52 protein-coding genes and 1 pseudogene (1 of these 53 cut by a window edge) are annotated in these 57,671 nt (G+C 54.5%); 25 read left to right on the top strand and 28 right to left on the bottom strand.

Translation table 11 applies throughout. The features are described from left to right. The 5 genes from rne to C7M51_RS04475 all read left to right on the top strand — a co-directional run. Positions 1 to 2,670 carry the 3' portion of a ribonuclease E gene (rne, locus tag C7M51_RS04495; protein ID WP_160620688.1) on the top strand. 750 nt of this gene lie to the left of the window's left edge, so the window shows 2,670 of its 3,420 coding nt (coding positions 751-3,420); its start codon lies beyond the left edge, outside the window; the stop codon is at positions 2,668 to 2,670. A 581-nt stretch (positions 2,671 to 3,251) separates the two neighbouring features. Continuing rightward, positions 3,252 to 7,301 carry an RHS repeat-associated core domain-containing protein gene (locus C7M51_RS04490; protein ID WP_160620687.1) on the top strand — a complete coding sequence of 1,350 codons (4,050 nt, stop codon included), beginning with the start codon at positions 3,252 to 3,254 and terminating at the stop codon, positions 7,299 to 7,301. Continuing rightward, positions 7,301 to 7,627, top strand: coding sequence for an Imm58 family immunity protein (locus C7M51_RS04485; RefSeq protein WP_160620686.1), 327 nt, complete (start codon positions 7,301 to 7,303; stop codon positions 7,625 to 7,627). The genes C7M51_RS04490 and C7M51_RS04485 overlap by 1 nt, the downstream gene beginning before the upstream one ends. A 175-nt stretch (positions 7,628 to 7,802) precedes the next feature. After that, positions 7,803 to 8,126, top strand: a complete 324-nt coding sequence (locus C7M51_RS04480; protein ID WP_160620685.1) for a type IV secretion protein Rhs — start codon at positions 7,803 to 7,805, stop codon at positions 8,124 to 8,126. Positions 8,127 to 8,458: 332 nt separating this feature from the next. Then, positions 8,459 to 9,034: an Imm57 family immunity protein gene (locus C7M51_RS04475; protein ID WP_160620684.1), complete on the top strand. Its 576-nt coding sequence runs from the start codon at positions 8,459 to 8,461 to the stop codon at positions 9,032 to 9,034. A 336-nt stretch (positions 9,035 to 9,370) separates the two neighbouring features. Here the strand turns inward: C7M51_RS04475 and flgL are convergent, their stop codons facing one another. From flgL to flgB, 11 genes are all read right to left on the bottom strand, one after another. Next, positions 9,371 to 10,336 (bottom strand): flagellar hook-associated protein FlgL, encoded by a 966-nt coding sequence (gene flgL, locus C7M51_RS04470; protein WP_160620683.1) that lies wholly within the window; start codon positions 10,334 to 10,336, stop codon positions 9,371 to 9,373. A 25-nt stretch (positions 10,337 to 10,361) separates the two neighbouring features. Next, the gene (flgK, locus tag C7M51_RS04465) at positions 10,362 to 11,999 is read right to left on the bottom strand and encodes a flagellar hook-associated protein FlgK (protein ID WP_160620682.1); all 1,638 of its coding nucleotides are present in this window, start codon (positions 11,997 to 11,999) and stop codon (positions 10,362 to 10,364) included. Positions 12,000 to 12,124: 125 nt separating this feature from the next. After that, entirely contained in the window at positions 12,125 to 13,093 is a 969-nt protein-coding gene (gene flgJ / locus C7M51_RS04460; RefSeq protein WP_160620681.1) for a flagellar assembly peptidoglycan hydrolase FlgJ, read from the bottom strand. Further along, positions 13,093 to 14,202: a flagellar basal body P-ring protein FlgI gene (locus C7M51_RS04455; protein WP_160620680.1), complete on the bottom strand. Its 1,110-nt coding sequence runs from the start codon at positions 14,200 to 14,202 to the stop codon at positions 13,093 to 13,095. The genes flgJ and C7M51_RS04455 overlap by 1 nt, the downstream gene beginning before the upstream one ends. A gap of 9 nt (positions 14,203 to 14,211) precedes the next feature. Further along, positions 14,212 to 14,916, bottom strand: a complete 705-nt coding sequence (gene flgH / locus C7M51_RS04450) for a flagellar basal body L-ring protein FlgH (protein WP_160620679.1) — start codon at positions 14,914 to 14,916, stop codon at positions 14,212 to 14,214. 77 nt (positions 14,917 to 14,993) lie between these two features. Beyond that, positions 14,994 to 15,776 (bottom strand): flagellar basal-body rod protein FlgG, encoded by a 783-nt coding sequence (gene flgG, locus C7M51_RS04445; protein ID WP_160620678.1) that lies wholly within the window; start codon positions 15,774 to 15,776, stop codon positions 14,994 to 14,996. 17 nt (positions 15,777 to 15,793) lie between these two features. Continuing rightward, a complete protein-coding gene (locus C7M51_RS04440) occupies positions 15,794 to 16,552 on the bottom strand; it encodes a flagellar basal body rod protein FlgF (protein ID WP_160620677.1) in 759 nt (252 codons plus the stop codon). A gap of 21 nt (positions 16,553 to 16,573) precedes the next feature. Beyond that, the gene (gene flgE, locus C7M51_RS04435) at positions 16,574 to 17,773 is read right to left on the bottom strand and encodes a flagellar hook protein FlgE (protein ID WP_160620676.1); all 1,200 of its coding nucleotides are present in this window, start codon (positions 17,771 to 17,773) and stop codon (positions 16,574 to 16,576) included. 30 nt (positions 17,774 to 17,803) lie between these two features. After that, on the bottom strand, positions 17,804 to 18,478 hold the full coding sequence (flgD, locus tag C7M51_RS04430; RefSeq protein ID WP_160620675.1) for a flagellar hook assembly protein FlgD: 675 nt from the start codon (positions 18,476 to 18,478) through the stop codon (positions 17,804 to 17,806). Positions 18,479 to 18,490: 12 nt separating this feature from the next. Next, positions 18,491 to 18,895, bottom strand: coding sequence for a flagellar basal body rod protein FlgC (gene flgC / locus C7M51_RS04425; RefSeq protein ID WP_141174465.1), 405 nt, complete (start codon positions 18,893 to 18,895; stop codon positions 18,491 to 18,493). A gap of 3 nt (positions 18,896 to 18,898) precedes the next feature. Further along, complete coding sequence (gene flgB / locus C7M51_RS04420) at positions 18,899 to 19,312, bottom strand: flagellar basal body rod protein FlgB (protein ID WP_160620674.1); 414 nt, start codon at positions 19,310 to 19,312, stop codon at positions 18,899 to 18,901. Between the two features lie 153 nt (positions 19,313 to 19,465). On the opposite strand from flgB, the gene flgA reads away from it, so the two are divergent. The 3 genes from flgA to flgN all read left to right on the top strand — a co-directional run bounded on the left by flgA (position 19,466) and on the right by flgN (position 20,964). Further along, positions 19,466 to 20,125, top strand: a complete 660-nt coding sequence (gene flgA / locus C7M51_RS04415; RefSeq protein ID WP_160623563.1) for a flagellar basal body P-ring formation chaperone FlgA — start codon at positions 19,466 to 19,468, stop codon at positions 20,123 to 20,125. A 102-nt stretch (positions 20,126 to 20,227) separates the two neighbouring features. Next, complete coding sequence (gene flgM / locus C7M51_RS04410) at positions 20,228 to 20,527, top strand: flagellar biosynthesis anti-sigma factor FlgM (protein WP_160620673.1); 300 nt, start codon at positions 20,228 to 20,230, stop codon at positions 20,525 to 20,527. A gap of 5 nt (positions 20,528 to 20,532) precedes the next feature. Further along, positions 20,533 to 20,964 carry a flagellar export chaperone FlgN gene (gene flgN / locus C7M51_RS04405; RefSeq protein ID WP_160620672.1) on the top strand — a complete coding sequence of 144 codons (432 nt, stop codon included), beginning with the start codon at positions 20,533 to 20,535 and terminating at the stop codon, positions 20,962 to 20,964. Positions 20,965 to 21,002: 38 nt separating this feature from the next. Here the strand turns inward: flgN and murJ are convergent, their stop codons facing one another. The 3 genes from murJ to rimJ all read right to left on the bottom strand — a co-directional run bounded on the left by murJ (position 21,003) and on the right by rimJ (position 24,205). Then, entirely contained in the window at positions 21,003 to 22,541 is a 1,539-nt protein-coding gene (gene murJ, locus C7M51_RS04400) for a murein biosynthesis integral membrane protein MurJ (protein WP_160620671.1), read from the bottom strand. A 119-nt stretch (positions 22,542 to 22,660) separates the two neighbouring features. Next, entirely contained in the window at positions 22,661 to 23,581 is a 921-nt protein-coding gene (locus tag C7M51_RS04395) for a Gfo/Idh/MocA family protein (protein ID WP_160620670.1), read from the bottom strand. Positions 23,582 to 23,614: 33 nt separating this feature from the next. Continuing rightward, the gene (gene rimJ / locus C7M51_RS04390) at positions 23,615 to 24,205 is read right to left on the bottom strand and encodes a ribosomal protein S5-alanine N-acetyltransferase (RefSeq protein ID WP_160620669.1); all 591 of its coding nucleotides are present in this window, start codon (positions 24,203 to 24,205) and stop codon (positions 23,615 to 23,617) included. 292 nt (positions 24,206 to 24,497) lie between these two features. Here rimJ and mdtH point away from each other — a divergent pair, with 292 nt between their 5' ends. From mdtH to C7M51_RS04375, 3 genes are all read left to right on the top strand, one after another. Beyond that, positions 24,498 to 25,703, top strand: a complete 1,206-nt coding sequence (gene mdtH, locus C7M51_RS04385) for a multidrug efflux MFS transporter MdtH (protein ID WP_160620668.1) — start codon at positions 24,498 to 24,500, stop codon at positions 25,701 to 25,703. A gap of 110 nt (positions 25,704 to 25,813) precedes the next feature. Continuing rightward, positions 25,814 to 26,461, top strand: a complete 648-nt coding sequence (grxB, locus tag C7M51_RS04380; RefSeq protein ID WP_160623562.1) for a glutaredoxin 2 — start codon at positions 25,814 to 25,816, stop codon at positions 26,459 to 26,461. A gap of 141 nt (positions 26,462 to 26,602) precedes the next feature. Continuing rightward, positions 26,603 to 27,169 carry a lipoprotein gene (locus C7M51_RS04375; protein WP_160620667.1) on the top strand — a complete coding sequence of 189 codons (567 nt, stop codon included), beginning with the start codon at positions 26,603 to 26,605 and terminating at the stop codon, positions 27,167 to 27,169. 243 nt (positions 27,170 to 27,412) lie between these two features. Here C7M51_RS04375 and C7M51_RS04370 read toward each other — a convergent pair whose 3' ends face one another. Continuing rightward, a complete protein-coding gene (locus C7M51_RS04370; protein WP_160620666.1) occupies positions 27,413 to 28,126 on the bottom strand; it encodes a hypothetical protein in 714 nt (237 codons plus the stop codon). A 264-nt stretch (positions 28,127 to 28,390) separates the two neighbouring features. Here C7M51_RS04370 and pyrC point away from each other — a divergent pair, with 264 nt between their 5' ends. The 5 genes from pyrC to solA all read left to right on the top strand — a co-directional run bounded on the left by pyrC (position 28,391) and on the right by solA (position 31,926). Beyond that, positions 28,391 to 29,434 (top strand): dihydroorotase, encoded by a 1,044-nt coding sequence (gene pyrC / locus C7M51_RS04365; protein WP_160620665.1) that lies wholly within the window; start codon positions 28,391 to 28,393, stop codon positions 29,432 to 29,434. A gap of 138 nt (positions 29,435 to 29,572) precedes the next feature. Beyond that, the gene (gene dinI, locus C7M51_RS04360) at positions 29,573 to 29,818 is read left to right on the top strand and encodes a DNA damage-inducible protein I (RefSeq protein WP_160620664.1); all 246 of its coding nucleotides are present in this window, start codon (positions 29,573 to 29,575) and stop codon (positions 29,816 to 29,818) included. A 146-nt stretch (positions 29,819 to 29,964) separates the two neighbouring features. Then, positions 29,965 to 30,240 carry a hypothetical protein gene (locus C7M51_RS04355; protein WP_160620663.1) on the top strand — a complete coding sequence of 92 codons (276 nt, stop codon included), beginning with the start codon at positions 29,965 to 29,967 and terminating at the stop codon, positions 30,238 to 30,240. Between the two features lie 215 nt (positions 30,241 to 30,455). Beyond that, entirely contained in the window at positions 30,456 to 30,710 is a 255-nt protein-coding gene (gene bssS / locus C7M51_RS04350) for a biofilm formation regulator BssS (RefSeq protein ID WP_160620662.1), read from the top strand. Positions 30,711 to 30,810: 100 nt separating this feature from the next. Continuing rightward, complete coding sequence (gene solA / locus C7M51_RS04345; RefSeq protein ID WP_160620661.1) at positions 30,811 to 31,926, top strand: N-methyl-L-tryptophan oxidase; 1,116 nt, start codon at positions 30,811 to 30,813, stop codon at positions 31,924 to 31,926. Positions 31,927 to 32,022: 96 nt separating this feature from the next. Here the strand turns inward: solA and proP are convergent, their stop codons facing one another. Then, positions 32,023 to 33,483, bottom strand: coding sequence for a glycine betaine/L-proline transporter ProP (proP, locus tag C7M51_RS04340; RefSeq protein ID WP_160620660.1), 1,461 nt, complete (start codon positions 33,481 to 33,483; stop codon positions 32,023 to 32,025). Positions 33,484 to 34,164: 681 nt separating this feature from the next. Between proP and C7M51_RS04335 the strand changes: the two genes are divergently transcribed. Together C7M51_RS04335 and C7M51_RS04330 are read left to right on the top strand one after the other, a co-directional pair. Then, positions 34,165 to 34,740, top strand: a complete 576-nt coding sequence (locus tag C7M51_RS04335) for a cytochrome b (RefSeq protein WP_160620659.1) — start codon at positions 34,165 to 34,167, stop codon at positions 34,738 to 34,740. A gap of 4 nt (positions 34,741 to 34,744) precedes the next feature. Then, positions 34,745 to 35,320, top strand: a complete 576-nt coding sequence (locus C7M51_RS04330) for a YceI family protein (protein WP_160623561.1) — start codon at positions 34,745 to 34,747, stop codon at positions 35,318 to 35,320. Positions 35,321 to 35,383: 63 nt separating this feature from the next. Here C7M51_RS04330 and trhO read toward each other — a convergent pair whose 3' ends face one another. Then, positions 35,384 to 36,445: an oxygen-dependent tRNA uridine(34) hydroxylase TrhO gene (gene trhO, locus C7M51_RS04325; protein ID WP_160620658.1), complete on the bottom strand. Its 1,062-nt coding sequence runs from the start codon at positions 36,443 to 36,445 to the stop codon at positions 35,384 to 35,386. 207 nt (positions 36,446 to 36,652) lie between these two features. Here trhO and C7M51_RS04320 point away from each other — a divergent pair, with 207 nt between their 5' ends. From C7M51_RS04320 to C7M51_RS04310, 3 genes are all read left to right on the top strand, one after another. After that, a complete protein-coding gene (locus C7M51_RS04320; protein WP_160620657.1) occupies positions 36,653 to 37,750 on the top strand; it encodes an NADH:flavin oxidoreductase/NADH oxidase in 1,098 nt (365 codons plus the stop codon). Between the two features lie 157 nt (positions 37,751 to 37,907). Then, positions 37,908 to 38,828, top strand: coding sequence for a Kdo(2)-lipid IV(A) acyltransferase (locus C7M51_RS04315; RefSeq protein ID WP_160620656.1), 921 nt, complete (start codon positions 37,908 to 37,910; stop codon positions 38,826 to 38,828). A 144-nt stretch (positions 38,829 to 38,972) separates the two neighbouring features. Then, complete coding sequence (locus C7M51_RS04310) at positions 38,973 to 39,374, top strand: MysB family protein (RefSeq protein ID WP_160620655.1); 402 nt, start codon at positions 38,973 to 38,975, stop codon at positions 39,372 to 39,374. 5 nt (positions 39,375 to 39,379) lie between these two features. Here C7M51_RS04310 and C7M51_RS04305 read toward each other — a convergent pair whose 3' ends face one another. The 3 genes from C7M51_RS04305 to mdoG form a co-directional block, all read right to left on the bottom strand. After that, positions 39,380 to 39,616 (bottom strand): YceK/YidQ family lipoprotein, encoded by a 237-nt coding sequence (locus C7M51_RS04305; protein WP_160620654.1) that lies wholly within the window; start codon positions 39,614 to 39,616, stop codon positions 39,380 to 39,382. 79 nt (positions 39,617 to 39,695) lie between these two features. After that, the gene (gene mdoH, locus C7M51_RS04300; RefSeq protein WP_160620653.1) at positions 39,696 to 42,263 is read right to left on the bottom strand and encodes a glucans biosynthesis glucosyltransferase MdoH; all 2,568 of its coding nucleotides are present in this window, start codon (positions 42,261 to 42,263) and stop codon (positions 39,696 to 39,698) included. Beyond that, a complete protein-coding gene (mdoG, locus tag C7M51_RS04295) occupies positions 42,256 to 43,815 on the bottom strand; it encodes a glucans biosynthesis protein MdoG (protein WP_425281003.1) in 1,560 nt (519 codons plus the stop codon). The genes mdoH and mdoG overlap by 8 nt, the downstream gene beginning before the upstream one ends. Before the next feature lie 245 nt (positions 43,816 to 44,060). Here mdoG and mdoC point away from each other — a divergent pair, with 245 nt between their 5' ends. Next, positions 44,061 to 45,176: a glucans biosynthesis protein MdoC gene (mdoC, locus tag C7M51_RS04290; protein WP_160620652.1), complete on the top strand. Its 1,116-nt coding sequence runs from the start codon at positions 44,061 to 44,063 to the stop codon at positions 45,174 to 45,176. Positions 45,177 to 45,200: 24 nt separating this feature from the next. Here the strand turns inward: mdoC and C7M51_RS04285 are convergent, their stop codons facing one another. Together C7M51_RS04285 and C7M51_RS04280 are read right to left on the bottom strand one after the other, a co-directional pair. Then, positions 45,201 to 46,673: a phospholipase D family protein gene (locus C7M51_RS04285; RefSeq protein ID WP_160620651.1), complete on the bottom strand. Its 1,473-nt coding sequence runs from the start codon at positions 46,671 to 46,673 to the stop codon at positions 45,201 to 45,203. A gap of 32 nt (positions 46,674 to 46,705) precedes the next feature. After that, entirely contained in the window at positions 46,706 to 47,257 is a 552-nt protein-coding gene (locus C7M51_RS04280; protein ID WP_160620650.1) for an O-acetyl-ADP-ribose deacetylase, read from the bottom strand. A gap of 107 nt (positions 47,258 to 47,364) precedes the next feature. Between C7M51_RS04280 and C7M51_RS04275 the strand changes: the two genes are divergently transcribed. Beyond that, positions 47,365 to 48,561, top strand: coding sequence for a beta-glucosidase (locus C7M51_RS04275; RefSeq protein WP_160620649.1), 1,197 nt, complete (start codon positions 47,365 to 47,367; stop codon positions 48,559 to 48,561). Here the strand turns inward: C7M51_RS04275 and C7M51_RS04270 are convergent. The 5 genes and pseudogenes from C7M51_RS04270 to C7M51_RS04250 form a co-directional block, all read right to left on the bottom strand. Next, positions 48,516 to 48,701: a hypothetical protein gene (locus tag C7M51_RS04270; RefSeq protein WP_160620648.1), complete on the bottom strand. Its 186-nt coding sequence runs from the start codon at positions 48,699 to 48,701 to the stop codon at positions 48,516 to 48,518. The genes C7M51_RS04275 and C7M51_RS04270 overlap by 46 nt on opposite strands. 277 nt (positions 48,702 to 48,978) lie before the next feature. Further along, positions 48,979 to 50,355: an efflux transporter outer membrane subunit gene (locus tag C7M51_RS04265; RefSeq protein WP_160620647.1), complete on the bottom strand. Its 1,377-nt coding sequence runs from the start codon at positions 50,353 to 50,355 to the stop codon at positions 48,979 to 48,981. After that, on the bottom strand, positions 50,352 to 51,443 hold the full coding sequence (locus C7M51_RS04260) for an HlyD family secretion protein (RefSeq protein WP_160620646.1): 1,092 nt from the start codon (positions 51,441 to 51,443) through the stop codon (positions 50,352 to 50,354). The genes C7M51_RS04265 and C7M51_RS04260 overlap by 4 nt, the downstream gene beginning before the upstream one ends. After that, a complete protein-coding gene (locus C7M51_RS04255) occupies positions 51,440 to 53,125 on the bottom strand; it encodes an MFS transporter (protein ID WP_160620645.1) in 1,686 nt (561 codons plus the stop codon). The genes C7M51_RS04260 and C7M51_RS04255 overlap by 4 nt, the downstream gene beginning before the upstream one ends. Before the next feature lies 1 nt (position 53,126). Beyond that, a pseudogene (locus C7M51_RS04250) lies at positions 53,127 to 53,556 on the bottom strand (MarR family winged helix-turn-helix transcriptional regulator). Positions 53,557 to 54,191: 635 nt separating this feature from the next. On the opposite strand from C7M51_RS04250, the gene C7M51_RS04245 reads away from it, so the two are divergent. Next, positions 54,192 to 54,452 carry a biofilm/acid-resistance regulator YmgB/AriR gene (locus tag C7M51_RS04245; protein ID WP_160620644.1) on the top strand — a complete coding sequence of 87 codons (261 nt, stop codon included), beginning with the start codon at positions 54,192 to 54,194 and terminating at the stop codon, positions 54,450 to 54,452. Between the two features lie 274 nt (positions 54,453 to 54,726). After that, the gene (locus C7M51_RS04240; protein WP_160620643.1) at positions 54,727 to 56,232 is read left to right on the top strand and encodes a SulP family inorganic anion transporter; all 1,506 of its coding nucleotides are present in this window, start codon (positions 54,727 to 54,729) and stop codon (positions 56,230 to 56,232) included. A 12-nt stretch (positions 56,233 to 56,244) separates the two neighbouring features. On the opposite strand, the gene C7M51_RS04235 is transcribed toward C7M51_RS04240, so the two are convergent. Next, entirely contained in the window at positions 56,245 to 56,985 is a 741-nt protein-coding gene (locus tag C7M51_RS04235) for a YoaK family protein (RefSeq protein ID WP_160620642.1), read from the bottom strand. Positions 56,986 to 57,671 lie beyond the last annotated feature (686 nt).

Raw genomic sequence — 57,671 nt, 5'->3', positions numbered from 1 at the left:
GACTTTAGCAGCAAAATTAAGCTCTACACCGGCGAAATTCCGCTGTTCAGCCACTATCAAATTGAATCGCAAATCGAATCCGCCTTCCAGCGCGAAGTGCGTCTGCCGTCCGGCGGTTCTATCGTTATTGACTCCACCGAGGCCCTGACCGCTATCGATATCAACTCGGCACGCGCTACGCGCGGCGGCGATATCGAAGAGACAGCGTTCAATACCAATCTCGAAGCAGCCGATGAGATTGCACGCCAGCTACGCCTGCGCGATCTTGGCGGCCTGATTGTTATCGACTTTATCGATATGACGCCGGTACGCCACCAGCGCGCGGTAGAAAACCGCCTGCGCGAGGCGGTGCGTCAGGATCGTGCCCGTATTCAGATTAGCCATATTTCGCGCTTCGGCCTGCTGGAGATGTCGCGTCAGCGCCTCAGCCCGTCGCTGGGCGAATCCAGCCATCACGTCTGCCCGCGCTGTAGCGGCACCGGTACCGTCCGTGATAACGAATCGCTGTCGCTCTCTATTCTGCGCCTGATTGAAGAAGAAGCGCTGAAAGAGAACACTAAAGAAGTTCACGCTATCGTGCCGGTACCGATTGCTTCCTACCTGCTTAACGAAAAACGTGACGCCGTCAGCGCCATCGAAAAACGTCAGGGCGGCGTAAAAGCGATTATCGTACCGAACGATCAGATGGAAACGCCGCATTACTCCGTACTGCGCGTGCGTAGCGGCGAAGAAACCCAGACGCTGAGCTATCATCTGCCGAAACTGCACGAAGCGGAAATGGCGCTGCCATCAGAAGATGAGCATGCCGAACGCCGTCGTCCTGAACAGCCAGCCCTGGCCGCTTTTGTGATGCCGGATACGCCGCCTGCGCCACAGGAAAGCCCTGCCGCCATTGAACCAAAAGCACCAGCGCAACCTGCCGCAGCGAAAGCGGCATCACCTGCTGCTACCGGCGGTTTTATGGGACGTCTGCTTGGCGGCCTGAAAAAACTGTTTGCCGGAGATTCTGCCGCGCCTGCTACTGCGGAAAAACCGCAGGAGGCGAAGCAGAACGCCGACGACGCCTCTACGCAGCAGCGTGAGCGTCGCAACGCTAACGGTAACCGTCGCGGCAATAATAATCGTCGTGACCGTAACCGCGATCGCAACGCCGAAGCTGCGCCGCAGCAACAGGCTCGCGAAACGCGTGAAGAGCCGCGTCGTAATAAGCGCCAGCAGCCGAACGCCGAAGTCCGTGACGATCGTCAGAACGGTCTGACCGACGAAGCGCGCGCCCAGCGTGAAGAACAGCAGCAGCAACGCCGCGAACAGCGCGCCGAGCGCCAGCGTCGTCGTCAGGAAGAGCGTCGCCAGCAGCAGGAAGCCGCAAAAGCTGCAGCTCAGCAGGAACAGGCGCAGCTGGCTACCGCATCAGCAGAAAGCGAAGAGAACGTAGCGGAAGATCGCGTACAGGTGATGCCGCGCCGTAAACCACGTCATCTGGCGCAGAAAGTACGTATCGAAAGCGCAGAAACCGCGTCAACGGAAGAAAACGCGCTTGCCGTGGCAGAACCTGCCGCTGAGAAAACGCAAGCCGCAGCCGCACCGGTTGAAGCACAGCAGCCACAGCCGACTGAGGTACAGGCGCAGGCCGAAGAGCAGGATGATCAGGAAAACCGCGATAACGGCACTATGCCGCGCCGTTCACGCCGTTCTCCGCGTCATCTGCGTGTTAGCGGTCAGCGCCGTCGTCGCTATCGTGACGAGCGTTACCCGTCTCAGTCACCGATGCCGCTCGCTTCAGGTGCCGCGTCGCCGGAAATGGCTTCCGGTAAAGTCTGGGTGCGCTATCCGGTTGCTCAGGCAAACAACGTAAACAATGACGTGCTGAAAGAGACGCAGGAACAGAGCCGCGAAGAAAACACGGCTATCACTCTGCCCATCGCCGCCAGCGAAACCGTTGCCGATCGTCACTCCGCCGAGCCGGTAGTTCAGCAGGCTGAGCCGCAGCAGATCAATGCACCGGTTACGCCAGTGGATACGCATGACACTTCCGCCATTGAGGTGCCGGTCGATGAACAGCCTTCAGTCATTCCTGCCGCTGCGGAAGCACGTGCAGAGCATGTTGCTGCTCAGGCTGTCCCGGCTAACGCAATCGACGATGGCGTTGTAACCCAGCCAGAACCTGCTGCCGCACCGCAGATCGTTGAACCACAGCCTGTAGCTGAAGCTGAGACGCACATTGCTGCATCGGAGGCGCAACAGGCCACGGATGTTGCCGCCCAAAGCGCCGCTGATGTTAGCGCAGAAACCGCTGCCCAGGTTGAGCAGGTACTGAACGCACCAGCGATCGAACCGGAAGCAACGCTGCCGGTCAGCGAACCGCATGCGCCGGTTGCCGCGCGTGACGAAGCGCCTGCCGCAGCTGAGGTTGAAAAACCGCAGCCTGCGCCTGTAGCAGAAGCACCAGGCGAGCAACCCGTTACTTCACAGGACGAGGCGAGCGCTTCGGTGATGTCTGGTAAGCACCACGCCAGCGCACCGATGACCAAAGCTCCTGCTCCGGCATGGCAGCCTGAAACGCCGCGTCACAGTGACTGGGTGCGCCCGCCTTTCCACTTTGAAGGTAAAGGCGCAGCTGGTGGACACAGCGCCACCCATCAGGCGACGGCTCCGGCTACCCGTCCCTGAGCGGTTTGCTAAGCCATATTAACCCCGGCTTCGGCTGGGGTTTTTTTATATCCTCTTGTAACATCAGCGACAGTTTATTTCGGGTCTTTTAATGTTTTATTTCTGTAGCTGGAAAAAATAGCGTTATAACGCAGATAACAGACATATCTGTAAAAGCAATTTCCACACAGTCAATAAACCCCTCCTAAACCCAACGGGAAAACAATGCGTTATCTGTATGATTTATTTATCGAATTTCAGAGAATATATTTAAAATCAATAATTAGTTATTTATTAAAAATAAAATACCAGTGAAAATTTATTATTAATAAACGCAAATAATCTTTTCCAGTTCTTATTAAACACTACCTTGATAATTGACTTACCCACCTGTTAATCGTATGAAAATTCCGCATAATCGTCACTCTACCTAATCAATCATGGGTGAAAGAGGAAAATTATATGCGGACGGATCGCCATCGGTTATCCCATACCAGATCTGTTGTCCTGGGAGCTATCCAGGTACGAAGCGCTTTTACCCCCTTCAGTTTTGAAGGCGAGTGAAAAGCGATAAAACGGAACAATAAACCAGGGAGGGTAGCATGAGCGGAAAACCGGCGGCCAGACAGGGGGATGCCACCACATCCGGCGGGCCGATAGTTCAGGGCGCGGCCACGGTGCTGATTGGGTCACTGGGCGGCGTCGCCTGCTCGGTCTGCCCCGGCGGCATGGCGGTTGGCAGCCCGGTCAACCCGTCGCTGGGGGCCAAGGTGCTTACCGCCGAGACCGATATCGCCCTGCCCGCGCCGCTGCCTTTCGTGCTGACGCGCAGCTACAGCAGCTATCAGACCGGCACGCCCGCCCCGGTCGGGCTGTTCGGGCCGGGCTGGCAGATGCCTGCGGAAGTGCACCTGCAGTGCCGCGAGGATGCGCTCATCCTTAACGACAACGGCGGGCGCAGCATTCACTTTGAGCCGCTGCGGCCGGGAGAAATCACCTTCAGCCGCAGCGAGCACCTCTGGCTGGCGCGCGGCGGCGCGGCGAACCTGCTGAAGGGGCATGCGCTGGAGGAGACCTGGCAGGCGCTGCCCGCTGAGCTGCGGCTCAACCGCCACCTTTATTTTGTCACTAATGAGGCGACCGGCCCGTGGTGGGTGCTGGGCTACACGGAGCCTTACGTTCCGGACGAGACGGATATCCTGCCGCAGCCGCTGCCACCGTACCGCACCCTCCAGGGAATTGCTGACCGCTTCGGCAACATCCTGCGCTACCACCGCGCGCCCGACGGCCCGTATAAAAACGCCGTTACGGCGGTCACCGACGGCAGCGGACGCACGTTCCGCCTGGAGCTGGTCACGCTGCCGGACGTGGCGACAGAAAACGGCGGCTGGGGGGCGGACGGCGGCGTGCGCCTGCGGGCGGTGTACCTGACGCATGACCCGGTCCACGGCCCGCGCGAGGCGGCGCTGGCGCGCTATGACTACAACGAGTGCGGGGAGCTGGCCGTGGTATATGACCGCAGCGGGTATCCGGTGCGCCACTTTCGCTATCATCCGCGCCTGGCCGGACGGATGGTGGCCCACCGCTTTGCGGGCAGGCCGGAGAGCCGCTATCAGTATGACGCGCGGGGGCGGGTGACCGTCCAGACCAACCCGGAGGGGCTGAGTTACCGCTTTGAGTATCACCCGGACCGCACCGTGGTCACCGACAGCCTGTCGCGCCGGGAGGTGTATCACTTTACGGGTGAAGGCGGGCTGCGGCGGCTGGTGCAGCACGAGCGCGCCGACGGCACGCGGGTGCGGCATGAATATGACGACAGCGGGCGGCTGACGGCAGACATCGACCCGCTGGGGCGCAAAACCGAATACCAGCTGCACCCCGGCGACGGGCGGCTGCTCGGTATCACCACGCACGACGGGCGTAAAACCCGTCTGGATTATAACCGCCGGGGCCTGGTGACGCAGACCACCGCGCCGGACGGCACCAGGACGGCGCGGACCTACGATGCGCCGGGGCGGCTTACCGCCGTGCGCGACCCGGAGGGGCGCACCGTCCGTTATCATTATCCCGACAACAGCGACCTGCCGGACGTCATTACCGACCCGGCGGGCGGCGAGGTGCACATCACCCGGACGCGCTTCGGCCAGCCGGAGACCGTGACCGACTGCTCCGGCAAACGGACCCGCCGCTATTATGACCGCTACGGACGGCTTATACAGGTGGACCAGGAGGGCGGGCTGCGCACCCGGCTGCGCTATGACGGTCGCGGACGGCTGAGCGAACAGGAAAACGCCGAAGGTGAAATAACCCGCTGGCGCCATAACGAGGCCGGCGACCTGCTGAGCACGGTTTATCCCGACGGCAGCGAAGCGCAGTTTCGCTGCGGCCCGCGCGGCGAGCTCCTTTCCCGTCAGTATGGCGGGCTGACGCGGCGGCTTGAATATGACGCGGCGGGCAGGCTGACGCGGCTGGTCAATGAGAACGGTGCCGCAGCCCTGTTCGGCTATGACCTGATGGACCGCCTGACGGAAGAGACCGGCTTTGACGGGCGCACCCGCTGTTATGACTACGATGCTGCCGGGGTACTGACACGCAGCCACGATGCGGGCCGGGTGACGGCATGGCATTATGATGAGGCCGGCCACCTCAGCCGTCTGGTGCGCGAGGCGGCCGACGGCGTGCAGGAGGAGGAGCGCTGGCGTCACGATATCATGGGACGGCTGACCGAAGTCTCCCACGTCAGCCAGGGGCACCGGGTCAGCGTGCATTACGCCTATAACAAAGCCGGACAGGTGACGGAAGAGCAGCAGCGGGTGATTAACCCGCAGGACGAACGGGTCTGGCAGCACCGGGTCAGCCATGAGTATGACGCGCAGGGGCTGCCCTGCGTCACGCACGCGGAGGGGCTGCCGCCGCTGCGCCGGCAGACCTACGGCAGCGGCCACCTGCTGGGCGTGGCGCTGGGCGAACAGAGCCTGGTGGAGTTCACGCGTGACGACCTGCACCGGGAAACGGAGCGGCGCTTCGGCGCGTACGTGCTGCACAGCCATTACACGCCGGCGGGCCGCCTGCAGGGCGCGTACCTGCACGACGGGCCGGGGCACGCGCTCAGCCGCCGCTACGGCTATGACGCGCGCGGGCAGCTCACCGCGCTGCTGGCCGGCGGCGAACGGTATGACTACGCTTATGACGCTGCCGGGCGGCTGGTGCAGGCCACGGCGCCGCGCTGGCAGCAGCGGTACCGCTTTGACCCGGCGGGCAACCGGCTGTTCCGTGACGGCGCACTGCCCTCTAACCAGCTGAGCGACGACGGAGAATACCGTTACCGCCATGACCGCTTCGGCAGCCTGACGGAGAAGCGCCGCGCGGGTAACGATAATGAGATTCACCAGTACGCCTGGGATGCGGCGCATCGCCTGAGCTGCTACCGGCGCACGCAGGGAGAGCGGACGCTGACGGCGGTCTATCTCTATGACCCGCTGGGGCGGCGGGTGGGTAAGCAGGTGCTGAGCCGGGCGGCGAACGGGAGGCAGGTGCAGACCTTCTGGTACGGCTGGGAGGGCGACCGGCTGACGGTGACGGAGCATAACGGCAGGCGGACGCATACGGTATACCATCCGGGCAGCTTCGTGCCGCTGCTACGCGTGGAGGGGGAAAGGCCGCCGGTCACGCCGTCGCTGGCGCAGAAGCTGGCGCAGGAGGCGGAGGTGACCTTCCCGCCGGCGGTAGTGAGCGCGCTGAATGAGGTTGAGCAGGCGCTGCGGACGAACGCCGCGCTGTCGGCGGAAAGCGAACGCTGGCTGGCGATGACCGGCTTCACGCGCGAGGGGCTGAGCACGTTTCTGGAGCCGGAGCAGTCGTCAGAGCAGCGGATACACCTGTACCACTGCAACCACGCGGGCACGCCGCTGGCGCTGGTGACGCCGGAAGGAAAGGTGGAGTGGCAGGCGGAGTCTGACCCGTGGGGCAACCTGCTGCGGGAAGAGAACCCGCAGGGGCTGTACCAGCCGCTGCGGATGCAGGGCCAGCATGAGGACGAGGAGTCGGGGCTCTGTTACAACCGGCACCGTTATTATGACCCGCAACAGGGCCGCTATATCAGCCAGGACCCGATAGGGCTGGCTGGAGGATTAAACTCGTATACATATCCATTGGATCCGATTTCTGAAGCAGATCCGTTAGGACTGGCTGTGTGTAAAGTATTATTTCCTGATTACCCAATTGAATATTCAGAAGGAAAGACCAGCACGTGGTTGGGGGGGCATGCAGGAATTTTAGGTTACGATGATAAAGGGGTAACTAATTATTATGAATATGGTAGATATGCACCAACAGCTAAAGGGGTTATAGGAGCTAAATTATCAGCGAAAGATGGAAACGTTCGAAAAATAAGCATGCCTAATCTGACTATAGGGAGGGACGGCAAACCTACGCAAGCATCCTGGATAAATCTAACGGAACATCTTTCCCAAGCAGCAGGACATAATACACGCGTAGAACTAACCTGTAGTGATACTGCCGATGAAAAAGCCGCTTATGATTATGTTAAAAGTATAGCTAATGATAAAAAAAGGAAAAAATATAGTTGGGTTCCCTTTGCTTCCAATCACTGCAGAACGTTTTCCGCAAAAACTTTTGAGGCAGCTAAATAATGAAGATAATAACTGTACTTTCAATAACCCTTGTATTGACGTTAATATTGTGTGTATATTTTGCATATTTGGCGATAGATAGCTCAATTACACTTACATATATTAATGCCAGTATGGATTCTGAGGTAAGGGCAAGAGTTATTCTTACTGATCTTATAAAAAATGAGTGGATTGGGAAAAGTCAAAGTGAGATATATGATAAATTGGAAGCTGAAGCTATAAAAAATCCAGAGAAAAATATAGTTTTGAAAAAAACCGAAAAAGTAATTGAATACGATAATTTTAATTTTCATTTTGAAAAAGGAGTGTTAAAAGATATTCAGTAAAACACTATAATTTTATACACAACATCCACGTGGATGGATGAAACAATTTAACAGAACATAACGGCAAGCGGACTCATAAGGGAGTTACTATTCTGCGATTGGCTGCGATGATCGGCTTTATGCGTGGCGGGATGCAGGTGTTTGTGGAGCTGGTGATATCGGACGGAAAGTTGGCGTGGCAAGCGAGAGATACCTCGTGGGACAACCTGCTGCATTTTGTCGTGTATCAAAATCTGGATGGGCCAGTAATAGTGCAACTCGTAACTTAGGTGAGTTAAAAGAGTTCAGAGATTATATCTTAGGTAGAGTTGGGCTGTATGGAGATAAGAGAAAGCGTTCACATGAGGAGATGATTGAGGATAATATTAAAGATCTCAAGGCGAATGAGCATGGATTAACATGCCCTTCAGATACAAACTGTGCCGAACGTTGCGAGAAATACCTTAACCCTACGCATATTAAAACTAAAGAAAGCTTAAAAAATAAAGGCTATATCTAATGAAAATAATTTTTATATTTATATTTATATTTACCAATTTATTAGTTAGTGGATGTGATATCACTGAAAAAAAGCTTTATAAATTTCTCTGATACCCCCGAAAATGACGGGATAAAATCCTGACTGCCAGATTTTTTTCAGAGAAATCCAGTGATATAAAAGTCATAAAAATTTTGGATTTAAATACTTTTAGTGTTTATTTTTTCTCTGCATGAAAAATATGAAAAATAAAATGACTTAATCAAAAAAAACAATATCAATCAAGGGCATTATTTTTATAAAAATAACAAGATAAAATCTTATGGCAGTTATATGTAATAGGGTAGGATAAAATGAAAAATTATTTTATTTTCGCTGTAATTTATACAATAAGCTGCACTCAAATAACAAGGGCGGATGATAAAGCCGATTATTATAAAAAGGCAGTTAATGAATATCATGAAGAACAGATAAAAATGTCAAATAATATTATAATAATGGAATTAGTTTATTCTAAAAGCAAGTCGCTGGAAGAATATCGTCGTAACTGTATGCCGGGTGCCTTTTGTGGTTTAACTGTCATGAGCTTAGCGATAGAGGGATTAGGTGTAAATACAAGCCCGGCAGCTAGTGATGTATTAGTTGATTTAATTGTTACAACGCTAGACGCAGGAGCATCCGAAGATTTGGATTGTGCAATAGTTATTAAAGGCAACAAAATATTACCGCAGCTAGAGGATTTTAATATTGAAAATAGCCTCAGTAACTGTAATGCTAATTTTTCAAAGCTAAAAAAATCAGTGTTAAGAACAATAGACGATGTATCAGTTAATGATATTTGTCAATTAAATAAATCTCGGCATGAAACAATAAAAAACAGAGTTCATGATTTAATTCAATCCATAAAATCAAAAACTGTTTGTGAATAACCTCTTGTTAAATGGTCAAAAGTTGGCAGATGAAAATATTATTAAACTCTTTCATAAATAAATATATAATGCAAAAAAATTATATTTATTATTCTATTAGGTTATTCTGAATGTTTTAACTCTGGATGATATAAAAGAGAAATTTATTAAAACAAGAAGAGTATCGTGCCAGACAGGACCAGCCTCCCCTGGGACAACTTGCTCTGTGATAAGAACCCGATAAATGATTATCCCCTCCCCTGTTTTCACGCAAAAAAAAGCCCGCCAGCGACGATAAGCCATCGGTGGCGGGTAAAACTGAACGAGCCCGGTTAAGCGCGTTCAAAAACAAAAGAATTAACGGTTCATCTGAAACAATGACATCTGTGACATATCGCTGAAGGTCTTATAAGAAGCCTGTAACGCGGATTGCTGCATCACGTAACTGGAGATAGCGCTGGCATAGTCGACATCCACCAGCGAACTCATTTTAGAGGCCTGTAGCGTGCTACGATCTTCGCCCAGGCTATCCAGCTTATCCAGTTCATCCAGCTGAGTACCCAGCTCAGAGCGTACCGCAAGAATGTTGTTTAACGAATTGCTCAGGCCGCGCGTGGTTTTATCCAGCGCATCCTTTGAGGCCGCTTTTGCCGCGTCGTCGCCGTTCTGAATCGGCTGCTTTAATGCATCAATCGCCGTATCCAGCGTAGCGAAAATGTTTTTCTCGCTGACGCCGTTATTCGGCTCTTTTACCGCATTGCTGGTCAGCGACAGAAAAACCTGCTCGCCGGTATGGCTGGTGGTCATCGTGCGGCTGGCATCCACTTTCTGCGTGATAGCATTGGTGCCACCGTTGTAGATCACGCTGCCGTTGGCATCTTCAGTAAAAGGCGCGCTGTCGCTCTTGTAACCAGCGAAAATATAGCGCCCGTTGCCGTCAGTACTGTTCGCCAGGTTCAGCAGCTGAGCGCGTACACCTTCCAGTTGCGTCGCATAGGAGGCGCGGTCATCATCGGAAAGCGAGCCGTTGCCTGCTGCCACAATCAACGACTGCGCGCTCTGTACGGTGGTGGTCACGTTCTGTAAAACGCTCTCCTCCAGCGATACGCTTTGATTGGCGAAAGTACGCGCCAGCTTGTACTGGCTGTTTTCCGCCTGCGCCTGAGAGAGCACCACCGCCTGCGCCGCCGCCAGCGGATCGTCAGATGGGTTAACCACCCGTTTGCCGGTGGAGAGCTGCTCGCCCGCCTTTAACCAGCCCGACTGCGCATTAGTCACGCCGCGCAGCTGCTGGTCATACATCATGCTGGTGCTGAGTCGCATGGTGATTATTCCTTCATCAATTCAGTTAGCCACGAATGCCGATCAGGGCATCAAAAATAGCGGACGCCGTCTGCAAAACCTGGGCGTTTGCCATGTAATACTGCTGGTAACGTTGCAGGTTGATATACTCTTCATCGAGGTTGACGCCGGAAACGGACTGCTGACGCGTAGTCAGCTGTTTCACCACGTTGGTTTGCGTGTCGCTAGTGGTTTTCAGCGTATTGGTTTTATTACCAATATCGCTAACCAAGCTGGCATAAGCCTGTGCCAGCGTCGCGTTGCCGTTAACCAGGTTTTTACTCTGCAAATCGAGCAGGCTCTGGGCGTTGCGGTTATCACTGTCGCCGCCGGGTGCCGAAGCTGCGGCAATCTGCGTTTCATTGGTAATCGCCACGCCCATATTAACGATGGCGTTGCTGACCGGCTTCACCACGAAACTGTCTTTAGCCGCAGGCGTGCCGGAAGGCGTTACCTGTAGGCCATCGAAATTAAGCTTGCCGTTAGCGTCCAGCGTTGCGCTGACGCTGGTATTGTCCGACAGGCGTTTCACATTCCAGTTATTGCCGTCCCAGGTCACTTTATAATCGGTAGCCTGCGCCTTGCTGGCGTCGTCCCAGCTGGCGGTGAGAGTAACGGCGGAGCCGTTTTTGCTGTTGCTGACTACCGAGGGCGTGCCGATGGAGAAGAAATCCACGCCCGCATTGCCTTCACTGTCATAGCCCGCTTTATGCTGGGTATTGAAGCTGTCGGCGAAGTTGAGCGCCAGCTGGTTCAGCTTGTTGCGCGCCGAGTCGAGATCTTCATTGCGGAATTTCAGCAGGCCACCCAGCGATCCGCTGTTAATCAGGCTTTCCGGGATCTCAACGTTGCCGGCGGTTTTATCCACGTAGCCGACGGTAGTACGCGCCGGATCGCTGCTGGAGGCCATCGCTACCAGCTGATTACTGTCAGAACCGTTGACCAGCGCCAGGCCATTGGACATCGATACAATGTAGCTGCCGTCCTGTTTTGAGACGTTAACGCCCACCAGATCGTTTAGCTTGTTAACCAGCGCATCACGCTGATCCATCAGGCTGTTAGGATCGGCACCCGCGCCCGCCGCCTGTAGTTTGCCGATCTGCGTGTTCAGATTAGCGATCTGGCTACTGTAGCTGTTGATCTGCTGTACGGAAGACGCCAGGCTGCTGTTAACGCTGGCATCCATATTACGCAGATATTGATCGGTGACGTTGAACTGGTTAACCAGCCCTGCCGCTTTACCCAGCAGCGTCTGACGCGCGGAAGGATCGTCCGCGTTGCTTACCACGTTCTGCACGGTGGTAAAGAAATCTGACAGCGTGCTGGACAGGCTGTTAGAGGAGCTGGACATCAGATCGTCGATATTAGAGATCTGGTTATACTGCGAGGTAATACCGCTATTCAGCGCGGAGGCGCTGCGCAGCTGGCCGGTAATAAACTCATCATATTCGCGATGGACGCCGCTGATGGTGACGCCATTGCCATAGTAGCTGCCGCCGCGCAGGGTGCTGGGCAGCGATGAGATTTCTGCCGTCTGACGCGAATAGCCCGCCACGTTGTAATTGCTGATGTTATTACTGGTGGTATTCAGCGCGGCCTGCGCGGCGCTCAGTCCGCTCGTTGCGGAGTTAATTAAGCTGGACATGTCGGTTCCTTTTGTCCCGGTCACGCGCCGGGCGGCAGTCAACGAATCAGGTGCCAGAGACGCGGTTTCACGCTCTCTGGCCTGCTGTGGTTATCGGCGTGCTTAAGTGAAACTTGAGTAAAAAATCAGAACAGATCGCCCATATCCTTACCGTAGGCTTTAACAACTTTTTCACCGAGGTTCTTAAACTGCTGAATCATCCCCACCAGCTTTTTGGCATATTTCGGATCGGTCGCGTAGCCCGCCGCCTGTAAGGCATGCGCGCCCTCTTCCGCGCTTTTCGCGCCCTTCACCGCCGCATAGCGTGGATTCTTACTCAGCAGGTTAACGTAGTCGGTGAGCGCATCGAGGTAAGAGTCATAGACGCGGAACGCCGCCTTCACCTTTTTCGCCACGCCGTTTTCATATTCCGTGGTAGTGATTTCGGTAGTTTTACCCTGCCAGCTACCGCTAGCCTTGATGCCAAACAGGTTGTAGCTCGGCTTGCCCTCCTGCGTCAGGATCTGACGCTGCCCCCAGCCCGATTCCAGCGCCGCCTGGGCGAGGATCAGCTGATGCGGTATCCCGCTCTGCGCGCTCGCCTGCTGCGCGGGCTGCATCAGCTGGGCAATAAAATCGCCGCTGTCGCCGCTGAGCGGCGCGCTTTCGGTAGGCTGCGGTAGTTTCGGCACCGCACGCTGCACCAGTTGCAGCATTTGCGTCTGCATCTGTTCCAGCTGCTTCGGCGCCAGCGTATTGATAATCACCGAGCGATCGAGCGGCATCGGCACGCTGCCGGCGCGCTCGTCGGGTGCCTGGGCGGGCATCATCTGTTTTACAATGGTATCCGCCAGCCCCAGCCCTTTATTGCCTATCTCCTGCGCAATTTGCTGGTCATACATCGAAGTAAACATGCGCGACTGTTCGGTGCTTAACAGGCCATCCTGCGGCAGTGCCTGACGCATGCTTTTCAGCATCATCTGCACAAACATGCCCTCAACCTGCTTCGCCACCTGGAGCGCCTTTCCCTGTGGATCGCTGCCCGCCTGACGTTTCAGTTCGTTGAGCGCCTGGCTGTCCCAGGCGGCGCTCGCTACCGATCGCGTATCGTTCATCAGATGATTTCCAGTTTGGCGCGCAGGCAACCGGCGCTCTGCATTGACTGAAGAATGGACATCAGATCCATCGGCGTCGCGCCAAGCGCGTTTAGCGCCCGCACCACGCTGTTCAGGTTAGCGCTGGCATTGACGCGTTGCAGCGCGCCGCCTTCCTGACGCAAATCGATCTGGGTCTGCGGCGTTACCACCGTCTGTCCACCCGCCAGCGGCGTATTCGGCTGGCTAACGTTCTGCTGCTGATTAACCGTGACCGACAGGTTGCCCTGCGCCACCGCACAGGAGCTGAGCGATACCTCACGGTTCATTACCACCGAGCCGGTACGCGAGTTGATAATCACTTTGGCATCCTGCACCGGTACCGAGACATCGATATTCTGAATATCGGCCAGCAAACGTACCTGCGAGCTGTTATTCATCGGCACGCGCACCTGAACGGTACGGGCATCAAGCGGCATCGCCGAGCCGTAGCCGCGCCCGTTAATCGCGTCGCTGATACGCTGCGCCATGCTGAAATCTTCTTCGTTCAGCTGGAGGTTAAGCGTGCCCTGGGTACCGAAATTGCTCTGAATTTCGCGCTCGATGGTCGCGCCGCCGGTAATGCGTCCGCCGTTCAGCTGGTTAACCTGCACGCTGGAGCCGCCTGCTGACGCGCCCGCGCCACCGACTAAAATATTGCCCTGCGCCAGCGCATAGACCTGGTTATCGACGCCCTTCAGCGGCGTCATCAGCAGCGTACCGCCGCGCAGGCTTTTGGCGTTGCCCAGTGAGGAAACCACCACGTCGATCTGCTGTCCCTGGCGACCAAAGGCGGGCAGGTTGGCGGTCACCATCACCGCCGCGACATTTTTCAGCTGCATATTGGTGCCGGTCGGCACGGTAATACCGAGCTGCGACAGCATGTTGTTCAGCGACTGGGTGGTAAAAGGCGTTTGTGCCGTCTGGTCGCCGGTGCCGTCAAGGCCCACCACCAGACCGTAGCCGATCAGCTGGTTATCGCGAACGCCCTGGATCGTGGTGAGATCGCGGATGCGGTCGGCGCTGGCAAAGGCGCTGACGCCTGACAGCAGCAGCGCGAGCGCGATGTGAATAATGCGTGACTGTGACATAAAAGCCTCTTACATCGGTGAGATGTTCAGGAAGAAACGCTGGAGCCAACCCATGTTCTGCGCTTCATTGATATAACCGTTGCCGACATACTCAATGCGGGCATCGGCCACCTGCGTTGACACCACGGTGTTGCTGCCGCTGATGGTGCGCGGGTTGACCACGCCAGAGAAACGAATAAATTCGGTGCCCTGGTTAATCTCGATCTGTTTCTCACCAACCACTTTCAGGTTGCCGTTCGGCAGCACCTGATTGACGGTAACCGTAATGGTGCCGGTAAAGGTGTTATTGGCGGAGGCACCACCTTTGCCAGCGAAATCATTTTTGCCTGAGGCATCCAGCGCGGTTTTATCACCGCCGAGCAGCCCTTCCAGCGCGCGCGGTACGGCATTGAGGCCGATGCTGGCGCTGCCGTCGCGGCTGGCGTTAGCGGAGGAACTCTTGCTGGCGCTGACGTTTTCCTGCAATACGATAGTCAGGGTGTCGCCGATATTACGCGGGCGACGATCCTCAAACAGCGGCTGATAGCCATAGTTCATCGGCATCACCCCCTGAAAAATCGAGCCGTTCACCACTGGCGGCATGGCTGGCATCGGCTGGGCCGTTGTCGGGCCATCGACCAGCGGTTTACGGGGAACTAAGGCGCAACCGTTAAGGGCAATCACCAGCGCGGCGAGTGCCCAATGTCGAGGCTTAAATGCGTATTGCTTCGCCATGACCTGTATACCTTTCATTATTTCACTCTGCGTTGGCGGAGCCTGCGCCCCGCCGGTGCGTCTGCGCGCGTTTACCCTTATACCTGCGTCAGTTTTTGCAGCATCTGATCGGAGGTGGTAATGGCTTTACTGTTGATCTCATAGGCGCGCTGCGTCTGGATCATGCTGACCAGCTCTTCCGCCACGTTAACGTTAGAGGTTTCCACATAGCCCTGATACAGCAGGCCCGCGCCGTTCAGGCCTGGCGTGCTGTCGGTGGGCGCGCCGGAAGCCTGAGTTTCGCGGTAAAGGTTCTCGCCGACGCTCTCCAGACCGGTATCGTTAATAAAAGTGCTCAGCGTTAGCTGACCAACCTGTACCGGCTGCGCCTGACCCTGCTGGGTCACGCTAACCACGCCGTCACGCCCGATAGAGATGCTCAGGGAATTAGCGGGAATGGTGATACCCGGCTGCACCGGAAAACCGGCGTTGGTAACCAGCTGACCGTTCTGGTCTACCTGGAAAGCGCCATCGCGGGTATAGGCCAGGGTGCCATCCGGCATCTGTACCTGAAAGAAGCCCTGACCGTTAATCGCCACATCTTTTGAGTTGTCGGTTTTCGACAGGTTGCCCTGGGTATGCAGGCGCTCGGTCGCCACCGGACGCACGCCGGTACCGATCTGCAAACCGGACGGCAGCGTGGTTTGCTCAGAAGACTGCGCGCCCGGCTGGCGCATGGTTTGATACATCAGATCTTCAAACACCGCGCGCGAACGCTTAAAGCCGTTGGTGCTGACGTTAGCCAGGTTGTTGGCGATAACGTCCATATTGGTTTGCTGGGCGTCAAGACCGGTTTTGGCGATCCATAAGGAGCTGATCATGCTGTTTTCCTCTCGCCTTAGCTGCTCATATTGAGCAGTTGATTGGCGCGTTGTTCGTTTTCATCGACGCTGGAGATCACTTTCATCTGCATCTCGAAGCGGCGGGCGTTGGCGATCATGTCGACCATGGTTTCTACCGGCTTAACGTTGCTGCCTTCCAGCACGCCGGGCATCACCTGCACCGTCGGGTCGTTTTGCAGTACCGTGCCTAAGCGCGCCTGTGCCGCTGGCGTCAGACGGAACATGCCGTCATCGCCGCGCACGACTTCCTGACCGGTCGCCTTCACCAGTTTCAGACGCCCCAGCTGTACCGTGGCGTTGGGCGCATCGCCCGGATTAAGCGCGGTCAGCGTGCCGTCAGAAGCGATGGTGATCTCCGCGCCCTGCGGCACGGCAATCGGTCCACCATCGCCCATTACCGGATTGCCCTGAATGGTCAGTTGTCCGGTGGGGCTGATCTGCATGTTACCGTTGCGGGTATAGGCCTCGCTGCCGTCAGCGGTCTGCACCGCCAGCCAGCCATCCTGCTGCACCGCCACGTCAAGCGGGCGCTGGGTATAATCGAGCGCCCCTGGCGACATATTGGCACCGGGCGTCGAGGCAGCCACCAGCGTGCGCGTCGGCAGCGAAAGCCCTTCTACCGGCACCGCACGCAGCGCGTTAAGCTGCGCCCGAAAACCGGGGGTTGAAGCGTTAGCCAGGTTGTTGGCCGTTACCGCCTGCATATTGAGCGTCTGGCTTGCCGCGCCCATGGCGGTATAAATCGCGTGATCCATAGCGCTATCCCGTCAGCCGAATTAACGCAGGTTAACCAGCGTATTGAGGATCTGATCCTGGGTTTTGATGGTCTGCGCGTTGGACTGATAGTTACGTTGCGCGACGATCATATTGACCAGTTCTTTACTCAGATCGACGTTAGAAGACTCCAGCGCACCGGCGGTCAGGGTGCCAAGGTTGCCGGTTCCGGCAAGGCCCACCAGCGGCTGACCGGACGACGCGGTGGATGACCAGACGTTGTCACCTTCCGATTTCAGCCCTTCCGCATTCGCGAAATTCGCCAGCACGATCTGGCCCAGCACCTGCGATTTCTCGTTGGAGTAGTTACCGACCACCGTGCCATCGTTATTAATCTGATAGCTCACCAGGTCGCCCGGCTTGTAGCCATCCTGCGTCGGGTTACCGAAGGTATTCGCGCCGGTGTTCTGCTGCATGCTGTTGGTGAAATCGAGCGTAAAGGTCTGTGCGTTAGAACCGTTCAGCGCGCCCATAGAGATGGTCTGGCTGGCGGCGCTGGTCATAATGCCGTTTGGGTTAAAGCTCATGGTGAACGGCGTGGTCGCGGTGCCGGTGCTGGAATCAACCGGATGCACGCTCCAGTTATTGTCCGACGTTTTTACGAAGTAGAGATCGATAGTGTGGGCGTTACCCAGCGTATCGAAGGTGGTCATGGAGGACTTGGCGTTATAGCTGGTCGGATCGGTAGCGGCGAAGCTGGCGTCAGATTTGGCGCTGTCCGAAGAGTTCAGGTTCGCAACCAGACTGCCTTTACTGGTCGCGCTGGCGGTCATCTGGGTGGTCGGCACGCTCAGCGCTACCGGGTTAGCACCGGTCTGCACGGTCGGCGGCGAGCCTGCGACCGGGTAGCCGGTCAGCTTCATGCCCTGCATGTTAACGATGTTGCGGTTCTCATCCAGCATAAACTGGCCGTTGCGGCTGTAATAAACCGAACCGTTATCATCCGCCATGCGGAAAAAGCCCTGCTGGCTGATCGCCACATCCAGGCCACGGCTGGTGGTGGTGGTGGTGCCGTCGTTAAAGTCCTGGATCACGCCAGCCACTTTTACGCCCATGCCCACTTTCGAACCGGCGAACATATCGGCAAAGGAGACGGTACTCGATTTAAAACCTGCCGTCGCCGAGTTGGAGATGTTGTTGCCGATAACGTCGAGGTTACTGGAGGCCGCGTTTAAGCCGCTGACCGCTTGTGAAAAGCCCATGTGTCACTCCTGAATAAATTGGTGTCGTTTTTAGAGAATCTGACGAATTTTATCGAGCGTGGTGTTGCCCATCGTCCCAAGGTCAAGAATTGCCCCGCTGGAATCGGTGGTAACACCGTTCACTAAGGCGTAGTTCAGTGGCTGCGCCACCAGCTGTTCTGTTCCGTCGCTGGCGGCGATCGAGACGTTATATTTGCCATCCGGCGCGGTGGTGCCGTCGCTCAGGGTGCCATCCCATGAGAAGCTGTGGACACCTGCGGTCAGGCCGCCCAGATCGAGCGTGCGCACAACCTTGCCGCTGCCGTCGGTAATGGTGGCGGTGGTGCTGGTGGAGGCGCGCGTCAGATCGACGCCGAACGGCGTGGCCTGCCCCTTACCTGCCAGAATCTGCGTGCCCGGCACCATCACGCCGTGACCGATCAGGGTAGACGCCTGCATCGACTGATTGCTGTTGATCTGACCGGAGATCGAGCCCAGCGTGGTGTTCAGCTTCTCAATACCGCTCACGGTATTGATCTGCGCCAGCTGCGTGGTCAGCTCGTTGTTTTCCATCGGATTAGTGGGATCCTGGTTTTTCAACTGCGTGACCAGCAGGGTCAAAAAGTTACTTTGCAGATCGGATGCGCTACTGCTGGCTGACGCGCCCGTACTGTTGGTTAATACGCTGGGATTGATCTTTTCATTAACGCCAACGGCTATGCCCATGGTTGTTCTCCGTTATTGACCCATGGTCAGGGTTTTCATCATCATTGACTTGACGGTGTTCAGCACCTCGACGTTCGCCTGATAGCTGCGCGATGCCGCCATGCTGTTGACCGTCTCGCTGACCACGTCGACGTTGGGCATCCTGACGTAGCCTTTGGCGTCCGCCAGCGGGTTGCCGGGATCGAATACCAGCTTCGCCGGGCTTTGATCCTCCACCACCTGCGCCACGCGCACGCCGCCGGTCGCCTGGCCGGGTGCGGCATCCACCTGGAACACCACCTGTTTCGCCACATAGGGCTGACCGTCTGGCCCGGTTACGCTGTCGGCGTTCGCCAGGTTACTGGCGGCTACGTTTAATCGCTGAGACTGTGCAGTCATCGCCGAACCGGCGATATCAAAAATGTTAAGCAGTGCCATCGGTTATTGCCCCTGAAGCACGGTCATCATGCCTTTTATCTGGCTGCTGATGAGTGTGAGGTCGGTTTGATATTTCAGGCTGTTATCCGCGAACTGCGTACGCTCGCGATCCATATCCACCGTGTTGCCATCCATCGACGGCTGATCGGGAATGCGGTAAAGCAGATCCAGCGATGGTGGCGTGGCGGTCTGCGCCGGAATATGGCGTGCCGACGTCACCGCAAGCCCCAGGCCGGAACCCTGCGCGCGTCCCTTCTCCAGCGCGCGGTTAAGCTCGCTGGCGAAATCGATATCCCGCGCCTGATAGCCCGGCGTATCGGCGTTAGCGATGTTGGATGCCAGGATCTCCTGACGTTGGGCCCGCAGATTCAGCGCCTCGGTGCCGAACTGCAACGCCGCATCCAGTTTGTCGAGCATGCTTCCTCCGGAAGTGAAAATTTTGAGCTGTCAGCTTAATCGGGCGCGTGCAAAGCTATCGCCGGAATAGCGCTAAAAAGCAGCGCTATTTTTTGCCTTGAATATGAGAATGCGCGGGTAGAATCTGTGGCAGATAAAAGGCGGGGGAAAATGATGCGGACAATAAAAGGATGGCTGGCGGCGACGCTGCTTCTGCTGGCGCTGCCGGTGTGGGCAGAGGATCTCAGCGCGCAGCTCAACCGGTTTTTTAAAGCCCGCGATCCGCTGCATGCCGCCGGCATTACTGTGGTGGTACGCACACCGCAGGCGCAGTGGCCCGCCTGTGCCACGCCGCAGTTCAGTCTGCCGGGCAACAGCCGCCTCTGGGGATTGATGAGCATCGCGGCAAACTGCGATCGTGAGCGGCGCTATTTACAGGTGGAAGTACAGGTCAGCGGCGATTACGTGGTGGTGAACCGTCCAATCGCACGCGGCAGCGCGTTGAGCGCCGCCGATGTCAGTCTCAGGCAGGGACGACTGGATACCCTGCCCGCCCGCACCGTGCTCGATGCGCAACAGATTGTCGATGCGGTTAGCGTGCGCGATTTGGTGCCGGACCAGCCGCTGACGCTGTCGATGGTGCGTCAGCCGTGGCGGGTAAAGGCGGGCCAGCAGGTCATGGTTATCGCACAGGGCGACGGTTTTAACGCCAGCGGTGAGGGGCGGGCATTAAATAACGCCACGGCAACGCAGCGGGTCAGAGTGAGAATGGGTAATGGTCAAATTGTCAGCGGCAACGTAGATGCGGATGGGAATATTCTGATATCACTATAAAGCGCTAAAGATAGATGTTGTTCTGCCGATAGTGGGATCAACAGACATTGTACTCTTTGCCCATCAGGCAGCCTCAGCGCCTGAACTCACAGGAGCCAGACCATGAGCATCGATAAAACTAAAGCTATGCAGCCCGTCAGCACCGTTCAGCCGCGCGAAAGTAATGAAAGCGGCAACGCGAAAGTGCGCCAGGCCAGCAGTGCCACCACGCCGGCCAGCGCAGCCCAGGTCAGCCTGAGCGGCGCCCAGTCCCAGCTGATGAAGCCGGGCAGTCAGGATATCAATACCGCCCGCGTTGAGCAGCTGAAAGCCGCCATTCGTAACGGCGAGCTGAAGATGGATACCGGTAAAATCGCTGACGCCCTGATTCAGGAAGCGAAATCGTACTTACAGGATAAATAACCGCGATGAATAGCCTGATTACCGCGCTGGACAAAATGCAGGATGTACTGGGTTCGCTGAGCCACATCATCAGGGAAGAACATGAGCAGCTTTCTGCCGGGCAGATTAACAGCAGTCTGCTTCAGCGCATTACCGAAGACAAGAGTTCGCTGTTAACCACGCTGAACTATCTTGACGGTATGCGGCGGGAATCGGAAAAACAGCATCGCATTCAGGCCCCCTATCGCAGCCAGCCGGAGCTGGCGCGCCGCTGGCAGATAATTGAGCAACGTTCGCGTGAACTGCGTGACAGCAATACCCATAACGGTATGCTGCTGAATCAGCAGATGGCGCTGAACAGCGAAGCGCTGGCGCTGTTGAAACCGCATCAGACGCAGGCTTTTTACGGCCCCGATGGTCAGGCGACCTCTGGCGGCTTTGGTTCGCGCCGCGTCTGACAGGTTACCCGCCGGAATCCCTTCCGGCGGAGAGATTATCAGGCGACAGAGCGGCGGGCGAAATCACGTGGACGAAAGCCCAGCAGCGCCAGCACCAGAAAATAAGCGCCGCCGCCAACTGCACACACCAACGCCAGCTTAACCAGACGGTACGGCATCGCGCCGATATCCCAGGCTGGCATCACCATCAACATTCCCACCAGCACGCCTGCCATTATCAGCACCGCCACCACCAGGCGCAGCAGAAAACCAAACCAGCCCGGCTGCGGCTGGAAGATTCGCTTTTTACGCAACTGCCAGTAAAGCAGCGCGCCGTTGAGACAGGCGGCCAGGCCGATGGAAAGCGACAGCCCGGCGTGCTTCAGCGGCCCAATAAAGGCCAGGTTCATCAGCTGGGTCATAATCAGCGTCACGATAGCGATTTTCACCGGCGTTTTGATATCCTGGCGCGAATAGAAGCCCGGTGCCAGTACTTTCACCACGATCAATCCCATCAGCCCGACCGAATAGGCGATCAGCGCACGCTGCGTCATCGCCGCATCAAAGGCGGTAAATTTGCCGTACTGAAACAGCGCTACGGTCAGCGGGCCGGAGAGAATTCCCAGCGCCACCGCGCTTGGCAGCGCCAGCAGGAAGCAGAGACGTAGCCCCCAGTCCATCAGGCGCGAATACTCATCATGGTTACCGCTGGCAAAGCTGCGCGACAGCGAAGGCAGCAAAATAGTGCCCAGCGCTACACCCAGCACGCCGGAAGGAAACTCCATCAGGCGGTCGGCATAGTACATCCAGGAGACCGAACCGGAGACGAGGAATGAAGCGAAAATCGTGTTGATGATCAGCGAAATCTGGCTAACGGAGACGCCAAGGATCGCCGGTCCCATCTGCCGCAGTACGCGCCAGACGCCCGCATCGCGCAGGTTCAGACGCGGCAGCACCAGCATGCCGATCTTTTTCAGGTGCGGCAGCTGGTAGCCCAGCTGTAACACGCCACCTACCACAACTGCCCAGGCCAGCGCCATCACCGGCGGATGGAAGTGTGGCGCACCAAACAGCGCGAAACCGATCATACTGATATTCAGCAACGTCGGCGCAAAGGCGGGCACCGAAAAGCGGTTCCAGGTGTTGAGGATGGCACCCACCAGCGATGCCAGCGAGATCAATAAGATATAGGGAAAGGTAATGCGCAACAGATTACTGGTCAGGGCGAACTTATCCGCCGTATCGGCAAAGCCCGGCGCAGTAATCATAATTACCCAGGGCGCGGCAATCATGCCGATGAAGGTTACCAGCGCCAGCGCCAGCGTTAGCAGGCCCGATATATAGGCGACAAAGACGCGAGTCGCTTCTTCGCCCTGTTTGCTTTTATATTCCGCCAGGATAGGCACGAACGCCTGGGAAAAAGCGCCTTCGGCAAAAATACGGCGCAGCAGGTTAGGAAGTTTAAAGGCGACGAAAAAGGCGTCGGTCGCCATCCCCGCGCCAAATACCCTTGCCACAATCGCGTCGCGGGCAAAGCCAAGCACGCGGGAGAACAGCGTCATAGAGCTGACCGCCGCCAGGGATTTCAACAAATTCATAGTTAACTGCGCATCCTGAAAATTCCGGTTAACAGACAATTGCGGACCGGCAGCGGGCCGATCCGGCGGTTAGTCTACCGATACGCAGCGAAATAACCACAATGGATTGTTACAGCAGGTTATTCCCGATCGAGATCGCGCCAGATTTTCTCCACGATGCGCTGCGCCCTGAGCGCCTGCTCGCCGCTGGTTTCCGGCATTGTCTGATTTTGCACGCAGTTAATAAAGTGACGCGCCGCACCGTCGAAACCGCGCTGTATTAGCGTAGTTTGCCAGGCGAGTGGCGGCTCAATAGTGCATCGCCCTTCTGCTTCATGACGCCAGTCGCGCATCTCATCCAGCTGCCAGACGCCGCCATCGGCAATCGCCGTAACGGATTCGCGCTGTGTACCGGCGCGCCGGTGCATTGAGGTGGTAACCTGAGCCGCGCCGACGCTGAAATGGTGCTCGCCGTAGAGCATTTCTCCGGCCTCGGTGGTTTGAATATAACCGTGCTGCAATTTAACCGGCCCTTCTGCCAGCCACAGCGCGGTATCCACGACGTGCAGATAATCGTCCAGCAGGGTAAAGCGCAGGTCGTGCGGGCCGACGCTGTCGCTGCGGTGCTTCTCCATACGAATTGAAGCAGGCTGATGCAGCGCCGCTTTTAACTGCTGATAACGTGGCGCGAAGCGGCGGTTAAACGCCACCATTAGCTTGCGCCCGCGTTTATGCGCCAGATCAACCAGCATCTCCGCCTCGCTGAGCGTTTCCGCCAGCGGCTTATCGACGCAAACATCTACTCCCAGTTCCAGCAACGTGCGCACCACCCGATAGTGGCTGGCAGTACTGCTGTGGACAAAAATCGCGTCACAGTCGGCGGCCAGCGCATCGAGCTGGCTATAACAGCGCATACGATAGCTGTCGCATACCCGTCGCGCCTTTTGCTGATCAGGTGAAAAGCCGCCCGTCAGCGTCCAGTCGTCGGCACGTGCCAGCACCGGTAGCCACGCCTTTTGTGCAATGCTGCCTAATCCCACCACTCCAATTTTTACGGTCATAGCGCCCTCTGTCGCGGAAACGTACCCCAGCGATTATCCCCGCCGATCCGGTGCCCATTCACGCCAGGTCAACGCGGTCAGCACATGGTCCTGCCACTGGCCATCAATTAACAGATAGTCTTTGGCGTAGCCCTCTTTTTCAAAGCCCAGCCGCGCCAGCAAATTGCCGCTGCGCTGATTATGCGGCATATAGTTCGCCATAATGCGGTGCATGCGTTGCTGACGTTGTATATAGCGAATCGCCGACTGCAATGCTTCAAACATCATTCCCTGCCCCTGCCATTTCTCACCGAGTGAGTAGCCGAGATAGCAGGCATGAAAAGATCCACGCAGCACATTGCTAAAATTAGCGACACCGCGCACCTCATTTTCCTCAGGATCCATCACGATAAAATAGTAGGCGCTGCCCTGCCTGTGCATATCGGTAATCATGCCGAGGCGTGCCTGCCAGCCGGAAGGATAGCAGTGGCTTTCATCGCGCACCGGTTCCCAGGGCTTGAGGAAAGCGCGATTTTCAGCATAATAATCAGCCAGCCGCCATGCATCGCGTTCATGAACAAGACGTACCACCAGACGATCGGTGGTCAGCCGCACCTTTGGCGCGGCAGAACGATAGCCAAACATCTTTTCTCCTGAAAGCCATGGCTGATAAACGAAATTGATTGATACCCGCCGCTCAGCACCTCTGTGCGGCGCGGTTGTCTGACGCTGCGTGACCTGGCTTTATCATCGGTTCGGCATCGTCATTGACAGGAATAATGTCCATGAAGGCCGCATTACTCTACTGAAATTACAGCACATTTTGTCAAAGATCGATAAAAAAATATCATTCTGCGTTTGCTGTTAAAACGAACAGGCAGCACGCAGAATATTACCTTCAAAAAACAAATTTGTTTACGGTTACTAAGGAATCAGCATGGCTGATGTTGCGCGGGCCCGACGTCGCGGGCGGGTTTTTCTACTGGTAGATAATATGCTGGTAGTGTTGGGATTCTTCGTCGTATTTCCGCTGATTTCTATCCGTTTTGTTGAGGAACTGGGCTGGGCGGCAATGGTGGTAGGCATTGCGCTGGGCCTGCGTCAGCTGGTACAGCAGGGGCTGGGCGTATTTGGCGGCGCGATAGCTGACCGTTTTGGTGCCAAGCCGATGATCGTCAGCGGCATGCTGCTGCGCGCCGCTGGTTTCGCTACCATGGCGGTAGCGAATGAACCCTGGATTCTCTGGTTTTCCTGCCTGCTTTCCGGTATCGGCGGTACGCTGTTCGATCCGCCGCGTACCGCGCTGGTGGTTAAGCTTATTCGCCCGGAGGCACGTGGACGCTTTTTTTCACTGCTGATGATGCAGGACAGCGCCGGAGCGGTGTTGGGCGCGCTGATCGGTAGCTGGCTGCTGGCGTGGGATTTCCGCCTCGTCTGCTGGGCTGGTGCCCTGGTTTTTGTGCTGGCCGCGCTGTTCAACGCCGTGCTGCTCCCTGCCTGGCGTATCTCCAGCGTGCCGACTCCGCTGCGTGAAGGGCTGGGCCGCGTGATGAAGGATCGCCGCTTCTGCGCCTACGTGCTGACGCTGACCGGCTACTACGTATTGGCGGTACAGGTAATGCTGATGCTGCCGATTATGGTAAACCAGATTGCCGGTAGCCCCAGCGCGGTAAAATGGATGTACGCCATAGAGGCAACGCTGTCGCTAACGCTGCTCTATCCCATTGCCCGCTGGAGCGAGAAACGCTTTCGTTTACAACATCGCCTGATGGCGGGCCTGCTGCTGATGACGCTCAGCCTGCTGCCTGTTGGCCTGACCGGTTCGCTACAGCAGCTGTTTGTGCTGATCTGCCTGTTTTATATTGGCTCGATTATCGCCGAACCAGCGCGTGAAACGCTCAGCGCTGAACTGGCCAGTCCACGGGCGCGTGGCAGCTACCTCGGCTTTAGCCGCCTCGGGCTGGCGTTAGGCGGCGCGCTCGGCTATACCGGCGGCGGCTGGATGTTTGATACCGGACGGACGCTTGGCATGCCGACGCTGCCCTGGCTGATGCTCGGCAGCGTCGGCTTCGTCACGCTGCTGGCGTTATGGTGGCAGTTTCAACCGCGCAGCACGGCTCCGGCGATGCTCAGCGGCGGCTAAGGATGCCGCCACGGTTTGCCCTTCCCCTGAATCTCCACCATACTTTTTAAGACTATTCAAAAGATTGCCGATGGTTAGCGCCATCGGCAACGGCCCTAAGGAGATGTGTGGTGAAACTCTATATCTACGATCATTGTCCCTACTGCGTTAAGGCCCGTATGATTTTCGGCCTGAAAAACCTGCCAATTGAACTGGTGGTGATGCTTAATGACGATGAAGACACACCGAAGCGCCTGATTGGGCAGAAAATAGCGCCGATTCTGCAAAAGGAGGACGGTAGCTGCATGCCGGAAAGCATGGATATCGTTCGCTATGTAGATAAGCTGGATGGTGAACCGCTGTTGACCGGAAAAACCAACCCTGCCATCAGCGACTGGCTGCGTAACGTCAACAGCTATATAAACAAACTACTGCTGCCACGCGTCGCTGAAGCAGCTTTTGCTGAATTCGCCACGCTGGAGGCGCGCGCCTGGTTTAAAAAGAAAAAGGAAGCGAGCCTCGGTGATTTCAACGAGCTGACGCAGCATGCAGACGGGCTGATTAAAAAAATCAGCAACGATCTGCAAGATCTCGACAAGCTGATCGTCAAACCGAACGCGGTGAACGGCGAACTCTCTGACGATGATATTCATCTTTTCCCTCTGCTGCGTTCTTTAACGCTGGTCGCGGGCGTGAGCTATCCCAGCCGGGTCGCGGAATATCGTGACAATATGGCGAAACAGACGCAGGTTAATCTGCTTAGCTCTATCGCTATTTAATCCTTCCAGGCGGCCTCGTGCCGCTTTTCTCCTCATTTTTTTCTGCGCTTTACGTATTCTCCTGGTGACTCACGGCGGCGATTACGGCAAGCTTTGTCTGGTTAAAAGGAGATTATTTCCGCATTACTTTCGAGGATTGTCATGAACAAGGCGTTTCTGGCGCTCTGCGCCCTTCTGATGGCTGGTCTGTTGACCGCCTGTAATCAAATCACGCAGTATACTATTACCGAGCAGGAGATTAATCAGGCCCTGCAAAAACATAACAACTACGAAAAAAATATTGGCGTTTCCGGGCTGGTTAACGCGCATATTGTGTTGAACGATCTCAGCAGCCAGATTGGGCGTGAGGAGCCAAACAAGGTGACGCTCTCCGGCAAGGCGAAGGTCAATATCACCTCGCTGCTTGGCCCTCAGCAGGCCGATATGCTGCTGAAGATGAAAGCACAGCCGTTTTTTGATAAAGAAAAGGGTGCCATCTATCTGAAGGATCTGGAAATCGTACAGGCCGATGTGCAGCCGGAGAAGATGCAGTCGGTGCTGCAAACCCTGACGCCCTACCTCAATCAGTCGCTGAAAAGCTACTTCGATCGCGAACCGGCTTGGGTACTGAGCGAGGATCGCAGCAAGGCAGAAGCGCTGGCGAAAAAACTGGCTAAAGGGATTGAGGTTAAACCCGGCGAACTGGTTATCCCCTTTACCGACAGATAATGATGTAACGCCCCGCCTGTGAATACGCTTTTTGCAGTAGCAGCGTGGGGCAAATTTATTTTATAAGGTACTTAAAAAAGATAAAAACCACTAAAATAATTGTAACTACAATACAAGTTCCAGCATATTCCGGTATGTAAGTTATAATAAAAGCAGCTACAGTAGCCACTATGCCAGCCATTATCCAGGCTGCCAAATCAGGCCATATTTCCAGAAAAAATTTCTTCAAAAATCGACATAGCGTCATAATAAAAAATCCTTTAACATCATAAATACCTCCTGCTCATTACGAGGTCTGCCATACCCTAAATACCTTTTCAAGGCTGGTTCCAGAAAAAGATAAAATCCTTCAGCTCTGGCCGAATATAACAGCCTGTAAAACTCTGCGTCCAGCAACTTTAATCTGTTTGCTGCCTGAATACGCTGCTGTAAAATGCCATACAGCTCTACAAAGCTTAGCAAGTTAACGCTCCGCTTCAGAAATGGTGCCGACGTTAACGTAAAATAAGGGCTTGAATAAAATAAGTTTGCTAACGCATAGACTAATGCTCTGTTAGTCGTACCTGTAGTAGCTATCGCTCCCATAAAGCCCTGGGCGCTTTTAAATGAAGCGTGTCGAATTTTACTTTTAAGTATATCAAGCTGAGAAGAGGAAAGGTTTTTAACTATCAGATCAAAAAATAGTTCCAGTACGGTGCGGTACCCTTTCAGATAATCAATATGATGCTTTATATTTTGAAAAGCACGATAATCTTCATGGCGTATCTCTGCACATACTTCAGAGAATTCTTCAAATGTAACCAAAGCACAGGTAGCATGCCAGGAAGCTCGTTGAAAACCAGCGTATAGATTTTGCAATACCTCATGGCTATTTTTACCAAATGCTTCATATCCTTTTTCTAAAAATTCAGCCATTCTCTTGTTAGCTTCATCCATTTTTCTTAGATTAAAATCCATTCTGTTACCTGTAATATCAATATCAAAATTTAATTAGTTGATAATGTTAAACAGCCGTCCAAATAACGCGACGTTAGCGATGTTGTCATACCATTAATCGCAAGAGAAAGGCCCATATCATACATTTTTTTTTAAGAGCAGTGGCAACGTGAAACGCTTTTTTCTCTTCCCCTGCATAAAGCAAGTGCAATCGGTTGCTTTTATGCTTATGCTTAGTACCCGGCTAAAAACTGCCTTTTCCTTTCTTACGCCGGAGCCTAATTGATGACTGCACAACCCCAGCAACTGATCATTCGCCGCCCTGACGACTGGCATATCCATCTGCGTGACGATGAGATGCTGCGCGCCGTACTTCCCTACACCAGTGTCGTGTGCGGCCGTGCTATCGTTATGCCAAATCTGGTACCACCGGTAACCAGCGTTGAAGCCGCCAGCACCTATCGCGCGCGTATTCTGGCTGCGCTGCCGGAAGGCCACCATTTCCAGCCGCTGATGACCTGCTACCTGACCGATTCGCTGAGCGCCGATGAGGTGGAAAAAGGGTTCCAGTCAGGCGTTTTTACCGCTGCTAAGCTTTATCCCGCCCACGCGACTACCAACTCCAGCCATGGCGTGACCAGTATTGAGGCGATTGCCGCCGTGCTGGAGCGTATGCAGCGCATCGGTATGCCGCTATTGATCCACGGTGAAGTGACCGATGCCCATATTGATATTTTTGATCGCGAAGCGCGCTTTATCGAAACGGTGATGGAGCCGCTGCGCCAGCGCTACCCGGAACTGAAGGTGGTATTTGAACATATCACCACCAAAGAGGCGGCGCAGTATGTAGAAGCTGGCGGAGAAAACCTCGGCGCAACCATCACGCCACAACATTTGATGTTTAACCGCAATCATATGCTGGTAGGCGGCGTGCGCCCTCACCTCTACTGTCTGCCGATTCTGAAGCGTAATGTGCATCAGGAGGCACTGCGTAAAGTGGTTGCCAGCGGTAATCCGCGCTTTTTCCTCGGCACCGATACCGCACCGCATCTGCGTCATCGTAAAGAGGCCAGCTGCGGCTGCGCCGGGGTATTTAATGCACCCACGGCGCTGCCCGCCTACGCTACGGTTTTCGAAGAACTGGATGCGCTACAGCACTTTGAAGCGTTCTGCTCGGAAAACGGCCCGCGCTTTTATGGCCTGCCGCTGAACGAAGGGACAATTCGTCTGGTACGCGAACCCTGGACCGTCATGGAAAACATCGCGGTTGGTAATGATACGCTGGTTCCCTTCCTCGCTGGTGAAACCTTAAACTGGCGCGTAGCCTGACCGTCAGCGGCGGCTGCTCCGTGCATCCGCCGCCGGTTACTTTTCCTCAACGTTTTTCTCTTTTTTACCACGCAGCTTTTCGTTGCTTTGCGTTCGCGATAACTGTATAAATGCACAGTATTCACAGCGGAGGCAGATATGCGTGTTGAAGTCACTATAGCCAGAACTACTCAACTCCCTGCCGGCGCGATCGATGCGCTGACGCAGGAGCTGTCCAAACGAATCGATCAGGCTTTTCCGGAAATGGCCAACCATATTTCGGTACGCTACGCCAGCGCCAATAACCTGACCGTTATGGGCAGCGGCAAAGAAACAAAAGATCGCGTCAGCGAAATCCTGCAGGAAACGTGGGAAAGCGCGGACGACTGGTTTATCACCGACTAAATTCCTCATTGTGCCGTTGTTTGCCGGATATCGCCATCCGGCTTTTTTTTATCTGCCACACCTCACCACCCCCATAACACGGTATAGACTGTTTTGAGCCGATGACATATTCTGGCGCCAGTCATGCTTTACAGGAGGTGTTACCCATGACCACTGAAAACCCCGAAACGGCGATGACGTTTGGAGAGCTGCTGGCGCTGATTGGCGAACAGCAGCGTCGTCTGATCGTACTGGAAAACGCCTTTTCTTATCTTGCATTTTGCCTGGATGATAAATCCAATCAGCTGCTGATCCATAGCCTACGGCTGGAAGCACAAAATAAAAATTACGACGAGGCGATGCAACAGCATTTTGCTCACCTTGCCGACGAGTTGGAAAAACGTCATTCACCAGTAAGAATTCAGTCAGATAGTGACGTTTAATTTTTATAAACTCCTGTGACAGGCAGGAGTTTATCTCACTAAGAATTTTCAGAATTTGGTTAAATAATCTTCATTTGCCGATTAATAATGCAATTAGCGCATTTTTCGTGCCACTTAATTCTGTAACGCTGTTATAATCACTCCTGCTCTGTGAAAAAAAGCCGCATTGGAACCTCAATTAATCACTTCGTTCTACGAGTAATAAGGGGGTTATAATGGACAGTAATAAAGAGATTATTCAGACACATCCCCTCGTTGGATGGGATATCAGTACCGTGGACTCGTATGATGCGATGATGATTCGTCTGCATTCGCTTTCATCTAATCAACAACCACCTGATGAAGCTGACGTAGGGCCGACCTATTGGCTGACTACGGATGTTGCCAGACAATTTATCTCAATTCTTGAAGCGGGCATTGCTAAAATAGAAGCCAGTGAGATTCGCGCTCGCGACTACAAGAAGCATTAATTCGATTTAGCGTTAACAGGCACCTTACGGGGTGCCTTTTTATTGTCTGTCTGCTTTTGCTATGCTGCTAATCCTTTGCAGCGTCAGGAGAAGTTGGCTAATGGTTTATGATCTTATCGTTATCGGTAGTGGCTCCGTCGGTGCCGCAGCGGGCTGGTATGCCACCCGTGCAGGGCTGAACGTCCTGATGATCGACAGCGCTCATCCGCCCCACCAGCAGGCCAGTCATCATGGTGCCACGCGGCTGATTCGCCATGCCTATGGTGAAGGCGCACGCTACGTGCCGCTGGTGCTGCGGGCACAGGCCTTGTGGGATGAGCTGGAGCAGCAGAGCGGCGAGCGCATTATGCATCGTAGCGGCATTATCAATCTGGCACCCGCCGCTTCGCCTTTTATCGCCAACGTCATTGAAAGCGCACGCCAGTTTCAGCTGGAAACAGAGGTGCTGACGGCAGCAGAGGTACGCCAGCGCTGGCCGGAAATCACCGTGCCGGAAGGCTATACCGGCGTGTATGAACCGCGTTCCGGCTATCTGAAATCAGAGGAAGCCATTCGTAGCTGGATTCGTCTGGCACGCGAGGCAGGCTGCGCTCAGCTGTTCAACTGCCCGGTTTCGGCGCTTGCCAGAGAGGGCGAACTGCAGCGTGTGACCACCCTGGACGGCGACTACTACGCCCATAAGCTGTTAATCAGTACCGGCACCGCTATCAGGCAGTTCTGCCCTGAGCTGCCCGTTACGCCGGTGCGTAAGGTATTTGCCTGGTATCAGGCCGATGGACGCTATAGCGAGAATAATAAATTCCCCGGCTTTACCGTCGAAATGGAAGATGGCAGCCACTACTACGGTTTCCCGGCCGAGAATAACGAACTGAAAGTAGGTCGTCACGATGGCGGGCAGCCTATGGTTGCGGGCGAAACGCGTAAGCCTTTTGGCGCCTGTGCCAGTGACGGCAGCGAAGTTTTTAATTTCCTGCGACGCTTTTTACCCGGTGTGGGAGGCTGTTTACACGGTGCCGCCTGCGCTTATGATAATTCTCCAGACGAAGATTTTATTATCGATACGTTGCCGGATGATAATAACCGACTGGTGATTAGCGGATTAAGCGGTCACGGTTTTAAATTTGCCAGCGTATTAGGTGAAATAGCCTGCGCTTTTGCTGCTAATAAGCCACATCAATTTGACTTAACGCCCTTTTCACTTTCCCGTTTTAAATAAAAAATAAAGGCACAATTAGTTTGTGCCTTATCATTATTATGATAATCATTGCTGCTGTGATTGTTTAAATTTACTATTCGCAGGCAGCACCTTTTATTATTGCGTCTGCATTCTTTCTTTCTGACGACGTAGCTTCAGCTTTTTAACCAGTTTTTCTGCTTCCGCTTCGGAACCCACCGCCGGAGCCGAACCATGCAGCGGTTTACGTGCCGTTTCACGCATAAAGAAGACGGTAATTAAACCGATAACCGCTGCGCCCATCAAATAGTAGGCAGGCATAAGCAGATCCTGCGTGGTGTCAACCAACCAGGCGGTTATCAGCGGTGTGGTGCCGCCAAACAGCGAAACGGAGATGTTAAAACCGATCGCCAGTGCGCTGTAGCGGATATCGGTGGCAAACAGCGCCGGTAGTGCGGAAGGCATAGTGCCGCTAAAACAGCTGTGCAGTACGCCAAGGATCATCAGTCCGATAAACACAAATATCAGGTTACCGGTAGCCACCAGCATCAGACACGGGATCGCCAGCACAATCAGCCCCACCGCTCCTAATGCGATTACCGGGCGGCGCCCCAGGCGATCGTTCCAGTGCCCCCAGAACAGCGTCAGCGGCATCATAACAAACATCACCACCAGCACCAGCATCAGGCCGCTCAGCTCGCTGAGGCCCAGCACGCCGGTCAGATAGCTGGGCATGTAAGAGGTCAGCATATAGTTAGAGACGTTAAACAGCAGCACCAGCCCGATACATTTCAGCATCTGTGTGCGATATTTACTCAGCATCTGCCACAGCGTCAGACGCGGTTTGCTGTGTTCCAGCTCTTCCTGTTTTTCCACATGCTTCTGGAATGCAGGTGTCTCTTCCAGCTTCAGACGAATATACAGACCAAACAGTCCCAGCGGCGCAGCGATAAAGAAAGGAATACGCCAGCCCCAGTCAAGCAGCTGCTGTTCAGAAAGCAGCGCGGTTAGCCCGGTTACCAGCCCGGCACCAAGCAGATAACCACCGAGCGTACCGAACTCCAGCCAGCTTCCCATGAAACCGCGGCGCTTATCGGTGGAATATTCGGCAATAAAGGTAGCTGCGCCGCCATACTCGCCGCCGGTAGAGAAGCCCTGTACCAGGCGCGCCAGCAGCAACAACAGCGGTGCGGCGATACCGATAGTGTTATAGCCGGGGATCAGGCCGATACAGAAAGTGCCGATTGCCATCGTGATCATGGTGATCGCCAGCACCTTCTGCCGTCCGATACGATCGCCCAGCGGCCCAAATACCAGCCCGCCTACCGGACGTACCAGAAAAGCGGCGGCAAAGGCACCGAAGGTGGCAATTAACTGAGCGGCGGGACTGCCGCCGGGAAAGAAAACCTTACCGATAGTGACCGCCAGGTAGCTGTATACGCCGAAGTCAAACCACTCCATCGCGTTACCCAGCGCAGCCGCGCCAACGGCACGCTTGAGCATCGCATTATCGACTATCGTAATGTCGTCTACGGTAAGTTCTTTAGGGGCTTTTTTTTGCCAGAAATGTTTTTTGGATGAGCCTGTAGCTACGTTCATATTGTTTCCTCACGGATGACGCAATGACGGATAGGCAGCACCATAGCTTTCATAGCCAGCCGAAGGCCTTTTGGTAAGGAAAGCTATAACGCAGCATGAGCACATGAAGCAGAAATGAGATCTGCATCACGCTTATTGACACTTTTTTACTTTATACATCGCATCAGCAAATTGCAACTTTGTTGAAATTTAGCGCTGCCCTGTTGCGCATGTGTAGTGCGTAATGCCATCTTTTCTGGGAAAAACGCCATTAAATAGCCATGAAAAATTTGCGTGTTTAGCTTTCTGTTTATTTTGCTCGCCTGCGTTCTGCTGATTTTTCCTTTCTGATTATGTAAATCAATTGTTGTACATGGTTTTAGTTTTACCTGCGAAGCGACACAATCTGGCTGGATTTGCATTGACGAAAGCTGACAGTAAAAATAAAAAATCTACTTTTCAGTCAATATTACTGAATATTAAGCCAGCGCTTCTCAACGATTCCTGTCGCCAACTAACCTTAAATTTCAATTAAAATCTCGCTTTTCATCGCAACTGATTCGACAAAATTTCTTACATTCTGCTTTTTTCAATCAATATTTTTGAACAAAGATAAAAACTTCCTCCTCAGGTCCTTTTTCTGTTGCTTTTTTGTTTCAACTTGTTCAGTCTCATGTCAAAACGTGAACAAGGGAGAGCACAATGCGTTGGAAAAACAGTAACGACGAATATGGACATATCGCCGTATCAATTCACTGGCTGGTGGCGCTAAGCGTCTATGGCATGTTTGCCCTGGGGCTGTGGATGGTTTCACTCGGTTATTATGATATCTGGTATCACAAAGCGCCGGAGCTGCATAAAAGCATTGGAATGGTGCTGTTCGCGCTGATGATTTTTCGCGTTCTGTGGCGTTTGATCTCTCCCCCACCGCCGCCGCTCACCAGCTATTCGCCGCTGGTTCGCTATGGCGCTACCGCGGCCCACCTGCTGCTCTATCTGCTGCTGTTCGCCATTTTTATCAGCGGCTATCTGATTTCTACTGCCGAAGGCCAGCCCGTCGATATCTTTGGTCTGTTGCCTGTCCCCGCCACCGTCAGCATCGACGCAACACAAACGGATCTGGCTGGCGATATTCATTTATGGCTCGCATGGAGCGTAGTGGTTCTGTCACTGCTGCATGCTCTGGCGGCGCTAAAACACCACTTTATCGATCGTGATATCACACTAAAACGGATGCTGGGTTGCCGCATCGCGTCATCTATTAAAACGGAGAAATAATATGTTGAAAAAAACGCTTTGCGCCTTGACGGCGGCCACTCTGCTACTGGGCGCTCAGGCAGCCACCGCCGCAGAATATAAGATTGATAAACAGGGACAGCATGCGTTTATCCAGTTCCGCATCAAGCATCTTGGCTACAGCTGGCTTTACGGCACCTTTAACGATTTTGATGGCGGCTTTACTTTTGATGAGAAAGATCCGGCAGCGGATAAGGTTAACGTCACCATTAATACCAACAGCGTGGATACCAACCATGCTGAGCGCGACAAGCACCTGCGCAGCGCAGAATTCCTTAACGTCGGCAAGTTTCCTCAGGCAACTTTCGTTTCTACCGGCGTGAAAAAGGATGGCGACGAGCTGGATATTACCGGCAACCTGACGCTGAATGGCGTTACCAGGCCGATCACGCTGGAAGCAAAACTGCTTGGTCAGGGTGACGATCCCTGGGGCGGTTACCGTGCAGGATTTGAGGCGGAAGGCAAGCTGGCGCTGAAAGATTTTAATATTAAAACCAATCTCGGCCCGGCTTCACAGGAGGTAGAGCTGATTATCTCCGTCGAAGGCGTACGCCAGAAATAAAAAACCCTCCGCAGGGAGGGCTGAATCTCAATTTTTAGGGCGGCGCAGGCCGCCCTTTTTATCTTATTCCTGCGGCTCCTGCGGTGCCGGGATAGTCAGCGTGGCGTTCAACAGCCCGCGTGACTTATTAAAGATTTTATTGCTGGTTTCCCGTCCGGCGCGACGTGCACGCTGCTCTTCCGGCGGCAATGACGCCTCTTCCATACAAAGCGGGCTACAGCAGTGCTGATATTTTTCCGCACAGGCGGGACACTGAATAAACAGCAGATGACAGCCGTCGTTAACGCAGTTCACATGCGTATCGCAAGGCGCGCCACACTGATGGCAGTGGGCAATCACATCGTCTGAAATACGCTCACCCATGCGTTCGTCAAACACAAAGTTTTTGCCTTTGAAACGCACCGGCAGGCCCTGCTCGCGTGCGCGGCGCGCATACTCAATAATGCCGCCTTCAACGTGATAAACCTGCTCAAAACCGTTATGTCGCATCCAGGCGCTCGCTTTTTCACAACGAATACCGCCGGTACAGTACATCACGATTTTTTTCTCTTTGCGATCCTGCAACATATCCACTGCCATCGGCAGCTGATCGCGGAAGGTGTCAGCAGGGATTTCCATCGCCCGTTCAAAGTGCCCGACTTCATATTCATAGTGGTTGCGCATATCGACAAACACCGCATCGGGATCGTCCAGCATAGCATTAACCTCAGCCGCTTTCAGATAAGCCCCGACCTGGCTGGCGTCAAAGCTTTCATCGGTGATGCCGTCAGCCACGATACGATCGCGGACTTTCAACCGCAGCACCCAAAAGGATTTGCCGTCATCATCCAGCGCAACATTCATGCGCAGATTATTCAGCGCCGGATGGAAGCCGTAGAGCGTTTCCTGCATGCGCGGATAGAGGCTGGCCGGTACGCTAAGCTGCGCATTAATGCCTTCATGAGCGACGTAAATGCGCCCGAAAACCTGAAGTTCAGTTAACGCCTGATAAAGCGCATCACGGAACGCCTGCGGATCGTCGATAGTGAAATATTTATAAAAAGAGACGGTAGTGCGCGGCTCAGTTTCAGCTAACATGCGCGCCTTCAGCTCTTTATTGGATACCTGGTTATGTAACACTGGCATGGTGTTCTTTCCCATTAGTGAGCGGTTTTTCAGGCGCGCATCATACCTGATTTAACAGTAAAGCAAAGCTTTGCATCATTTTTTCTACATTTGACGATCGGGCGCTACCGCACATACTGACAATTGACCACGCTTATAAACACGTTGAGCATAACCGCTTTATTAGCGCCCTTACTATCACTTACGTGATAACAGATGGAGAAGACAATGAGTCAGCTATTTACGCCGATACAGTTGGGTAAACTATCCCTCAGTAACCGCATCATCATCGCACCAATGTGCCAATATTCTGCGGAACAGGGTAAAGCGACACCCTGGCACCGTATTCATCTGGGCCATCTCTCCCTGTCCGGCGCCGGACTGTTAATTATCGAAGCAACTGCGGTAGAGCCTGCCGGACGCATTACGCCGCAGGACCTTGGCCTGTGGGATGACGAAACCGAGCAGGCACTGGCAGAAACCATTGCGGATGTGAAACGTTACGCCACCATGCCGCTTGGCATCCAACTTGGACACGCCGGACGTAAAGCCTCCACCGATGTCCCCTGGCGCGGCGGCAATTTTTTAACCCCGCAGCAGGGCGGCTGGCAGACTTCTGCCCCTTCCGCCCTCTCCTACAGCGATAAAGATGATAAGCCGCTGGCGCTGAGTAAAGCACGCATTGAAGAAATCAAACAGGCCTTTATCGACAGCGCCATTCGCGCCGATCGTCTCGGCTTTGAGCTGGTGGAAATTCATGCCGCACACGGCTATCTGCTGCATCAGTTCCTGTCGCCGCTTTCTAACCAGCGTGACGATGAATATGGCGGCTCGCTGGAGAACCGCATGCGTCTGGTGATGGAGATTTATCATGACGTACGCCGCGTATTCCCGCATGACAAAGCGGTGGGCGTGCGTATTTCCGCCTCCGACTGGGTGGAAGGCGGCTGGGATGAAGCGCAGTCTGTCGCGTTGAGCAAAGCGCTGGAGAAAGCAGGCTGCGACTATATTCATGTCTCCAGCGGCGGCCTCTCGCCGCAACAGCAGATCAGCGTCGGCCCAAATTACCAGGTGCCTTTCGCCGCCGGTATAAAGGAGGCGGTGACCACCATGCCGGTTATCGCCGTCGGCCTGATTACTGAACCGCAGCAGGCAGAATCTATCCTGACCAGCGGCCAGGCTGATGCTATTGCCCTGGCACGTGCGATGCTCTACGATCCGCGCTGGCCATGGCACGCTGCCGCAGCACTGGGCGAAAAAGTACAGGCGCCGCCGCAATACTGGCGCTGTGAACCCCATGAAGTTAAAGGTTTATTTAACGTATAGGCGATAAATTGTTCGCTGGCAGCGCATCTTCTGTACTACTGATTTACCGGGCTGATGGCATTATTTCAGCCCTTATTAAAAAAGTGGCACAATACGCCACCTGAATCTGGACATTGCGGCAAACGCGTTTGTTGCCGCACCGAATAACTGGAAGAACATGACTCATCTGCCTCAATTTTCCCGCAGCCTGCTGCATCCTCGTTACTGGCTGCTTTGGCTGGGTATCGGTCTGCTTTATCTGATCGTTTTGCTGCCTTATCCGCTGCTTTACCGCCTTGGCTGCGGAATGGGGCGTCTCGCCATGCGCTTTATGCGCCGCCGCGTTGTTATCGCCCAGCGTAACCTGGAGCTTTGCTTCCCTGAAATGCCCGCCGCCGAACGCGATGCGCTGGTAAAGCGTAATTTTGAGTCAGTCGGTATGGGTTTGCTGGAAACCGGCATCGCCTGGTTCTGGCCCAACTGGCGCATAGAAAAATGGTTTACCAGCATTGGTGATGAACACGTCACACAGGGCCTGAGAGAGAAAAAAGGCATCCTGCTGATCGGGTTGCATTTTTTGACGCTGGAACTGGGGGCGCGCTATTTCGGCATGCTTAATCCCGGCATCGGCGTTTATCGCCCTAACGATAATCCACTGATCGACTGGCTGCAAACCTGGGGCCGAATGCGTTCGAATAAAAGCATGCTCGATCGTAAGGATCTGAAAGGTATGATCCGCGCACTGAAGGCGGGCGAGATCATCTGGTACGCGCCGGATCACGATTATGGTCCGAAAAGCAGCGTATTTGTGCCGCTCTTTGCCGTGCCGGATGCCGCCACCACCAAAGGTAGCTACCTGTTAATCCGCAGCGCCAGCCCGGCTGTCATTCCTTTTGTGCCGCGTCGCCTGCCGCACGGTAAGGGCTATGAGCTGGTGGTATTGCCCGCCATGCAGGATATTCCTCTCGACAGTGAAGAAGCGACCGCCAGATATATCAATCAGGTTATCGAGGAAGCGATTTTGATGGCACCAGAACAATATATGTGGCTGCATCGCCGTTTTAAAACACGCCCGGAAGGTGCTGCTAAGCTTTATTAATCCTCCCCTTCCCCTTCCGTTTCCTGCCGAAACGGAAGGACTAGATTTCTTTCCGCCCCAGTTTTTTTAACGCTAAAGCTATACACGGCAAATCTTCGTCTATTCTTTCCTGAAACCATCCCCGAGGAGAGTAAGGAGAAACCAATGAGCATGTTCAGCACACTGGAAGAAGCTATCGATAACGCCCGTGAAGAGTTTCTGGCGAACAACCCGGATCTGGATGATGACGAGGTGTCGGTAGGACAGTTTAACCTGCAAAAATATGTAATGCAGGATGGGGAGATCATGTGGCAGGCGGAGTTCCTCGCTGATGAAAGCGATGACGGCGAGCTGTCGCCGATCCGCACAGGTGAAGCCGCGCAGGCTATCTTTGATGGCGATTTTGACGAGGTTGAGATACGTCAGGAGTGGATGCCGGAAAATACGCTGCATGAGTGGGACGAAGGCGAATTCCAGCTGGAAGCACCGCTGGATACCGAAGAAGGCCAGGCGGTCGCGCAGGAGTGGGAAGACAGCGGCAGCAATAACGAATCAGATCGCTGGTAAGCAGGCTACTCATAAGGCCCATGATGGGCATCAATCGGTAGCAATAGCGTATCCAGCAACGCCGACAGCGGCACGTCGATAATGGTGATAACACGCCACGGCGTGTCGCGCACATCCCACTGTACGCCAGGATAGTATTGATTACCGTGCCCCTGTCCCGGCACCGTGCGGCTGATAATGCTGCCGCAGCCGGACAGCAGGAAGGTTGCCAACAGCAGCAAAGCGCCCGTTCCCTTTTTCACTTTTTCCTCCCGATCGCTGCTGCCAGCGGCTGATAACGGATCAACGCCATAAATTAAAGCGGCCCGCAGGCCGCTTCACTTACTGTTTTGCCGGTGCTAACGCCAGCGGATTTAGCGGTAGCTTGCGATAGAGATCCTGCCACTCATGGTACTTCTCCGCATCCTTCCACAAACGGTAGTGCAGGCGCGCCAGCATTACCGGATCGCTGAGCAGCGTCAGACGTTCCTCACGGCTCAGCTTCGACGGCGCATCGCTAAGCGCATGCTCAACCCGCCGATCGCGTGCGTGGTCCAGCAAGTCGCTCTGTAGATGGCGCGACGTTGCCAGCGCGGTAGCCAACGCGTTAAACGACGGATGGAACAACGCATGCATAAAGCCATGCTCCAGCGCACGTTCGCGATTCAGCTGTAGGTAAGTATCAGTATCCTGTAGCTCTTTCGGCGGCGCGTACTCTTCCGGGATCAGGAACAGTTTCGCCCGACGAGTCGCCAGCCCGTTGCTTGCCCGACTGGAGATCACCGACACAAACGGCGACAGGATCAGCGAGAAGACAATTGGCGACAGCCACCAGAGGAAGTTGAGATCGAGCCAGCCCATGCCTGCGGCCCAGACGATGCCCAGCAGCATCTGCGAACCGTGGCGGCGGAATGCTTCGCTCCACGGCGTAGCGTCATCATCACGCTGCGGCGAGTTCCAGACCACTTCCCAGCCGAGGAAAGCGCTGACGACAAACACCGTATGGAACAGCATACGCACCGGTGCCAGCAGCACCGAGAAAAGCATTTCCAGCAGCATCGACACTAACAAACGCAGCGCACCACCGTAGCCTTTCGCCCCTTTAAACCAGATCAATACCACGCTCAGCAGCTTCGGCAGGAACAGCAACACCAGAGTGGTAGAGAACAGCGCGATCGCCAGTTCAGGACGCCACTGCGGCCACACCGGGAAAAGCTGGCGCGGTTGCAGGAAATACTGCGGCTCCATCAGGGTATGCACAATCTGCAACGCCGTGGAGAGCGCCAGGAACATAAACCACAACGGCGCGGAAAGATAGGACATCACGCCGGTCAGGAATACCGCACGGTGTACCGGATGCATCCCTTTCACCAGGAACAGACGGAAATTCATCAGGTTGCCGTGACACCAGCGACGGTCGCGCTTCAGCTCATCCAGCAGGTTCGGCGGCAGCTCTTCATAAGAACCGGGCAGATCGTAAGCAATCCAGACACCCCACCCCGCACGACGCATCAGCGCCGCCTCAACAAAGTCATGGGAGAGGATCGATCCGGCAAACGAGCCTTCGCCCGGCAGCGGTGCCAGTGCACAGTGTTCAATAAAGGGCTTCACGCGAATAATGGCGTTATGGCCCCAGTAGTGCGACTCGCCCAGCTGCCAGAAGTGCAAACCAGCGGTAAACAACGGCCCATAGACGCGGGTAGCGAACTGCTGGCAGCGCGCGTAAAGCGTATCCATGCCTGATGCCTTCGGCGACGACTGGATAATACCGGCGTTCGGATTTGCCTCCATCATACGCACCAGACCGGTCAGACATTCACCGCTCATCACGCTGTCCGCATCCAGCACCACCATGTAGCTGTACTGGCTGCCCCAGCGACGACAGAAGTCATCGATGTTGCCGCTTTTACGTTTCACGCGACGACGACGACGACGGTAGAAAATCTTTCCGGCTCCGCCTACGTCACGCACCAGTTCCATCCATGCTTTCTGCTCCGCCATCGCGATATCGGCGTCGTAGCTGTCGCTAAGGATATAGACATCAAAGTGCTGACTTTCCCCGCTGCGTACCACCGATTCCCAGGTGGCGCGCAGACCGGCAAATACACGCTCTACGTCCTCGTTACAGATCGGCATGATCAGCGCGGTGCGGTGCGAGGAATCGATCGGCTCGTCGCCGCGCAGCGTATAAGAGATGCTGTATTTGTCACGCCCGATCAGCAATTGCAGGAAGCCCATCAGCGCGGTCCAGAAACCGGCGGAAACCCAGCAGAACAGAATGGCGAACAAGAACAGAATGCCGGTTTGCAGCACATAAGGGAGCAGCTGCAACAGCGACTGCTGCCAGTTCTGATTCAGCATATCCATCGGATCGATCAGCGCCCAGCCCTGGTAAGGCAGAATGGTTTTCATATACCAGGTAGCGATAACCGTCTGGAACAGCGTCAGAATCAACAAAATGTAGCGACGAACAGAGCCAACATGACGCCATTTGTCTTCCTGACGCTGCTCTTCCGCCGTGGCATAACGCGGCGTCGACTTCTTGCCGCGCAGCGCATCCCAGGCGCGTGCCACTGGGTTAGTACGCCACGCCTCCGGGAACATCCGCGAACGCTTTACCGGCGGCATCGCCTTCAGCGTGGTGCGTCCGAGATAGTCCTGACCGAACTGTTTTCCGCCATCCAGCGAATTTGGCCAGCTCATTTCGAGGCGTGATTTGACCGAAGTAAGCGGCGCATCATCGGGACGCGCCTCAGCCGGGCCGCCCTGGCCCAGCTGCTGATGCAATTGACTGTAGACGTCGCCGCCCGCCTGCGCAGCGGGCTGGCTGGCCGACAGCGCCGCTTTACGCTCAGGCGTCAGCGGCAGCATGTCGATATAGTCGGCTGGAGTAAGCATTGATTTATTCATTGGCAGGCAACTGGTAGCTCCATGTTTCCGTCAGCGCTTTATCACCGTTAACCAGTGCGGCGCGCATTTCGGTCGGCTGCTTATTGTCTTTTACGCGGATGCGCAACATTAAGCGCCAGCCTTTAGTAACCGGGTTATAGCGCACGCTCTGCTCCACGATTTCACCGTTATTGCCGATGCTGACCTGTGGTGCAACCGGCGTATTATCCGCCAGCTTACTCATATTCTGGCCAACAAAATCAACCACAAAGGCGATAGTCCCGTCCGGCTGACGCACCAGATTCGACTGTTTTACGTCACCGGTAGAACGCAGCGTGCTTTTCACCCATGCCGTTTCCGGCGAGTGCAGCTGGTCTTCATTACGGGTAAAGTGCAGACGATATTTAAAGTTCATCTCCTTGCCCGGCTCCGGCAGATTTTCCGGCGTCCAGAAGGCGACGATATTATCGTTGGTTTCATCCGCCGTCGGGATCTCTACCAGTTCCACGCGGCCTTTACCCCAGTCGCCCTGCGGCTCAATCCAGCCGCTCGGACGCAGGTCGTAACGATCGTCGAGATCCTGGTACTGACTGAATTCACGTCCACGCTGTAGCAACCCAAAGCCTTTCGGATTCTCGACGGTAAAGGTGCTGACCGCCAGATGTTTCGGGTTGTTCAGCGGACGCCAGATCCACTCGCCGTTACCAGCGTGAATCGACAGACCGTTGGAATCATGCAGAGCGGGACGATAATTCACTATCGGAGAAGGCTGATTCGTGCCGTACAGATACATACTGGTCAGCGGTGCCACACCCAGCTTGCCCACGTTATCGCGCAGATAAACTTTAGCCTGCACATCAACATTAGTATCTTTACCCGGACGCAGTACAAAGCGATAAGCGCCAGTGGCGCGTGGGGAATCCAGTAGCGCATAAATGACCAGCTGCTTATCCTGCGGCTTCGGACGCTCTACCCAAAACTCGCGAAAGCGTGGGAACTCTTCACCAGAAGGCAGCGCGGTATCGATCGCCAGGCCACGGGAGGATAAGCCATAAACCTGGCCGCCGCCGATAACGCGAAAATAGCTGGCACCGAGGAAGCTGGTAATTTCATCATTTTTATCTTTGGCATTAAGCGGATAAAGGATCTTAAACCCGGCAAATCCCAGATTTTTAATGGCATCCGGGTCGTGCTGTACCTTGCCAAAATTAAAGTAGTCCGGGCTGTATTTGATTTCACGTACGGAATTCGCCGTTACCTCATTAAGTTTTACCGGCGTATCGAAATACATCCCCTGATGATAAAACTCCAGCTTGAAAGGCGTCTTCAGTTTGTTCCACCAGGCTTTATCATGATTAAACTGAATTTGCTGATAGTCAGCATATTTCATATCACGAAACTGAGAGGGCAAATTGCTCTTCGGCGCTTCAAAACTTTTTCCCGCTAATGACTTTGCCTCTTTTGCCACGTCGTCGATGCTAAAAGCCCAACTGTTATTGGCATACAAGGCCAGCAGAACCGCTGCACCAACCCAGTGCAGTTTTTTCAGTTCCGTTTTATTTTTGTTAGTAATCAGCACGTCCCCCCCTTTCGTGTGCTTAAATCAATCCCATTCATATTAATGGATTATTCCGCTTTCCGACAGTATGCCCGCGCTTTTGTTCCTTTTTTCGCTGCGCTTAGGGTGTTAACCTGCGTTGATCGTCTGTTACAGAATCGGCTGATATTATATGGATTCCTGCTCCGGTAAAGTAAAGCATTTGCTTTTGTCAGGTTCGGCGTGAACCGGAGTATAAAACGTACTAAAACTGGACAACCATGCGTACAAAATCCCAGCAGCGTGAATATTTTTTTGATTCTATCCGCGCCTATCTGATGCTACTCGGCGTTCCTTTTCATGTCTCTCTTATTTATTCCAGCCATCAGTGGTCCGTTAACAGCGTCGAGTCATCGTTCTGGCTGACGGTGTTTAACGATTTTATCCATGCCTTTCGCATGCAGGTGTTTTTCGTTATCTCCGGCTACTTCTCTTACATGCTTTATCTGCGCTATGCACCAGACGAATGGTGGAAGGTGCGTGTCGAACGCGTTGGCATCCCGATGCTGAGCGCCATTCCGCTGATCACGTTACCGCAGTTTTTTATGCTGAAGGCGTGGACGGGAAAGGTCACCGGCTGGGAACATTTTTCCCTGTATGAAAAGTTCAATACGCTGGTGTGGGAGCTGATCTCCCACCTGTGGTTTTTGCTGGTACTGGTAATATTCACCACGCTTGGTCTCTGGCTGTTCCAGCGCCTGCGCCTTGCTGTCGGCAATGCCAGCGCACCCGGCTGGCGCGTCTTAACCCTGGCGATACTGTTTTACAGCCTGTTCTGGTGCGTAGTGCGCCGCCTGATTTTTGTTTTTCAGCCCACCCTGCTGAGTGACGGACTGTTCAACTTTACCGTGATGCAAACGCTGTTTTACCTCCCTTTCTTCTTTCTCGGCGCGCTTGCCTGGCGCAACCCGGCGCTAAAAGGGCTTTTTGTACGCTTCAATCCCTGGACACTGTTGGGCGCGGCGCTGGCTTTTCTGGCCTATATGGCTAACCAGCGCTATAGCAGCGGTGAAGGCTGGCTGTATGAGTATGATGCGGTGATTTCCATGCTGATGGGCCTGTGGATGGTAAACGTGGTGTTCGCCTTCGGTCACCGCTTCCTCAATGCCCATTCGTCGCGCATAACATGGCTGGTAAACGCCTCGCTGTTTATCTACCTGGTGCATCATCCATTGACGTTACTGTACGGCATCTTTATTACGCCACACATTCACAATAACGCGCTGGGCTTCGTGGCCGGGCTGATGTTTGTATTCGGCATCGCATTCATACTTTATGAAATTCACCTGCGCGTTCCGCTGCTGCGCTTTCTGTTTTCCGGTAAAAAGCGTACCTGAAACATGAACGGGCAAGGAAGCCCGTTACAGTAACCACTCTACCGGTAAGCGCCAGACCAGACGCACCAGCAACCGCTGCCAGATATGAGTTTTCGGTTCGTGTTTATGGACGATTTCTCTCGCCTCGCCCTCATACTCCACCCAGTTAACACGGCCCCATTTATCGAGGCGCAGCGCCCAAGCCCGTTCGCGCATCTCCTCAACAAAACGCTGGTGGATATTGCTCGCCAACACCTCGCTGTCAATGACCAGCCCCATTTCGGTATTCAGTACCGCCGAGCGCGGATCAAAGTTAAACGAGCCGATAAAGACTTTCTGATTGTCAACGCTGAAGGTTTTCGCATGCAGGCTGGAGCCAGAGTTACCGGTCAGGCCGCGATCGTGCGGTTTTTCCTCGCGGTTGCTCTGCGGTTTCAATTCATAAAGACGAATACCATGACGCAGCAGCTTTTTGCGCCATTTGGCATAGCCAGCATGTACCACCGACACATCATTCGCCGCCAGCGAGTTAGTCAGGATGGCGATATCAACGCCGTTGCGCACCAGACCCAGCAGCTGAGCTACGCCAGCGCGCGTCGGCACAAAATAGGCAGAAATAATATCGAACTGGCGCTGTGGGCGTCCGATAACCTCCAGCATACGCTGCGGCAACAGCGTGGCGCGACGTGCCTTGCCTAACCCTTTACGCGGATCGTCGCTGAGCAGGCGTGCCGGGGCCCAGATCATCTCCATTTCGCCGCTGTCGAGCTGGGACATATAGCCACAGGACTGGACGCGCTGCATATAACGCTGCACCTGTTCACTGTCGCGCCACGCTTCCGGCAGGCTTACCGCTTTGCGTGACGCATCCGATGCGCTATCCACCACTGACTCAAAAGTTTTTACCGCCGCGCTGTGCCAGTAACGTTCAAAATCATCCGCTACCTCCGCCACTACCGGTCCGATCGCCATTACATCGAGATCGGAAAACAGCGGCTGCTTGCCCGCACCGAAATACTCATCGCCGATATTACGTCCACCGACGATGGTTACCATGTTATCAACGGTGATGCTTTTATTGTGCATACGGCGATTGAGGCGGGCGAAGTCGCTGAGATAACCCAGCGCGCGCAGGGTACGAAACGAGAAAGGATTAAACAGCCGGATAGCAATATGGGGATGGCGATTCAGCTCGCTCAGGGTTTCATCCAGCCCCATCGTATTATTGTCATCCAGCAACAGCCGCACCTGAACGCCGCGATCGGCGGCCTCCAGCAGCGCGCTGAACAACAGCCTCCCTGACATATCGTTTTGCCAGATGTAATACTGTATGTCGATGCGCTCTTCCGCCATTGACAGCAACAAATAGCGCGCGGCGAAAGCATCCAGCCCGTCACTTAACGGATGAAGCCCGCTGTGATGGGGATGTTGAGCAATACGGGGAGCGACAGCCCTGGCAAGGCGAGTGCGGCTGGCGGCAGGCGTAAGGTTATCCTGCGGGTAAAGCGCTTCAGCCATGGGTTTTCCTTTTCTTATTAGCCTGATGGTTATTATTCACCCTGATTCCCGTGGGTGTTATACGACAGTTCTGATTGCTGCTGATAAAGGCGATACATCTCTTCATCAAAGCAAACCAGCCAGACCTGCTGCGGATAGTCATGCTGCTGAAAGAATGTATCGATGGTACGCAGCGCGATCGCCGCCGCTTCGACTTTAGGATAGCCGTAAATACCGGTAGAGATCGCCGGAAAGGCGACGGTGGCAAAACGATGTTCTGCCGCCAGCCGCAGACTGTTGCGCCAGGCGCTGGCCAGCAACTCCGCCTCCCCCTGCTTTCCACCGTGCCAGACCGGACCAACGGTATGAATGATCGCCCGTGCCGACAGGTTGCCTGCGCCGGTCACGACCGCATCGCCGGTGGCACAGCCGCCCTGGTTTGCCGCCAGACGTCGACACTCAGCTAACAGCGCCGGGCCTGCGGCGCGATGAATGGCACCATCAACGCCGCCGCCGCCCAGCAGACTACTGTTTGCCGCATTGACGATAGCATCCACTTCCAGGCGAGTAATATCCCCGCGCATAATGCGTAATCGCTGTTGCATCTCCTCCTCCTTACGAAACTGTGCTGTGAAAACCGGGTCAGGGTTGTCATTTAGTCTAGACTTAGCGAAACGTTCCGCGCCTGCCTTTTTTACAGGAGAAGAACCTGATGCCAAACTCACCGCTCTCTGCCACGGCGAAACGCCACCATCCCTCACTGTTCAGGAGTTTTTTTCAGGGCAGCTTCGCCTGTTCAACCGCCTGTCGCAGTGAAGGCAAACGCCTGGATATGATTATCAGCAGCGGACATGACATGCTGGCGCATAAGGATTACGCCGCGCTGGCGGAGCATCAGCTGCTGACTGCCCGCGACGGCGCACGCTGGTATCTGATTGAGAAAAAACCGGGTGAGTATGACTGGTCCTCTTTTCTGCCAATGGTACACGCGGCGCATCAGCACGGCATTCAGATTATCTGGGAGGTAGCGCATTTCGGCTATCCTTCCCATCTCGATATCTGGTCGCCCGAATTTGTCAGCGCTTTTGCCCGCTTTGCTAAAGCGATGGCGGAAGTGATGCGCAACGAAGGGATTGAACAGCCCTTTTTTACACCGGTTAACCAAATATCCTTCTGGTCGTGGGCGGGTGCCGAGGTTGCCTGGCTAAATCCCCATGCCAGCGGGCGCGGCGCGACATTAAAGAAACAGCTGGTGCGCGCCAGTCTGGCGGCGATCGCCGCAATTCGCGAGGTCTATCCGCAAGCGCGCTTTGTGCTGACCGATCCGCTGGTGCATGTTGCTCCCGTTAATGACAGCGCGGCGGCACGAGCAGAAGCAGAGCGTCAGCATCAGGCACAGTTTGATGCCTGGGATATGCTGTGTGGCAGAGTCAGCCCGGAGCTGGGCGGAAGCGCAGATATGCTTGATATCATCGGGCTTAACTACTATCCCGATAATCAGTGGCTGAGCGACGGTTCGCCGTTAACCGCAACGCAGCCCGCCTGGCGACCGCTGCATTTACTGCTGGAAGAGGTCTGGCAACGCTACCAGCGTCCTATGCTGCTGGCTGAAACCGGTGCGGAAGGCGATGCGCGTGCTAACTGGCTGAATGTGGTGGTTGACGAGGTTCAGCTGGCGCTGGATCGCGGCGTAGCAATGGAAGGCATTTCCCTCTATCCGATTGTGGAATACCCGGCCTGGGCAGACGATCGCCGCTCCCCCGGCCCGCTCTTCAGCCTGCCCGATCCCAACGGCAGCCGCACGATATATGAACCGCTGGCGCTGGTGTTACGCAGTCAACAAATTAAGTTAAGGAATCAGATTCAGGGGCGTGCTGGCGGCGTGGAAGATGGCGCAGGCTTGAGGTAGCAGGATTGAACATCCGGCGTGATCTGTGCTGAACGCCGGATATCGTTCAGCCAGGCTACGGTAACCAGAAAAACGACGGTAATCAGGCAGGCAGTAAGTAAACCCACCAATGCAATAAGCTTATCATCCCTGTTCTCCATCCCTGTTCTCCTTATTAGCTCGGATTCCATACCGGGTAACAGATATTATGAAACGCAAAGTGTTACCATCAGGACAAATATTATAATCGTAAAAGAAGTTACTGAAAACACCGCGACCACAAACTCTGCGTCATTCAGCGGTGACGACGGGTCACTTTCAGAACGTTCTGGTAACAGAGGTTGATTCACCTTTTTTTCATCCTCTCAAACGTAGTAAGCTGACATCCTGCGCCAGCAAGCTCTGGCAGACGCTCCGGGACTGATATGCTGCGCATCGTTATGATTGCCAGCCGCCGCCCAACGCACGATAAAGATCGATTTGCGCGCGTAGCAGATTATTTTTCAGCTGGACCACATTCAGCTGTGCGTTGAACAGCGTGCGTTGCGCATCCAGTTCATCCAGGTAAGAGGCATAACCATTCTGATAACGGTTACGTGCAATCCGTAACGTATCAGCAGCGATCTCCTGCTGTTTTTCCACTTCCACCAGCTGCGCCTGAGTTTGTTGAATGGCGTCAAGCGCATCGTTAACTTCACTAAAAGCATTGCGCACCACTTTTTCATAGTTATAAAGCGCCTGATTGCGTGTCGCCATGGAAACATCAACCTGTGCCGTCAGCGCCTCGCGGTTGAAAAGCGGTGCCAGCACGCTACCGCCAACGCTCCAGAGACGGAATGGATTATCCAGCAGCTGATGCAATACCGAAGTTTGCAGCGTGCCGGAGGCGGTAAGGTTAAGCGAAGGCAGTAGCTGCGCCTGCGATGAGGCCAGCGAACGATCGGCGGCCAGCAGCTGACGCTGGGCCTGCACAATATCGGGCCGACGCTGCAACAGTTCCGAAGGCAGCAGCGCAGGAAGTCGCTGCGGCATTACCTGCGTAAACTGTGACTGACGCGCAATGTGGCGCGGATTCATGCCGACCAAAATACTGAGCGCATTCTCCTGTTGACTGATTTGATGCTGTAGCTGGGGAATTTGCGCTTTTGCCGCCTGATACTCCGATGCCGCCTGCATCCACTCCAGACGCGACGTGTACCCTGCTTCAAACTGACGCTGGGCCAGATTCAGCGAGTTTTCACGTGTCGCAAGCGTCGCCTGAGTAACGCGCAGCTGCTCATCAAGCGCTAACAGCGTCATATAACCCGAGGCTACCGAAGTAGCAATTGTCAACTCAGCCGCCGCCGCCGCGGCCTGCTGCGCCGCTAATGTGGCACGCGCCGCATCAATGCTGCTGCTGCGTGAACCCCACAGGTCTACCTCATAGTTCGCCTGTAGCAGCCCCTGATAAACATTACCGTCGTGCGGCGCACCGGTGGCAGCAGAAAGAGTTCGCGCTCGGGTTACGCCGACACCCGCATTCAGCGTGGGAAAGTTATCGCCTTCGGCGGCGCGCAGCTGAGCCCGATATTGATCGACGCGGGAACGGGCGGTAAGAATATCCGGGTTATTACGCAGCGCCTGCTCCACCAGACGGTTAAGATCGGGATCGGCAAATGCACGCCACCAGTTCGCCTCCGGCGCGGCAGATGGCCCTACCATTTGTCGCCATTGCTGCGGCACCGGTAATGAAGATGGCGCTTTTTCAACCTGGGTGGCACAGCCGCTCAACAAGGCAGTTAAAAGCGCCAGCGTGGATAAACGCTCTCTTATCATGGCTGCGGCTCCTGCGGCTGCGCAGCGGTATCAATGCTGACCTGAACCGACATGCCGGGACGCAGGCGCGCCTGCTCATTGCCGTCAATTTTGATGCGCACCGGAATGCGCTGGGCGATCTTCACGAAGTTTCCGGTAGCGTTATCCGGGGAAATCGCACTGAACTCCGAGCCAGCCGCCGGTGAAATATACTCAACCACGCCGTGAAAGATGGCACCATCAAGCGCATCCACGCTAAAGGTTACCGGCAGGCCGGGCCGCACGTTAGCCAGCTGTGTCTCTTTCATATTGGCGATAACCCATTTCACTCCCGGCACCAGCGAGGTCAGACGCGTCCCGGCAGAGACATAAGCACCACGGCGAACCGAGATTTGCCCCAGCTGTCCCTCTTCCGGCGCGATGATTTTCGTGTTGTCGAGATCGATCTGCGCCAGCCGCAGGGCAGCCTCGGCGTTAGCGACATCTGCCTCCAGCGAGGCACGGTTAACGATCACCGTTTGCAGATCCTGACGTGACACATCCAGCGTCGCCTTCGCCTGCTGGACTGCGGTCACCGCCTGGCTATTGGCGGCGCGGGCAGCGTCACGTTCGCGAACAGAGAGGGAACCATCCGATACCAGGTTCTCTACCCGCTTCAAATCCAGACCGCTTTTCACCGCCTGCGCCTGCGCGTTTTCAATTGCTGCCCGGTTGCGCACGATGACCGCCTCCGCACTGCGGCGCTGCTGCTGGTTATTGGCTAATGCCGCTTTCTTCATCGCCAGCTGCGCTTTGGCCTGCTCTACACGCTGCCGATAAATACGATCGTCAATGGTCATCAGCACGTCGCCCTTATGCACCGGCTGTAAATCCTGCACGTTGACCGCCGTGATATAACCGCTGACCTGCGGGCTGATAAAGGTGATCTGCCCACGCACGTAGGCGTTTTCCGTAGTTTGTATCGCGCTGGTAAAGGGCCAGAGCTGCCAGGCATAGAGAATAATCAACACGCCGACGATAACAATCCCACTGCCGACGGCGACAGACAGGATACGAAGCTTATTATTACGCTCGCGCTCGGCGGCTTTTATTTCTTCCTGCTGACTCATTGTTTCTCCCTGATTTCAGAGGTTGCCGGAATCGGTTTTGCCGCAGCTGCTTCACGCTGCTGCTGGCGTCGGGTAAGGATGCGCAGGCGCGTCAGGCGATACAGCACCCAAATTAGCGTGCAGCCAGCCATACCCGCAGTCAGTAAATAGGTATCGTTCCACGCCAGCACATTCGCCTGTAGCGTGGCGACAGTTTGTAGCTGAGCCACCGCCTGGGCGTTGAGCAGGCTGGCATCGCCCAACTGGCTGCGAAATAGCGCGCTGTACTGACTTAAGCGCTCGGTGACATTAGGATCGAGCAGCGAGAGCCGATCGCCCAACAGGCTGGAGTGATACTTTTCACGCCAGACCTGAAAGGTGCCCAACATTGCCGAGCCGATCAGCCCGCCGAGGTTTTGACTCATGCCGAACAGCACCACGAAGCTCACCAGGTTTTTCGGCTGGGCCACGACGCTGCCAATGCCTAACAGCATCGCTGGTGCCATAAAAAAAGCGCTGCTGAAACCGAGCAGAAACTGGCTGAAGTACATATTGTGTGGGCGGGTCAACGAATTGGCGTGCGCATCCATAAAGGATGCAATCATCATAATCAGCAGCGAAGTTACAATCGGCCAGCTGAAATGTGCCGGTTTCAGGGTTAGCGCGCTGGCGGCAATTCCCAGTACCACGCCGGAAACAATCGCCAGCGCCAGGCCCTGCATCTGGTCGTTAATTAAGCCCACCTGCTGCAAAAAGCCGATAGCCCCGGTATTCTGCTCCGCCAGCACCACGCGCATCATAATCATGACAATGCCCAGCCGCACGATCGCTCCGCTACTCAGCCAGTGGGTATTAATCAGCGGGTTTTTACGGTTATGCTCCACCACTATTGCACTAACGATCAGTACCAACGATAAAGCCAGGCAGATACCGAGCCAGGGCGTGTTAAGCCACCACTCGATACGTCCCAGCGACAGCACGCCGCATAACAGCGCCATGCCGGGTGCCATTAAAATGAAAGTGACAAAATCCATTTTCTCAAACACTTTACTGCGATCGCTTGGCGGCAGCTTCAGCATAAATACGCAACCCAGCGCCACCACTGCCAGCCCGAGTTCAAACAGGTAAAGGCCGCGCCACTCTTCCAGTTGCAACAGCTCGGATGAAAAAAGCCGCGCCAGCGGAATAGCCAGCTGCGATCCACTGATGCCGATTGCCAGCGCCTTCAGGCGATGCTTCGCTGGCCATGCCTGTACCTGATAGTAGATGCCAAGCGAACTTAGCGCTGCCGCCACCATGCCATGCGCGGTACGTACGATAATCGCCGAGCTGAGATCGTTGACAAACAGGTGGAAAAAAGCCACCAGAACATAAAGCAACAGGAAAGCCTCGGTAAAAACCCGCAGGCCAAACTGCTGGCGAAATTTTACCAGCAGCAGGTTAATCGAAATATTGCCCATTACATATACCGCCGGCAGCCAGGCGATCTCATTGCTATAGGCAGCAAAAGTGCCCTGCAGATTCGTCAGATTGGCGGTAACCAGGGCATTACTGAGCGCGCCGGTCAGAGTGATCAACAATCCGATCAGCCCAAAAGCGATACGTTTATGCGTGGGATGTATTGGCGTTGAGGGCGAGCCGGGTAAAACCGGTTTTTCATGCGGCTGCCATTGACGCGGTGCGTAGGGATTGTTTTTTGCCACGTCAGAGCGTCCCTGTTTTATCCAGTAGCTGCTGCAACACCCGTTGTGCAACAGCCAGCTCATCAACGTCAATATCCGCCAACAGCTCTTCGCGCAGGCGATCGGCCTCAACGCTGACTTTACTGAACAGGATATTACCCTGTCTGGGTAACCAGCAGCAGACGTTTACGGCGATCGTGTTGCGGCTGCGAACGTTCTATCAGCCGTTGAGCTACCAGCCGATCCACCAGCGGAACTACGCTGGCCTCTTCCAGACCCAGCACCTGCGCCAGCGCTTTTTGCGTCATAGGTTCGCTTGCGCTGGCCAGCGTAGCGACGGCAAGCCAGCTATTCATACTGAGGCCGCTCTCTTTTAACCGACGATCGATCGCCAGTCGCCAGGCGTGGGCCGTGAGCTGCAGCAGGCGGGAAAAACGCTGTTGGGGATCCAAAATATTGCTACCTAATGATTAGACTTCAATGTAAACAGTCGCGGTTAAGTATAGGCTTCATGAAAAGTAATTGTGAAGAAAGCAGACAGCGGTTTATGGTGCAAAAAGTGGCATTGCCCCCTGAATTTTGCAGTCGGCTCTCTGTGGTTGCATCAGCCGCAGCCCGTTTTGTCTCTTTCGTAGAACTGTCAGTAACTTAAGAATATTCTTAAATTAGCGCATATTAATGCGACCCAATTCATCCTTTACAGCTAAACGTTGCAGGCGAAACGTTTTTTACCGCTTGTTGTATAGCTTTAAGATAATTAAATTGCCATTTAATTAATTGATAATTAAACAAATAGCACTAAATGTATAAGCATTGTTTGTACAGTTTTGCTGTTTTTGTATAACTTTACCGCTGAACCAGCTAACGGTTCTGTAACGAATGATGCATTTGCGTCGCCTCTGAAGGTGTTTAACTCGGATTTCCACCTTCAGAGGTTTTTTTTCGCCTGAAGGATGTATTGCATTCTTGTTTCAGCATCATGGCATTACCTGTGGCAACACACTTAAACCCCGGTTAACGAATAACCGATACTCAATTGGATATGATAAGCCTTAACGCACCGCAGGCTGCGTTAAAGAGGACTAATATGCAGATGATGACACCGCAAACTAACAAGGACATTGCTGATTACCTTAACGCACAGGAAAACTCCACCATCAATGAGATGGAGATTCTGGGCACCGTAGTCGCGGAAGTACTTCAAATGGGCTTGCCAATTACCAATAAGGCGATTATCACCCGACTTATCCAGCGCATGGAGCTGGAAAGCGACGTCGTGATGCTGGACATCTACCGTTATGTACTGGAAATGGTGGTGCATAAAACCGAAGATGACATCATTAGCTAAATTGCTATCGTGCAGTGTTACGGCGCGATAAACCGCCTGGCTGATAAGATGCAGGCAATGGTTACCCAACAGGAATAGCCGGGCCAATCGCCTGGCTTTTCTTGTTCACTCCGTTCGGCAAGCGATATGAAACTGACGAACGCCTTCTGCAACTGGTGCTGGCAGGAAATTAACGCTAACATAACGGCCTTGCCCCGAATGGCAATTTTACCCTTTCAGAATGACGATACGCCCTGCCGTATCACATACTAAAACAACAAGAGCCTGCAATATTATGACCACCTCTTCTGAGGCGAATGCTGAAAAGCTCGCCGACAGCGAGCTGACCGTTGCCCGCGTACTGCGCTCGCCCAAATTATTGACCCGCGAGTGTCTGGCCGGTGTGATAACCGCTCTGGCGTTAATTCCTGAAGTGATCTCTTTTTCCGTTATCGCAGGTGTTGATCCTAAAGTCAGCCTGATTGCATCGGTGGTATTGGCGTTAACGCTTTCTCTGCTGGGAGGACGCCCGGCAATGGTCACTGCGGCTGCGGGATCGGTAGCGCTGGTCATTGGCCCAATGGTACGCGCCCACGGCGTGGAATATATTATGCCAGCCGTTCTGCTCGGCGGCGCGGTGCAGATCCTGTTTGGGTTGGCCGGGCTGGCGCGCATGATGCGCTATATCCCCCGCTCGGTTATGCTCGGCTTCGTTAACGCGCTGGGCGTACTGATATTCTTTGCGCAGGTGCCACACGTCTGGGGGCAGTCTCTGCCGGTCTGGCTGCTGTTCATACTCACGCTGGCGATTGTGCTGTTATTGCCACGCCTGCTGAAAAGCGTTCCTTCTCCGCTGGTGGCGATCGTTACCGTCACGGCTATTGCTATTTTCTGCGGTTTGCAGGTACCAAACGTCGGTGACGAAGGGCCGATGTTAGCGGGATTGCCGGGTCTGAACCAGCTGGCGGTGCCGCTAAACCTGACTACGCTGCAAATCATCTGGCCAACGGCGATAAGTATTGCGCTGGTAGGGTTGATGGAGTCGTTATTAACGGCGAAGCTGGTGGACGATCTGACCGATACGCCTTCCAGCAAGCGTCGTGAATGCTGGGGACTGGGTATAGGCAATATCCTCGCCGCCTTTTATGGTGGTATTGCCGGTTGTGCCATGATCGGTCAGACCATTGTGAATGTTGAACTGGGCAAAGCGCGTACCCGAATCTCAACCCTGGCCACCGCGCTGGTGCTGTTGCTACTGGTTACCGGCCTTAGCGCGCTGATGGCGAAGATTCCGATGGTGGTGCTGGCGGGAATTATGATGATTGTCGCCGTAAAAACCGTTAACTGGCACAGTCTGCAACCTTCAACGCTGAAGCGTATTCCGTTTTCAGAAACGGTAACGATGGCGTTAACGGTGGCAGCCACGGTCTGGAGCGGTAACCTGGCGATCGGCGTCGTTGGCGGCGTACTGTTTGCTATTCTGCTATTTGCTCGTCGCGTGGCGCATGTTATTCATGCCGAACGCCACCTGAGCGCAGACGGCAACTCAGTACATTATGTCGTACGTGGGCCGTTATTTTTTGGTAGCAGCAACGATCTCTTCGAACATTTTGACTACGCGCACGATCCACAGATCGTTACTATCGATTTAACCCATGCGCAAATTTGGGACGCCTCCAGCGTGGCGGCGCTCGACGCCATTGAAAACCGCTACCAGCGTTACCAGGCGCAGGTAAAAATCATCGGACTGGATACGCGTAGCAGCGATTTCCATCGCCGGTTAAGCGGTACGCTCTGGTAACCAGGCCGTCAGCTACTGGCGGCCTGAATCTTTTTGCGGCGGCAGATGCTGTGCTTTGTAGAGATAGCCCAGCGCCAGCAGGCTGAGTAATACGCCGATAATGGTTAAGAAAGCCGTACCGGTAAAGCGATACAGCCAGATACCCCCTATTCCGCCCAGCAGAAAAGCAACCAGCGTTGATCCATGTAGCAACAGCCGTTGCAGATAAACGGGCGCGTATTCCGGGGACTCTCTACGCCGCAAGATATCCAACAGCATCGCCATCTCAATTCCGATATCAGTCGAGGTGCCGGAGACGTGGGTCGTGCGCACGCGAGCGTTTGAAATGCGTGTCACTACGGCGTTCTGTAACCCCATCAGAAAGCTCAGGCTTAAGATCATTAAAGCGCCGGAGGAAAATTGCGGAAAGCGCGTTTCTGCCCATCCCAACAGCGCCAGCAGCAGCCCTTCCAGCAGAATATTCACCGCATACACAGAACGAATCCCGTGCCGTCGCCCATGATTAATCAACAGCGTTGAAAACGTTGAGCCAATGATAAACAGACAGACAATTTCTAAAAAAAAGAACGCAACCGGCAACTCACTGCGCGCCAGCCGATCGGATAAAGAAGAAACATTACCAGTCATGTTGGCGGAGAAGAAACCTACCGCCTCAAATGCGGCGGTATTTAACGCGCCTGCGACCAGCGCAAGCGTAGCGGCCAGGCGACTATCGGTAACGAATGTTCTGGCCTCATCCTGACAAATTAACATGGTGAGTTATAGCTGAGAGTTAGGTTATCACCCGCCGGAGCGGCAGACCCCGCACGGGCTGTACGTATCGTCTGTTTTCCCTCGTCACGGCAGGACGCGCCTGCTGGCGGCGAGAGGTAAAATGGAGAAGGCGTTATTATGCGCCTTTTTATCCGGTTTCTCTTGTCGTTTATCAAAGAGCAGCCTCCTCTCTTTTTGCCGTCAGTGCTGTTGAGCTCTGGTTTGCACATTGCTGAAGGAGAAAGAATTATTGTTTTTTAGTATGTTGTAACTAAATAGAGCGCATCTTTAGTGGCAGCGGCGGTTGCGGTTGCGGTTGCGGTTGCGGTTGCGGTTGCGGTTGCGGTTGCGGTTGCGGTTGCGCAATAAAAGTCTGACAGTAGTCTGTAATCAATGCAAAAGTTAGATTTTTCTACAGATACCGGTTTATTGAACGTTGGTAATAAAACGAACAGTGAGAGTGTTATTTCCGTGAAAAAAATATCTTATCTGTAACTGATAAATCACCAGTCTGTAAGCAAGTTTAAATAACAAACATCCAGAGCTGCTATCAATGCTTACTCCTTAAATGCGTTATCGGCTCATTGTGTTTATTTAAGCAACGATTTGCTTTGTAGTTAGATTCTATTCTGCTGACATAATGCCCCTGTGTTTAAATACGCATCAGCTAAAATTTGTTTTGGTTA

Source organism: Mixta intestinalis, assembly GCF_009914055.1.
GTDB lineage: Bacteria > Pseudomonadota > Gammaproteobacteria > Enterobacterales > Enterobacteriaceae > Mixta > Mixta intestinalis.
Note: the sequence above shows the minus strand (reverse complement) of the source record. Positions and strands in the feature narration are given on the sequence as shown.

What these genes read in the sequence shown, in the direction of transcription:
- C7M51_RS04490 (WP_160620687.1), top strand. Translation starts at nt 3,252, where the DNA reads ATGAGCGGAAAACCGGCGGCCAGACAGGGGGATGCCACCACATCCGGC.
- C7M51_RS04485 (WP_160620686.1), top strand. Translation starts at nt 7,301, where the DNA reads ATGAAGATAATAACTGTACTTTCAATAACCCTTGTATTGACGTTAATA.
- C7M51_RS04475 (WP_160620684.1), top strand. Translation starts at nt 8,459, where the DNA reads ATGAAAAATTATTTTATTTTCGCTGTAATTTATACAATAAGCTGCACT.
- flgL (WP_160620683.1), bottom strand. Translation starts at nt 10,336, where the DNA reads ATGCGACTCAGCACCAGCATGATGTATGACCAGCAGCTGCGCGGCGTG.
- flgK (WP_160620682.1), bottom strand. Translation starts at nt 11,999, where the DNA reads ATGTCCAGCTTAATTAACTCCGCAACGAGCGGACTGAGCGCCGCGCAG.
- flgJ (WP_160620681.1), bottom strand. Translation starts at nt 13,093, where the DNA reads ATGAACGATACGCGATCGGTAGCGAGCGCCGCCTGGGACAGCCAGGCG.
- C7M51_RS04455 (WP_160620680.1), bottom strand. Translation starts at nt 14,202, where the DNA reads ATGTCACAGTCACGCATTATTCACATCGCGCTCGCGCTGCTGCTGTCA.
- flgH (WP_160620679.1), bottom strand. Translation starts at nt 14,916, where the DNA reads ATGGCGAAGCAATACGCATTTAAGCCTCGACATTGGGCACTCGCCGCG.
- flgG (WP_160620678.1), bottom strand. Translation starts at nt 15,776, where the DNA reads ATGATCAGCTCCTTATGGATCGCCAAAACCGGTCTTGACGCCCAGCAA.
- C7M51_RS04440 (WP_160620677.1), bottom strand. Translation starts at nt 16,552, where the DNA reads ATGGATCACGCGATTTATACCGCCATGGGCGCGGCAAGCCAGACGCTC.
- flgE (WP_160620676.1), bottom strand. Translation starts at nt 17,773, where the DNA reads ATGGGCTTTTCACAAGCGGTCAGCGGCTTAAACGCGGCCTCCAGTAAC.
- flgD (WP_160620675.1), bottom strand. Translation starts at nt 18,478, where the DNA reads ATGGGCATAGCCGTTGGCGTTAATGAAAAGATCAATCCCAGCGTATTA.
- flgC (WP_141174465.1), bottom strand. Translation starts at nt 18,895, where the DNA reads ATGGCACTGCTTAACATTTTTGATATCGCCGGTTCGGCGATGACTGCA.
- flgB (WP_160620674.1), bottom strand. Translation starts at nt 19,312, where the DNA reads ATGCTCGACAAACTGGATGCGGCGTTGCAGTTCGGCACCGAGGCGCTG.
- flgA (WP_160623563.1), top strand. Translation starts at nt 19,466, where the DNA reads ATGCGGACAATAAAAGGATGGCTGGCGGCGACGCTGCTTCTGCTGGCG.
- flgM (WP_160620673.1), top strand. Translation starts at nt 20,228, where the DNA reads ATGAGCATCGATAAAACTAAAGCTATGCAGCCCGTCAGCACCGTTCAG.
- flgN (WP_160620672.1), top strand. Translation starts at nt 20,533, where the DNA reads ATGAATAGCCTGATTACCGCGCTGGACAAAATGCAGGATGTACTGGGT.
- murJ (WP_160620671.1), bottom strand. Translation starts at nt 22,541, where the DNA reads ATGAATTTGTTGAAATCCCTGGCGGCGGTCAGCTCTATGACGCTGTTC.
- C7M51_RS04395 (WP_160620670.1), bottom strand. Translation starts at nt 23,581, where the DNA reads ATGACCGTAAAAATTGGAGTGGTGGGATTAGGCAGCATTGCACAAAAG.
- rimJ (WP_160620669.1), bottom strand. Translation starts at nt 24,205, where the DNA reads ATGTTTGGCTATCGTTCTGCCGCGCCAAAGGTGCGGCTGACCACCGAT.
- mdtH (WP_160620668.1), top strand. Translation starts at nt 24,498, where the DNA reads ATGGCTGATGTTGCGCGGGCCCGACGTCGCGGGCGGGTTTTTCTACTG.
- C7M51_RS04375 (WP_160620667.1), top strand. Translation starts at nt 26,603, where the DNA reads ATGAACAAGGCGTTTCTGGCGCTCTGCGCCCTTCTGATGGCTGGTCTG.
- C7M51_RS04370 (WP_160620666.1), bottom strand. Translation starts at nt 28,126, where the DNA reads ATGGATTTTAATCTAAGAAAAATGGATGAAGCTAACAAGAGAATGGCT.
- pyrC (WP_160620665.1), top strand. Translation starts at nt 28,391, where the DNA reads ATGACTGCACAACCCCAGCAACTGATCATTCGCCGCCCTGACGACTGG.
- dinI (WP_160620664.1), top strand. Translation starts at nt 29,573, where the DNA reads ATGCGTGTTGAAGTCACTATAGCCAGAACTACTCAACTCCCTGCCGGC.
- C7M51_RS04355 (WP_160620663.1), top strand. Translation starts at nt 29,965, where the DNA reads ATGACCACTGAAAACCCCGAAACGGCGATGACGTTTGGAGAGCTGCTG.
- bssS (WP_160620662.1), top strand. Translation starts at nt 30,456, where the DNA reads ATGGACAGTAATAAAGAGATTATTCAGACACATCCCCTCGTTGGATGG.
- solA (WP_160620661.1), top strand. Translation starts at nt 30,811, where the DNA reads ATGGTTTATGATCTTATCGTTATCGGTAGTGGCTCCGTCGGTGCCGCA.
- proP (WP_160620660.1), bottom strand. Translation starts at nt 33,483, where the DNA reads ATGAACGTAGCTACAGGCTCATCCAAAAAACATTTCTGGCAAAAAAAA.
- C7M51_RS04335 (WP_160620659.1), top strand. Translation starts at nt 34,165, where the DNA reads ATGCGTTGGAAAAACAGTAACGACGAATATGGACATATCGCCGTATCA.
- trhO (WP_160620658.1), bottom strand. Translation starts at nt 36,445, where the DNA reads ATGCCAGTGTTACATAACCAGGTATCCAATAAAGAGCTGAAGGCGCGC.
- C7M51_RS04320 (WP_160620657.1), top strand. Translation starts at nt 36,653, where the DNA reads ATGAGTCAGCTATTTACGCCGATACAGTTGGGTAAACTATCCCTCAGT.
- C7M51_RS04315 (WP_160620656.1), top strand. Translation starts at nt 37,908, where the DNA reads ATGACTCATCTGCCTCAATTTTCCCGCAGCCTGCTGCATCCTCGTTAC.
- C7M51_RS04310 (WP_160620655.1), top strand. Translation starts at nt 38,973, where the DNA reads ATGAGCATGTTCAGCACACTGGAAGAAGCTATCGATAACGCCCGTGAA.
- mdoH (WP_160620653.1), bottom strand. Translation starts at nt 42,263, where the DNA reads ATGAATAAATCAATGCTTACTCCAGCCGACTATATCGACATGCTGCCG.
- mdoC (WP_160620652.1), top strand. Translation starts at nt 44,061, where the DNA reads ATGCGTACAAAATCCCAGCAGCGTGAATATTTTTTTGATTCTATCCGC.
- C7M51_RS04285 (WP_160620651.1), bottom strand. Translation starts at nt 46,673, where the DNA reads ATGGCTGAAGCGCTTTACCCGCAGGATAACCTTACGCCTGCCGCCAGC.
- C7M51_RS04280 (WP_160620650.1), bottom strand. Translation starts at nt 47,257, where the DNA reads ATGCAACAGCGATTACGCATTATGCGCGGGGATATTACTCGCCTGGAA.
- C7M51_RS04275 (WP_160620649.1), top strand. Translation starts at nt 47,365, where the DNA reads ATGCCAAACTCACCGCTCTCTGCCACGGCGAAACGCCACCATCCCTCA.
- C7M51_RS04270 (WP_160620648.1), bottom strand. Translation starts at nt 48,701, where the DNA reads ATGGAGAACAGGGATGATAAGCTTATTGCATTGGTGGGTTTACTTACT.
- C7M51_RS04265 (WP_160620647.1), bottom strand. Translation starts at nt 50,355, where the DNA reads ATGATAAGAGAGCGTTTATCCACGCTGGCGCTTTTAACTGCCTTGTTG.
- C7M51_RS04260 (WP_160620646.1), bottom strand. Translation starts at nt 51,443, where the DNA reads ATGAGTCAGCAGGAAGAAATAAAAGCCGCCGAGCGCGAGCGTAATAAT.
- C7M51_RS04245 (WP_160620644.1), top strand. Translation starts at nt 54,192, where the DNA reads ATGCAGATGATGACACCGCAAACTAACAAGGACATTGCTGATTACCTT.
- C7M51_RS04240 (WP_160620643.1), top strand. Translation starts at nt 54,727, where the DNA reads ATGACCACCTCTTCTGAGGCGAATGCTGAAAAGCTCGCCGACAGCGAG.
- C7M51_RS04235 (WP_160620642.1), bottom strand. Translation starts at nt 56,985, where the DNA reads ATGTTAATTTGTCAGGATGAGGCCAGAACATTCGTTACCGATAGTCGC.